Annotated in this window: 48 protein-coding genes, 2 tRNA genes and 1 pseudogene (1 of these 51 cut by a window edge); 25 read left to right on the forward strand and 26 right to left on the reverse strand. The window is 68.4% G+C overall.

Translation table 11 applies throughout. The annotated features are described in order from the left end of the window. Positions 1 to 146: 146 nt before the first annotated feature. From AVR91_RS10600 to AVR91_RS10635, 8 genes are read right to left on the reverse strand one after another with little or no spacing between them, the layout of a single operon-like run. The gene (locus AVR91_RS10600; RefSeq protein WP_063273656.1) at positions 147 to 1,280 is read right to left on the reverse strand and encodes an NAD(P)/FAD-dependent oxidoreductase; all 1,134 of its coding nucleotides are present in this window, start codon (positions 1,278 to 1,280) and stop codon (positions 147 to 149) included. Then, positions 1,277 to 1,474, reverse strand: coding sequence for a ferredoxin (locus AVR91_RS10605; RefSeq protein WP_063273657.1), 198 nt, complete (start codon positions 1,472 to 1,474; stop codon positions 1,277 to 1,279). The genes AVR91_RS10600 and AVR91_RS10605 overlap by 4 nt, the downstream gene beginning before the upstream one ends. A 13-nt stretch (positions 1,475 to 1,487) precedes the next feature. Then, on the reverse strand, positions 1,488 to 2,672 hold the full coding sequence (locus AVR91_RS10610; protein ID WP_063273658.1) for a cytochrome P450: 1,185 nt from the start codon (positions 2,670 to 2,672) through the stop codon (positions 1,488 to 1,490). A gap of 12 nt (positions 2,673 to 2,684) precedes the next feature. Next, positions 2,685 to 4,166: a bifunctional 3-(3-hydroxy-phenyl)propionate/3-hydroxycinnamic acid hydroxylase MhpA gene (mhpA, locus tag AVR91_RS10615; protein WP_323807890.1), complete on the reverse strand. Its 1,482-nt coding sequence runs from the start codon at positions 4,164 to 4,166 to the stop codon at positions 2,685 to 2,687. Then, entirely contained in the window at positions 4,163 to 4,513 is a 351-nt protein-coding gene (locus AVR91_RS10620) for a DoxX family protein (RefSeq protein WP_063273660.1), read from the reverse strand. The genes mhpA and AVR91_RS10620 overlap by 4 nt, the downstream gene beginning before the upstream one ends. After that, entirely contained in the window at positions 4,510 to 6,387 is a 1,878-nt protein-coding gene (locus AVR91_RS10625; RefSeq protein WP_063273661.1) for an acyl-CoA synthetase, read from the reverse strand. Before AVR91_RS10625 ends, AVR91_RS10620 begins: the two co-directional genes overlap by 4 nt. Then, positions 6,384 to 7,319: a fumarylacetoacetate hydrolase family protein gene (locus AVR91_RS10630; protein WP_063273662.1), complete on the reverse strand. Its 936-nt coding sequence runs from the start codon at positions 7,317 to 7,319 to the stop codon at positions 6,384 to 6,386. The genes AVR91_RS10625 and AVR91_RS10630 overlap by 4 nt, the downstream gene beginning before the upstream one ends. Further along, on the reverse strand, positions 7,316 to 8,440 hold the full coding sequence (locus AVR91_RS10635; RefSeq protein ID WP_228709175.1) for a VOC family protein: 1,125 nt from the start codon (positions 8,438 to 8,440) through the stop codon (positions 7,316 to 7,318). The genes AVR91_RS10630 and AVR91_RS10635 overlap by 4 nt, the downstream gene beginning before the upstream one ends. A gap of 136 nt (positions 8,441 to 8,576) precedes the next feature. Here AVR91_RS10635 and AVR91_RS10640 point away from each other — a divergent pair, with 136 nt between their 5' ends. Together AVR91_RS10640 and AVR91_RS44275 are read left to right on the forward strand one after the other, a co-directional pair. Further along, positions 8,577 to 9,233 carry a TetR/AcrR family transcriptional regulator gene (locus AVR91_RS10640; protein WP_063273664.1) on the forward strand — a complete coding sequence of 219 codons (657 nt, stop codon included), beginning with the start codon at positions 8,577 to 8,579 and terminating at the stop codon, positions 9,231 to 9,233. Positions 9,234 to 9,291: 58 nt separating this feature from the next. Next, positions 9,292 to 9,417: a hypothetical protein gene (locus AVR91_RS44275; RefSeq protein ID WP_267284109.1), complete on the forward strand. Its 126-nt coding sequence runs from the start codon at positions 9,292 to 9,294 to the stop codon at positions 9,415 to 9,417. A 111-nt stretch (positions 9,418 to 9,528) separates the two neighbouring features. Here AVR91_RS44275 and AVR91_RS10645 read toward each other — a convergent pair whose 3' ends face one another. Beyond that, positions 9,529 to 10,212: a TetR/AcrR family transcriptional regulator gene (locus AVR91_RS10645; protein WP_211282688.1), complete on the reverse strand. Its 684-nt coding sequence runs from the start codon at positions 10,210 to 10,212 to the stop codon at positions 9,529 to 9,531. Between the two features lie 59 nt (positions 10,213 to 10,271). Between AVR91_RS10645 and AVR91_RS10650 the strand changes: the two genes are divergently transcribed. From AVR91_RS10650 to AVR91_RS10720, 15 genes are all read left to right on the forward strand, one after another. Continuing rightward, entirely contained in the window at positions 10,272 to 11,066 is a 795-nt protein-coding gene (locus AVR91_RS10650) for an alpha/beta fold hydrolase (RefSeq protein WP_063273665.1), read from the forward strand. After that, entirely contained in the window at positions 11,063 to 11,959 is an 897-nt protein-coding gene (locus AVR91_RS10655; protein ID WP_063273666.1) for an alpha/beta fold hydrolase, read from the forward strand. The genes AVR91_RS10650 and AVR91_RS10655 overlap by 4 nt, the downstream gene beginning before the upstream one ends. Then, positions 11,956 to 13,443: an FAD-dependent oxidoreductase gene (locus AVR91_RS10660; RefSeq protein WP_063273667.1), complete on the forward strand. Its 1,488-nt coding sequence runs from the start codon at positions 11,956 to 11,958 to the stop codon at positions 13,441 to 13,443. Before AVR91_RS10655 ends, AVR91_RS10660 begins: the two co-directional genes overlap by 4 nt. Then, positions 13,440 to 14,717, forward strand: a complete 1,278-nt coding sequence (locus AVR91_RS10665; RefSeq protein WP_063273668.1) for an amidohydrolase family protein — start codon at positions 13,440 to 13,442, stop codon at positions 14,715 to 14,717. Before AVR91_RS10660 ends, AVR91_RS10665 begins: the two co-directional genes overlap by 4 nt. Continuing rightward, positions 14,717 to 15,283, forward strand: coding sequence for a TetR/AcrR family transcriptional regulator (locus tag AVR91_RS10670; RefSeq protein ID WP_063273669.1), 567 nt, complete (start codon positions 14,717 to 14,719; stop codon positions 15,281 to 15,283). The genes AVR91_RS10665 and AVR91_RS10670 overlap by 1 nt, the downstream gene beginning before the upstream one ends. A gap of 538 nt (positions 15,284 to 15,821) precedes the next feature. Then, positions 15,822 to 18,107: an ATP-binding protein gene (locus AVR91_RS10675; RefSeq protein WP_228709176.1), complete on the forward strand. Its 2,286-nt coding sequence runs from the start codon at positions 15,822 to 15,824 to the stop codon at positions 18,105 to 18,107. Between the two features lie 306 nt (positions 18,108 to 18,413). Further along, positions 18,414 to 19,544 (forward strand): sensor histidine kinase, encoded by a 1,131-nt coding sequence (locus AVR91_RS10680; RefSeq protein WP_143253949.1) that lies wholly within the window; start codon positions 18,414 to 18,416, stop codon positions 19,542 to 19,544. A 62-nt stretch (positions 19,545 to 19,606) separates the two neighbouring features. Further along, the gene (locus AVR91_RS10685) at positions 19,607 to 20,293 is read left to right on the forward strand and encodes a response regulator (protein WP_063273672.1); all 687 of its coding nucleotides are present in this window, start codon (positions 19,607 to 19,609) and stop codon (positions 20,291 to 20,293) included. 1,335 nt (positions 20,294 to 21,628) lie between these two features. Further along, positions 21,629 to 21,913 carry a DUF1345 domain-containing protein gene (locus tag AVR91_RS43735; RefSeq protein ID WP_267284110.1) on the forward strand — a complete coding sequence of 95 codons (285 nt, stop codon included), beginning with the start codon at positions 21,629 to 21,631 and terminating at the stop codon, positions 21,911 to 21,913. A gap of 34 nt (positions 21,914 to 21,947) precedes the next feature. Further along, positions 21,948 to 23,558: an alpha/beta fold hydrolase gene (locus AVR91_RS10695; protein WP_063273673.1), complete on the forward strand. Its 1,611-nt coding sequence runs from the start codon at positions 21,948 to 21,950 to the stop codon at positions 23,556 to 23,558. A gap of 91 nt (positions 23,559 to 23,649) precedes the next feature. Then, complete coding sequence (locus AVR91_RS10700; protein ID WP_063277558.1) at positions 23,650 to 24,015, forward strand: YbjQ family protein; 366 nt, start codon at positions 23,650 to 23,652, stop codon at positions 24,013 to 24,015. 27 nt (positions 24,016 to 24,042) lie between these two features. Further along, positions 24,043 to 24,420 (forward strand): DUF5684 domain-containing protein, encoded by a 378-nt coding sequence (locus AVR91_RS10705; protein ID WP_063277557.1) that lies wholly within the window; start codon positions 24,043 to 24,045, stop codon positions 24,418 to 24,420. 100 nt (positions 24,421 to 24,520) lie between these two features. Then, the gene (locus AVR91_RS10710; RefSeq protein WP_158077395.1) at positions 24,521 to 26,134 is read left to right on the forward strand and encodes a sensor histidine kinase; all 1,614 of its coding nucleotides are present in this window, start codon (positions 24,521 to 24,523) and stop codon (positions 26,132 to 26,134) included. A gap of 452 nt (positions 26,135 to 26,586) precedes the next feature. After that, positions 26,587 to 28,002, forward strand: coding sequence for an alpha/beta fold hydrolase (locus tag AVR91_RS10715; protein ID WP_158077396.1), 1,416 nt, complete (start codon positions 26,587 to 26,589; stop codon positions 28,000 to 28,002). 65 nt (positions 28,003 to 28,067) lie between these two features. After that, positions 28,068 to 28,703 carry a cupin domain-containing protein gene (locus tag AVR91_RS10720; protein ID WP_228709177.1) on the forward strand — a complete coding sequence of 212 codons (636 nt, stop codon included), beginning with the start codon at positions 28,068 to 28,070 and terminating at the stop codon, positions 28,701 to 28,703. A gap of 504 nt (positions 28,704 to 29,207) precedes the next feature. On the opposite strand, the gene AVR91_RS10725 is transcribed toward AVR91_RS10720, so the two are convergent. Next, on the reverse strand, positions 29,208 to 30,032 hold the full coding sequence (locus tag AVR91_RS10725; RefSeq protein ID WP_063277554.1) for a hypothetical protein: 825 nt from the start codon (positions 30,030 to 30,032) through the stop codon (positions 29,208 to 29,210). A gap of 814 nt (positions 30,033 to 30,846) precedes the next feature. Between AVR91_RS10725 and AVR91_RS44405 the strand changes: the two are divergent. Next, a pseudogene (locus tag AVR91_RS44405) lies at positions 30,847 to 31,269 on the forward strand (recombinase family protein); the annotation flags it as partial. 638 nt (positions 31,270 to 31,907) lie between these two features. Here AVR91_RS44405 and AVR91_RS10740 read toward each other — a convergent pair. From AVR91_RS10740 to AVR91_RS10750, 3 genes are all read right to left on the reverse strand, one after another. Then, positions 31,908 to 31,980: transfer RNA gene (locus AVR91_RS10740), tRNA-Glu, on the reverse strand. A gap of 130 nt (positions 31,981 to 32,110) precedes the next feature. Continuing rightward, positions 32,111 to 32,182 (reverse strand) — tRNA-Gln (locus AVR91_RS10745). A 51-nt stretch (positions 32,183 to 32,233) separates the two neighbouring features. Then, positions 32,234 to 32,968 (reverse strand): HAD family hydrolase, encoded by a 735-nt coding sequence (locus AVR91_RS10750; RefSeq protein WP_016336522.1) that lies wholly within the window; start codon positions 32,966 to 32,968, stop codon positions 32,234 to 32,236. Between the two features lie 541 nt (positions 32,969 to 33,509). Here AVR91_RS10750 and AVR91_RS10755 point away from each other — a divergent pair. Further along, positions 33,510 to 34,745, forward strand: a complete 1,236-nt coding sequence (locus tag AVR91_RS10755; protein WP_063277551.1) for an FAD-dependent oxidoreductase — start codon at positions 33,510 to 33,512, stop codon at positions 34,743 to 34,745. Positions 34,746 to 34,810: 65 nt separating this feature from the next. Here AVR91_RS10755 and AVR91_RS10760 read toward each other — a convergent pair whose 3' ends face one another. The 6 genes from AVR91_RS10760 to AVR91_RS10785 all read right to left on the reverse strand — a co-directional run bounded on the left by AVR91_RS10760 (position 34,811) and on the right by AVR91_RS10785 (position 44,883). After that, positions 34,811 to 35,581: a fumarylacetoacetate hydrolase family protein gene (locus tag AVR91_RS10760; RefSeq protein WP_063277550.1), complete on the reverse strand. Its 771-nt coding sequence runs from the start codon at positions 35,579 to 35,581 to the stop codon at positions 34,811 to 34,813. A 19-nt stretch (positions 35,582 to 35,600) separates the two neighbouring features. Continuing rightward, on the reverse strand, positions 35,601 to 37,226 hold the full coding sequence (gene cimA, locus AVR91_RS10765; RefSeq protein WP_063277549.1) for a citramalate synthase: 1,626 nt from the start codon (positions 37,224 to 37,226) through the stop codon (positions 35,601 to 35,603). A 398-nt stretch (positions 37,227 to 37,624) separates the two neighbouring features. Beyond that, positions 37,625 to 38,668 carry a 3-isopropylmalate dehydrogenase gene (locus AVR91_RS10770; protein ID WP_007031599.1) on the reverse strand — a complete coding sequence of 348 codons (1,044 nt, stop codon included), beginning with the start codon at positions 38,666 to 38,668 and terminating at the stop codon, positions 37,625 to 37,627. Positions 38,669 to 38,904: 236 nt separating this feature from the next. Next, on the reverse strand, positions 38,905 to 42,309 hold the full coding sequence (locus AVR91_RS10775; protein ID WP_063277548.1) for a S8 family peptidase: 3,405 nt from the start codon (positions 42,307 to 42,309) through the stop codon (positions 38,905 to 38,907). 307 nt (positions 42,310 to 42,616) lie between these two features. Continuing rightward, positions 42,617 to 44,215, reverse strand: a complete 1,599-nt coding sequence (gene serA / locus AVR91_RS10780) for a phosphoglycerate dehydrogenase (protein ID WP_063277547.1) — start codon at positions 44,213 to 44,215, stop codon at positions 42,617 to 42,619. Positions 44,216 to 44,316: 101 nt separating this feature from the next. After that, positions 44,317 to 44,883, reverse strand: a complete 567-nt coding sequence (locus AVR91_RS10785) for a TetR/AcrR family transcriptional regulator (RefSeq protein WP_063277546.1) — start codon at positions 44,881 to 44,883, stop codon at positions 44,317 to 44,319. A 96-nt stretch (positions 44,884 to 44,979) separates the two neighbouring features. Here AVR91_RS10785 and AVR91_RS10790 point away from each other — a divergent pair, with 96 nt between their 5' ends. From AVR91_RS10790 to AVR91_RS10805, 4 genes are all read left to right on the forward strand, one after another. After that, the gene (locus AVR91_RS10790; protein WP_063277545.1) at positions 44,980 to 45,888 is read left to right on the forward strand and encodes a TIGR03620 family F420-dependent LLM class oxidoreductase; all 909 of its coding nucleotides are present in this window, start codon (positions 44,980 to 44,982) and stop codon (positions 45,886 to 45,888) included. Continuing rightward, positions 45,885 to 46,721, forward strand: coding sequence for a TIGR03620 family F420-dependent LLM class oxidoreductase (locus AVR91_RS10795; protein ID WP_063277544.1), 837 nt, complete (start codon positions 45,885 to 45,887; stop codon positions 46,719 to 46,721). The genes AVR91_RS10790 and AVR91_RS10795 overlap by 4 nt, the downstream gene beginning before the upstream one ends. Next, complete coding sequence (locus AVR91_RS10800) at positions 46,705 to 47,661, forward strand: ankyrin repeat domain-containing protein (RefSeq protein ID WP_063277543.1); 957 nt, start codon at positions 46,705 to 46,707, stop codon at positions 47,659 to 47,661. The genes AVR91_RS10795 and AVR91_RS10800 overlap by 17 nt, the downstream gene beginning before the upstream one ends. A gap of 261 nt (positions 47,662 to 47,922) precedes the next feature. Next, positions 47,923 to 48,864 carry an NADP-dependent oxidoreductase gene (locus tag AVR91_RS10805; protein WP_063277542.1) on the forward strand — a complete coding sequence of 314 codons (942 nt, stop codon included), beginning with the start codon at positions 47,923 to 47,925 and terminating at the stop codon, positions 48,862 to 48,864. Positions 48,865 to 48,866: 2 nt separating this feature from the next. Here the strand turns inward: AVR91_RS10805 and AVR91_RS10810 are convergent, their stop codons facing one another. From AVR91_RS10810 to AVR91_RS10825, 4 genes are all read right to left on the reverse strand, one after another. Further along, complete coding sequence (locus tag AVR91_RS10810) at positions 48,867 to 49,130, reverse strand: DUF397 domain-containing protein (protein WP_063277566.1); 264 nt, start codon at positions 49,128 to 49,130, stop codon at positions 48,867 to 48,869. Positions 49,131 to 49,216: 86 nt separating this feature from the next. Beyond that, positions 49,217 to 50,230, reverse strand: a complete 1,014-nt coding sequence (gene ilvC / locus AVR91_RS10815; protein WP_016336537.1) for a ketol-acid reductoisomerase — start codon at positions 50,228 to 50,230, stop codon at positions 49,217 to 49,219. Between the two features lie 39 nt (positions 50,231 to 50,269). Continuing rightward, positions 50,270 to 50,776, reverse strand: coding sequence for an acetolactate synthase small subunit (ilvN, locus tag AVR91_RS10820; protein ID WP_005162051.1), 507 nt, complete (start codon positions 50,774 to 50,776; stop codon positions 50,270 to 50,272). After that, positions 50,773 to 52,563, reverse strand: a complete 1,791-nt coding sequence (locus AVR91_RS10825; RefSeq protein WP_016336538.1) for an acetolactate synthase large subunit — start codon at positions 52,561 to 52,563, stop codon at positions 50,773 to 50,775. Before AVR91_RS10825 ends, ilvN begins: the two co-directional genes overlap by 4 nt. A 404-nt stretch (positions 52,564 to 52,967) precedes the next feature. On the opposite strand from AVR91_RS10825, the gene AVR91_RS10830 reads away from it, so the two are divergent. Together AVR91_RS10830 and ilvD are read left to right on the forward strand one after the other, a co-directional pair. Next, the gene (locus tag AVR91_RS10830) at positions 52,968 to 53,426 is read left to right on the forward strand and encodes a PH domain-containing protein (protein ID WP_063277541.1); all 459 of its coding nucleotides are present in this window, start codon (positions 52,968 to 52,970) and stop codon (positions 53,424 to 53,426) included. A gap of 63 nt (positions 53,427 to 53,489) precedes the next feature. After that, complete coding sequence (gene ilvD / locus AVR91_RS10835) at positions 53,490 to 55,334, forward strand: dihydroxy-acid dehydratase (protein WP_063277540.1); 1,845 nt, start codon at positions 53,490 to 53,492, stop codon at positions 55,332 to 55,334. A 110-nt stretch (positions 55,335 to 55,444) separates the two neighbouring features. Here the strand turns inward: ilvD and AVR91_RS10840 are convergent, their stop codons facing one another. The 3 genes from AVR91_RS10840 to AVR91_RS10850 all read right to left on the reverse strand — a co-directional run. Beyond that, positions 55,445 to 55,987 (reverse strand): DoxX family protein, encoded by a 543-nt coding sequence (locus tag AVR91_RS10840; protein ID WP_063277539.1) that lies wholly within the window; start codon positions 55,985 to 55,987, stop codon positions 55,445 to 55,447. Between the two features lie 77 nt (positions 55,988 to 56,064). Next, a complete protein-coding gene (locus tag AVR91_RS10845; protein WP_063277538.1) occupies positions 56,065 to 56,889 on the reverse strand; it encodes a DUF72 domain-containing protein in 825 nt (274 codons plus the stop codon). Between the two features lie 32 nt (positions 56,890 to 56,921). After that, positions 56,922 to 57,671 carry the 3' portion of a 2-hydroxyacid dehydrogenase gene (locus tag AVR91_RS10850; protein WP_063277565.1) on the reverse strand. The gene runs 156 nt beyond the window's last position, so the window shows 750 of its 906 coding nt (coding positions 157-906); its start codon lies beyond the right edge, outside the window — the gene reads right to left on this strand; it ends in the stop codon at positions 56,922 to 56,924.

Below are 57,671 nucleotides of genomic sequence, written 5' to 3' on the forward strand. Positions count from 1 at the left end.
GTGGGTGACACCTACCCGGACACGATTTCAAGGGCGCCGCTCTGCTCATCGTCGTCGGCGCACACCCGCCGAAGCCCTCGAAGCACTACTCTCAGGCCAACAAACAATGCGTGTTGCAACCACCATGTGAATCCGCCCGTACCTAGTCAGCCGGCCAGTGCACGCAGTTTCGGCACCGGAATGCGTTTGCCGTAGGAAACGACAGTGCGCTGTCCGTTTTGGCCGATCCAGGTCAGCAGCGCCGATCCGCCTGGCACGCTTCCTTCGACGAGGTCTGGCTCGCCGGGTAGCGGTAACGGGCCGACGACCTTGATGGACAGGCCGAGGATTTCGGTCCAGAAGTAATCGTCGAGAGGTGGTCCCGCCGGGTCGAGGGTCAGTGCCGACGCGGCGGCTGCTTTGCCCTGCGCGACGGCGGTGGACCAGAACGGGGTGCGTGTCCCAGGCCGACCGCTGTCGGTGCGGAGGCAGGTGATGTCTCCGGCGGCGAATATGCCCGGCACCGCGGTGGCGCAGGCCTGGTCGATGCCGACGCCGTGGAGGTCGGCCAGTCCGGTCCCCGCCAGCCAGGCCGTGTTCGGTATCTCGCCACAGCAGGTGACGACCAGGTCGGCGGTGAGGACGGTGCCGTCGGCCAGCCTTACCCCGTCGACCGGATCGCCGGTCAAGGTCGCCTGTCCTCCGGTGACGACGCGGACGCCGTGTTCTTCGGCCCGTGTGGTGATCGCCTCGGAGACGAACGGACCGAGGATGCGGCGCAGCGGCGGGTCGACATCGACCACGGTGACCGGGATGCCCCGGGCCACGCAGGCGCTGACGATTTCCAGGCCGAGGAAGCCGGCGCCGACGACGAGTGCGGAGCGGGCGGCGTCGAGCCGCGTGCGCAGCAGGCGTGCGTCGTCCAAGGTCCGCAGCACCGTTTCGCCGCGTTGCCCGGGAGCGGCGATCCGCCGGGCGCGAGCGCCGGTGGCGATGACGAGTGCGTCGTAGCCGATCTCCCGGCCGTTCGCGGTGGCCACCACCCGGCGGTCGACATCGGCGGTCACCGCGGGCGAGCGGACGAGGTCGATGTCGAGCCCGTCGAGCCGGTAGCCGAGCGTGTCGTCGGCACGGTCGTCCTTGAGTACGGCCTTGGACAGCGGAGGCCGGGCGTAGGCGCCGCAGTCCTCTGCGCCGATCAGGGTGATCGCCCCCGCGTGGCCCAGTTCCCGGAGCTCCCTCACCGTGGTGATGCCGGCGATGGACTCGCCGGCGACGACGATGGAACGCGGTGGTGTCACGGCAGTTCCCGCAGCGCGGCGACCGGGCACGAGGTGACGGCCGCCTGTGCGGCGGCGAGTTGTTCCGGCGGGATGTCGCTGCCGTCGAAGTGGTGGACGAGTTCGGCGTCGTCGTCGAGCTCGAAGATCGCGGGAGCTTGTTCGGTGCACAGGCCGTGGCCTTCACAGCGGTCGTAGTCGGCGGAGATCTTCACCGGATGTCCCCTTTCAGGCCGGGATGAGTTCGATCGGGAGCCGCCCGAGGCGGTGGATGATGTTGTTGCGTGCCCACTCGGGCTGCCCGGCCGGCTCGATCTTGTCGACGCGGGCCACCAGCGCGCGCAGCATCGCCTGGGTTTCCAGGCGGGCGAGGCCTTGCCCGGCGCAGCCGTGCGTGCCGTGCCCGAAGCCGAGCTGGCGGGCGGCGTCCCGGCGGATGTCGAAGGTGTCCGGGTCGTCCCACTCCAGCGCGTCGCGGTTGGCGGAGGCGTAGAGGATGAGGACCCGGGAGCCCGCGGGCAGTGCGGTGCCGGCCACCTCGGTGTCGCGTGCGACCTTGCGGCTGAAGGCGCGCAACGGGGATTCGTAGCGGACGATCTCGTTGACCGCGTTGGGAATCAGGGCCGGGTCGTCCTTGAGGAGCTGCCATTGTCCGGGGTGGGTGGCGAACAGGTGCAGGGCGCTCGCGATCGCGCTGAGCGTGGTGTCCAGGGACGGCGCCAGGTAGTCGATCATCAGCGCCGGGCACTCGGCGTGGGCGAGTTCGCCCGCGTCGGCCGCGCGCAGCAGGTCATCGCCCATGCTGCCGGGCAGGACCTTCCGCCGTTTCGCGACGGTGTGCGCGAACCGCGCCATTCCCAGGCCCGCCGGTACCGCTTGCACCGCCTGGCCGTTCAAGGGACCCAGGATGTCGAAGGTGGCCGCGCCCCACCGCAGCAGGTTCTCCCGGCCCTCCGCCGGCCACCCGACGAGGTCGGGGACCACCGCCGCGGGCAGTGCGGCCGCGACTTCGACGCCGTCGACGGTGCGCCGGGCGAGCGCGGCGTCGACGATCTCGGCGGCCTGGCGGTCCACAGCCTCCTTCATCGCGCGCAGCGCCCGGGGTGTGAGCCGGTGGGCGACCAGGGCACGGCGGCGGGCGTGGTCGTCACCGTCGCTGTTGAGGGTCGTGCCTCGGGAGAGCCGGTTGGCGACGGGATTGAGGGCGACGCCGTCGCCGGAGACGAAGGTTTTGTCGTCCAGCAGCACGGCCTTGCATTCGGCGTATCGGGGCAGGGCATGGATCTTGTGCTTGGGCAGCCAGACGACCGGACCGAGTTCGCGCAGGTTCGCGTAGTGCGGGTACGGGTCCAGGATCGCTTCCGGCGAGTAGATGTCCGGCCGGTAGACCGGCACTTCGTGGCGTTGGGGCATCGTTGCTCCTTGTCAGGGGTACCCGCCTTCGGCGGTGAACCGCGGCAGGGACTGGGAGAGGCCGGTATCGGCGCTCAGCACCGTGCCGTCCGGCCGGACGACGGCCGCGCCGGTACGCAGCCAGCGGTGCAGCTCGCCCGAACGTCGGGTGGTGACGAGGACCGCACCGGACTCCCGGATGGCGGCTCGCTCGGTCTCCGACGGCGTGATCGTGGTGACGACGGCGAAGCGACCGCCGGCAACGTCATCGAAACGGGATCCGTCGTCGAGACGGGCGTTCGGGCACAACCGTCCCGCAAGGGACCGTCCGAAACGGGGCCGCACGACCAGGTCCGTGCGGCGCAGCGCCGGTGTCGCGCTGTCGAGGACGCGGCCGTTCAGGCGCGGCGCGACCACCCGGCGGATGAGGTCGCCGAACCGGCCGCCTTCGGTCATCGCCTTACCGACGAGCACCGCCCGCCGGATCATCGCGCGGGCGTGCGGCTTGCGTTCCGCCTCGTAGGTGTCGAGTGCGCTCGCGGGCAGGGTCCCCTCGATGACACCGGCGAGTTTCCAGGCGAGGTTGGCCGCGTCGCGCAGGCCGGCGCCCATGCCCTGCCCGATGAACGGCGGCGTGAGGTGCGCGGCGTCGCCGAGCAGGAACACCCTGCGGTCGCGCCACCGGTCCGCGAGCTGCGCGCGGAAGGTGTACTCGGCGACGCGGACGATCTCCAGTTCTGCGGCCGGAATGTCCTTGGTCCACGGCACGATCAGCGCGTGCAGCCGGCCGAGGTGAGAGAAGTCGTCGGCGGATTCCCCCGGCCGCAGCCGGAATTCCCAGCGGTAGCGGGTCTTCCCGATGCGCATGTAGGTCGCGGCGCGGCCCGGGTCGCAGACCTGGTGCACGCCTCCCCACTGGCCGAGGTCGGCGGTGGTGGCGATGTCCACCACGAGCCAGCGCTGGTCGAACTTCAGGTCCGCCATCGTCGCGCCGATCGACGTCCGGGTGAGACTGTTGGCGCCGTCGCACCCCAGCACGTAGTCCGCGTGGATCGTCTCCCGCGCACCGGTGCCGCGGTCGGTCACCTCGACCCGCACGCCGGTCCCGTCCTGCCGGATACCGGTGACCTCGGTGTCGCCGCGCAGGGTTACGGTGCTGACCGTCTCCAGGTGGGAGCGGAGCAGGTGCTCCAGATCGGGTTGGTCGAACATGTTCGCCTCGGGGTAGCCGTGCCGGCCGCCGCCCGGCGAACGGCGGAACTCCGCCAGCACTCGCAGGTCCGGATCGAGCAGCCGCAGCCCTCGGCAGGGCCAGGAGATGGCCGCGAACTCCCCGGCCAGCCCGAGCCTTCCGAAGATGCGGTGCACCTCATCGTCCAGGTGCACCGCACGAGGCTGCGGGTAGACCGACTCCCACCGCTCCAGCACCAAGCACTCGATGCCGTACCGGCCGAGCAGCGCCGCGGCGGTCAGTCCGGTCGGGCCCGCACCGACGATGACGACGGGCACCCTCACGGCGACACCCCGAGGGCCACGAGGTAGCCGGCGACGAGCACCGTGCAGACCAGGCCCGGGACGAGGTCGCGGCCCCGGTCGTGGTTGCGCACGTGCGTGACGAGAGCGCCGGCGAGCAGGAGGAGCAGACCGGCGCCGGCCAGGGCGCCGAGCACCGGCACGGTCAAGCCGAGCAGAAGCCCGGCGGCCCCGGCGATCTCCAGCGCGCCGATGCCGCGGAAGGCCGTGACGGAGAATCCGGCGTGCGCGGCGCGTTCCCGCATGGGCGCGAGCGCGAACAGCTTGGCCGCGCCGAAGAGGAGGAAGATGCCCGCCACGAGGACGGACAGCACACTGAAGACGGTCATGGGCGTCCTTGGGATGTCAGGCGGGTGGGGACGGTGTAGCGGCCGAGGGTGGCCCTCACCTTCGATTCGTCCACATCGGACGGAAGGGTGATCGTGGCGGTCACGGTGCCGTCCTCGATCACCGCGTCGACGGTCACGCCGTCGAACGGGGCGAGGGCCTCGGCGATCGCGCGGCGGGTCGCATCGGCGCGCAACGCGAGCTTGTAGGGCTTGCCGACGTCGGTCACGGGCAGCGCGTCGAGCACGGTGATGGCCTTCGGCGCGGCAGCGCGCTCGGGCACCCGGTCGGCGGCCCAGGCCACCAGGTCGGCCTCGGTCGCCGTGGCCCCGGACGTGAGGGTCACGTAGGCGACGGGCACCTCGCCGGCGTGCTCGTCGGGGCGACCGACCGCGCCGGCCGCGGTCACCTGCGAGTGGGTCAGCAGGGCGTCTTCGATCATCGCCGGGTCGATGTTGTGCCCGCCGCGGATGATGAGGTCTTTGACCCGGCCGGCGAGGTGCACGAATCCGTCGGCCTCCAGACGAGCCAGATCACCGGTGTTCAGCCAGCCGTCGCTGAGTTTGCCGAGGCCGTCCAGAACGTAGGCGTTTTCGTCACGCCCGACGACATAGCCGGGGAACACGGTGGGGCCGCTGATTTCCAGTACCCCGGTCTCACCGCGGGGAAGCTCCTCCCTCGTTTCCGGGTGGACGACCTTCATCCGCTGGTACGGCAGGCGCTGGCCGACGGTGCCGGGGCGCGGGGCGTCGGGGAAGCTGCGTGCGCTCGCGCAGGTGGCTTCGGTGAGCCCGTAGCCCTCGACCAGGGTGACGCCGGTGTGGGTCTGGAAGCCTTCGCGCACGGCGGCCGGCAGTGGTGAAGCGCCGACCATGGCGAAGCGCAGGCTGGCGATGTCCGCATCGACGGGGCACTGCGCGAGTACCGCGTACACGGTCGGCACCGCGCTCATCGCGGCGATCCGGTGGTGTTCGACTATCTTCCAGAATTCCCCGTACAGGGCGGGTTCACGGTAGCCGAGCGGGCCGGCCCACACCGCGTGCTGGCCCTTGAACAGCGGCGCGAGGAGTGTGACCACGAGCGCGTTGACATGGAACAGCGGCAGCGCCGCGAAGACGACCGAGCCGGCGTCGAGCAGCGAGTTGGCCGCGATCATCCACGCGTCGGCGACCTCGTTGGCGTGCGTGTGCGCGGCCAGCTTCGGTGCCCCGGTAGTGCCTCCGGTGTGGAACAACGCGGCCAGATCCGACGCCACCGGACGTTCACCGGCGAAGTCGGCGGCGTCGTGGGCGGCAGCGAGGTCGGCGAGGTAGCCGACACGCACCCCGTCGATGGCGGGCAACGCGGCCGGCGCGCCTGCCGCGCCGGTCGGGCGCAGCACGAGGACGACGTCCAGTTCGCCGGCCAGCGTCCGGGCGGTGACCCAGGTTTCCGGCGCGAGTTCCGGCCCGGCGGTGATCAGCACGCGTGCGCCGGACAGGCGAAGCAGCTCGCCGAGGTGGTCGCGGGACAGCCCGCCGTTCAGCGGGGCCGCGACGCCGGCGAGCTGTGCGGCCAGGGTCGCCGGAACCAGGTCTGCGCAGTTGGGCGACATCAACGCGACCGCATCGCCCCGCCGGACTCCGAGGTCGCGCAGCAGGTTCGCGTAGCGGTGGACATCGGCGAGCAGCTCGCCGAACGTGCGGCGGACGGGCTCGCGCCATCGCGCGGCCTCGGGCAGCACGGTGGTCGCCGGATGATCCGGCCACCACGCGGCGGCCCGCTGCAGCAGGGCGTAGGTCGACTCCGGCAGGCTCCGTTCGGTGAGCGGCACGGCCTCGATCGCGGCCAGGTCGGCGGGTTCGGCGTAGCGCGGCCACAGGGAAGCAGCAGTCATCGCTGGTACCTCACGACCGTGCGCTGGGAGCCCAGATCGAGGGCACCGTCGTCGGTGGCGACCGATGCCTCGACGACGTCGCCGTCCGCCAGGTACTTCGGGTTTTTCGCCTGTCCCTTGAAGAACAGCTTCCACTTCAGCGCCGGCGGCAGCAGCGCGGCGATCTTCTCCACTGCCTTCGGCGGCGCGGACAGCGCCGTGCCGAGCGGGGTGCCGGTCAGCACCAGGTCGCCGGGATCCAGCCGCTGGAACCGGGCCAACGCCCGCAGGGCCTCGAGGGGACGGTAAATCATGTCGCCGCCGACCATCGCGTTCTGGCGGACCGTGCCGTTGACCGACAACCGCAGCCGCAGATCGGCGAACCGCTTCAGCTCGTGGCCCTCCAGGAGCACGAGGGCAGGCCCGACCGGGGTGAACGTCGGGTACGACTTGGCCTCGTAGAACTGGGTTTGCGGCAGCTGGACATCGCGGGCGGACACGTCGTTGGTCACGACCAGGCCCGCGACATACCCCTCCACCTCGGTGATCTCGCCGCCGACCGGCATCTCCCGGCCGATGACCAGCCCGATCTCCACCTCGTAGTCGAGCAGGCGAACGTGCGGCGGCTTGACGACGTCGTCGAATGGGCCGCTGATCGACCCGGACGCCTTGCGGAAGAACGTCAAGGGCACGGTCTCCGGGTCCATCCCGGCGTCCGTGACGTGCGAAACGAAGTTGGTCATCTGGGCGACCACGCGACAGGGCGTGGTAACCGGGGAGACCAGTTCGAGCGAGGCCACCGGCACGGCGTCCGCGGAGCCGGCCGCGGCGGAGATCGCCGCGCGGTCGCCGAGCAGATCGGCGGTGGTCTTCGCCGTCGTGGCGATCCTCGCCGCCCCGGACGGAGTGGCGACGTACCAGGCGTCGGCGGTGTGCAGGACGGTCAAGCTCATGAGCGGGCCACCTTCAGCAGGCCCAGCAAGCGCTGGGCGTCGAATTCGTTGTCTCCGCGCAGCGCGGCGAACAGGGCACGCAGTTCCAGCAGGGATTCCTTGCCGGGTCTGACGCCGAGGAAGTCGGCGGTGGCAGGCGGCCCCCACTGGGCCAGCCCGGAGGCGGTGAACGGGGACCAGCCGGGTTCCAGGGTGTTGTCGAACAGGTCACCGTCACTGAAGTGCTCGACCAGGAACCCGTCCGGGTCACGCCAATAGTCGAAGAGCTGGCTGCCTTCGACGTGCCTGCCGATACCCCACGAATGGTGATAGCCGTGCTCGCGCAGGTACTCGCCACCGGCGGCCAGCGCGTCCAGATCGGTGACCTGGTAGGCGGAATGCACATAGCGGTCGGCCGGGCCGAGCACCATGGCCAGCGTGTGATGGTCGGCCGGGGTGGCACCCCGGTCGCACCGGATGAAGCTCATCACCGGCCCGCGCTCGCGCTGCCCCGGGTAGTACAGGAAGTCACTGACGATCAGCCCGAGATGTTCCAGGTACCAGTCCAGCGCCTCGCGGTAGCGGGTCGTCTGCAGCACCACGTGCCCCAGCCGCTGCACCAGCGCCGGGGCCCGAGGCGGCCGCTGGGTGGCGTTGACCCGCCGGACCTCGTGCCCGAAGTTGAGCACCTGCGGCTCCTGCGACGACAACGCGGGCAGCTCATGGGTGTCCGAGACGACCCGGACACGCAGTCCGCTCGGGTCTGGCAGGTCGACGACGACACCGCCCAGCGTTTCGGGCAACGCGGCGACCGGCCGCCCGGTGGCTTCGGCCAGCCGCAGGACATCGCCCGAAGTGGCGGCCAGGAACGCCGGTCCGAGGAACTTCGACCGAGCGCCCTTATGGATGATCACGCACGGCGCGCCGGCCTCGGTGCCCCGCAGATGCAGCTCGCGGCCAGTGCCGAACACGGTGGTGAACCCGAAGGCGCGCGCGAACATCTCCGCCCGCTTCAGGTCCGGCTTCTCGAACTCGAGCCAGGCCAGGTCGTGCACCTTGATCACCGGGTTCGCGGCCCGGCCGGGGTGCTCGCCCGCGAGCGCGCCGTGCTCGCTGTGCAGACCACTGTGCGGATCTCCCACGGCGACTCCCTCCATCCACACTGATGACGATATCGTCAGTTACGAACATGTCATCAGTCAAGGGCTTCTGACGATTTCCTCAACAATGACGCGATGGGCTAGGATGCGGCGACGACCAGTGAAGACAGGAGCACGGATGCCGGAGCACGCTCCGAGCCGGTTGGAACGCCGCAAGGCGCGCACTCGCGCGGCCCTGATCCGGGCGGCCCAGGCACTCATCGCCGGCGGGAAGACCACGGTGCCGATCCTGGAGATCACCCAGGCCGCGGACGTCGGGATGGGGTCGTTCTACAACCACTTCGAGACGAAGGAGCAGCTCTACCAGGCAGCGGTCGAGGACGCCCTCGACGTCCACGGCGCCCTGCTGGACGGACTGACGATCGGACTGGACGACCCGGCACAGGTCTTCGCGCAGAGCTTCCGGCTGACCGGACGCCTGCACCGGCGGCATCCCGAACTCAGCAAGGTCCTCCTGCACGACGGTCTCGAACTCACCACTTCGGAAAGCGGGCTCGCTCCCCGCGCCCGCCGCGACATCGAGGCAGCCGTGCGAGCCGGCCGCTTCACCGTCACCGACACCGAACTCGCCATGGTCACGGTCGCCGGAACCGCGCTCGGTCTCGGCCACCTGCTGCACCGTCAGCCCGAGCGCGACGACGCCGCCACGACCGACCAGGTGACCGAGGACCTGCTGCGCATGCTCGGCCTCACCGCCGCCGAAGCCCACGAGATCTGCGGCCGCCCGCTACCCGACCTCGACGCCGCCGCGACCGGGCCGGATACCGCCGCCTGAACATCAGCTTTCGGCGGCCGGCACCGACCAGGGACAACAAAGGGCGCTTACCCTCACGGTGATCAACAAGGCCGAAGCCGAGCTCAGCACTCCCCTGTCGATCGCCGGCTTCGGCGCCGGCAAGGCCACAGCGGCTCATTCCAGCTCGGCCGAGCTCTCCTCGATCGTGCGGGCGACGATCTGACGGTGAACCGCGGAGGCGTCACCACGACGCGCCTGGCGAGCTCGATCACCCTCCTGGTCCCGCGACAGCATCAGCCCTGAACGCGTGGTCGTGCCGGTCCGCGTACGGACGTCAAGAGGCGTGCAGCTGGCGTAGCCCGCCGATGATCAGCTCGAGGCCGAAGGCGAATTCGTCCTCCAGCGGCACGGGCAGGGAGTCCGCGACCGCGCGCGTGGCCGGGAAGTCCTCGGCCGACAGAGCGTGGAACCGTGCCGACGCCCGCTCGCGTTCGGTGTCATTCCCGTCTCCGGTGAGCTGGATGGCGAACCCGAGCACGTGGCGCGCGAGCGTCGCGTAGGCGCGCGCCGCGAGGCCCGGCGGTAGCCCGCCGTCGAGGAGGACGGCCAGGCAGCGTTCCCGCAGCGCCATGGCGTTCGGTCCGGTCGGGGTCTGCTCGATCAGCAGGGGCGCGATCGTCCGGTGCCGGCCCAGCGTGTCGAACATCGTCCGGGCGATGACCTCGCAGGCCTGGTCCCAGCTCAGCTCCGCCAGTGCCCGCGAGTCGAGTTCGATCTCTCCGAAGACGCGGTCGATGACCTGGGTGATCAAGGTCGCCCGGTTGCCGAAGTGGCGGTAGAGCGTGGCCGTGCCGGATTCGAGCCGTTGAGCGAGGCTCCGCATCGACAGCGCCTCAGCGCCTTCTTCGTCGACGAGCTGCAACGCCGCGGCGAGGATCCGGTCCAGCGGGACGGCGGGACGGCCCCGCGATCGTCGTGCAGCGGCGGTGGTTTCGATTGACAGGGAGGGTTCCGGCACACCCAGAAGTATGACCACAGGTTGACACCCACCGCAATAACGGCAACACTGTTGCCATTATGACGAGCACCCATACCCAGTCAGTTTCCGTCGACGGCCTGCGCGTTCACTACGAACGCGCAGGTCAAGGGCCTGCTGTGGTGCTGTTGCACGGCAGCGGGTCGTCATTGGAGGGCTTCGAGCGGGTCGCGGAGCTGTTGTCGGCGTCCCACGACGTCATCCGCCCGGACCTGCCCGGGTTCGGGCGGACGGGGCCGCGGCCCGACCGTGACTACCGCGTCCGTACGTACGCGGGCACGATCGCCCGGTTCATGACCGCGCTCGGCGTGCCACACTTCGCCGTGGCGGGCAATTCGCTGGGCGGTAACATCGCGTGGAACCTCGCGCTGGACGCCCCGGCCCGGGTCGACGCACTGGTGCTGATCAACGCCACGGGCTACCCGGAGAAGACGCTACCCGCCGGGTTGCGGCTGGCCCGGAACCCGTTGCTGCGCCCGCTGCTGCGGCGCTGGCTCCCGCGGGGCGCGACCGAACGCGGGCTGCGGGAAGCCGTCGGCGCGAACTCCGCGATCGTGGACGACTCCATGGTCGACCGGGTGCACGCGCTGACGAGCCGTCCGGGGAACCGGTCGGCGTTCGTCGACTTCGCCAACACCGACCAGCCCGATCGCAGTGCCGAGATCCCGAAGATCGCGGTCCCGACGCTGGTCCTGCGCAGCGCCGCCGTCGACGGGCAGCACTTCGCCCGCGACATCCCGGGCGCCGCCGACGAGGTCCACGCCGACGGTGGCCATCTGCTGCCGGAAGAGGCCCCGGACTGGGTGGCCACGGCGATCAAGGATTTCCTGCGATGAGGTACTTCGCCGCCTCCGATGAGAACCGCCGGCTCGACGCGGCCACCCGCCCGACACTGCGCGGCAGCTTCGTCGCCCTGTCCGACGGGGTGACGCACTACGAGCTGACCGGTCCTGACGGTGGGGAACTCGTCGTCCTCGTCGGCGGCCTCACGATTCCGCTGGCCTATTGGGACGGTCTCGCGGCCCGGTTGCACGCCCGCGGCCTGCGCACGCTCGCCTACAGCGCCTACGGACGTGGTTACTCCGACCGCATCCGCGGCCTCTACGACGAAGCGTTGTTCGTCCGGCAGCTCACCGAGCTGACCTCGACCCTGGCTCCCACTTCGCCGTGGCACGTCGTCGGCACCTCGATGGGCGCTCTGGTCGCGATGGCTTATACGAACCTGCACCCCGAATCGGTCACCACGCTCACCGTGGTCGGACCGGCCGGGCTGGGCGAACGTCCCCGCGCGCAACGGTTGCTGCGCAACGATCTTCTCGCCGGATTCGTCGCCCGGCGCTTCGGCCGCAAGCTCCTGGAAGGGCACCTCGGGCACAACGTCCGCGACCCCGCCCTTTCCGCCAGGCTGGTCGCGATGGTGCGCGACGCCTACCGGTACGAAGGCTCACTCTACGCGTTCTTCCAGACCCTGCAACGCTTTCCGCTGTACGAACGGCAGGACCTGTTCCGCAGCACCGGCGAGCTGGGGCTCCCCGTCCTGCTGGTGTGGGGCGACGACGACCAGGTCACCCCGATCACCCACCTCGCCACCATCCGCGAGCTGCTGCACCCGCGGCAGACGCACGTCATCACCGAATGCGGCCACATGGCCCCCTACGAACGGCCGGACGACGTCGGCGACCTGCTCGCGTCGTTCACCGTTCCCCACCCGGATCGGCTCGAATCGTGAACGAACCCCTCGACGTCCTGATCGCCGGCGCCGGTCCGACCGGCACCATCCTGGCCATCGACCTCCTCCGCCGCGGCCTGGCCGTCCGGATCGTCGACAAGGCCCCGCGCTCCTTCGAAGGCTCCCGCGCCAAAGGCCTCCAGCCGCGCACCCTTGAGGTCTTCGACGACGTCGGTGTGCTCGGCGACGTCCTCGACGGCAGCAGCGACTACCCCCGCCTCGGCATCCACCTGGGACCGGTCACCGTCCCGTGGCGGATGTTCCGCAACCGCGAACGCAGCAGCGACGTCCCCTACCCCAACACCCGACTGATGCCGCAGTACCGCACGGACAGCGTGCTGCACGACCGGCTCGAGCAACTCGGCGGCAAGGTCGAATACGGCCGCGAACTCGACGGGTTCACCCAGGACGCCAGCACGGTCACCGCGACCGTGCTCGGCGACAACGGCCCGGAACGGGTCACCGCGCGCTACCTCGTCGGTGCCGACGGCGGGGCCAGCGTCGTCCGCAAGCACCTCGGCCTCGGCTTCCTCGGCGAGACCCGCGACGGAGACCGGATGCTCATCGTCGACGCCGTCACCACCGGCCTGTCCGGCAACCGGTGGCACGTCTGGCCAGGAGCGAAAGGCCGGTTCGCGGGAGCTTGCCCGCTGCCGCACACGGACCTGTTTCAGTGGATGATCCGCCTGTCCCCGGACGAAGAACCACCCGACGGCGAGGAAGCGATCACCCGGCGGATCCAGGCCCACACCCGCAACCGGTCCATCGCCGTGCGCGACATCCGGTGGCGGTCGGTGTTCCGGCCCAACATCCGCCTGGCCGAGGCCTACCGCCGCGGCCGGGTCTTCCTCGCCGGCGACGCCGCCCACGTGCACACCCCGGCCGGCGCGCAAGGCCTCAACACCGGCATCCAGGACGCCTACAACCTCGGCTGGAAACTCGCCCAAGTCCTCGCCGGAGCCGACCCACATCTGCTCGACAGCTACGAAGCCGAACGCCTCCCCATCGCCGCCGGCGTCCTCGGGCTGTCCACGAAGAAGTACGAAGGCCTCGCCAAGCTCGACCCGTCGAGCCTGCGCCGCGGCAAGGACGAACAGCAGCTCTCGCTGACCTACCACGGCGGCCCTCTCGCCCCCAGCGGAACCGACCGCACGAAGACGCTGCAGGTCGGCGACCGGGCACCGGACGCCGACCTGCCCGGCTCGCGCCTGTTCGACACCTACCGGGGACCGCACTTCACACTGGTCGCGTATGGCAAGGAGGCTGCGGCGGCGAGCGACGAGCTCGACTGGCCTGCCACGGGAGCGCCGCTCCGCCGAATCACGGTCGACGACCGGCACGGCTTCCGCGGCAGCTACGGAGTCGAAGGTGACACGCTGCTGCTCGTCCGGCCCGACGGCTACCTCGGCCACATCGCCACCCGGGACTTCCTCGCCTCGACCCGCGCCACCACCCGGGCCCTGACCCCGGAGGTGACCCGATGAGCCGCACCCTGCTGCGCGGCGCGAAGGTCATCACCATGGCCCCGAACCGGCCCGACGCCGAACGCGCCGACATCCTGATCGACGGCGACACCATCGCCGCCGTAAGCGAAGGACTCGACGAATCCGGCGCGGAGATCGTCGACGTCACCGGCCGGATCATCATGCCCGGCCTGGTCAACGCCCACCTGCACACCTGGCAGACCGCCCTGCGGGGCGTCGGCACCGACTGGACGCTCGCGGACTACCTCGGCCGCATGCACGGCGCCGTGGCCCGGCACTACCGCCCCGAGGACATGCGGATCGGCACCCTCGCCGGCGCACTGGACCAGCTCAGCCGCGGCACCACCACCCTCGGCGACTGGTGCCACAACACCCCCACCCCGGACCACACCGACGCCGCACTCGACGGGCTCGTGGCGTCCGGCATCCGCGGGGTGTTCCTGCACGGCACCCCCTACTCCGCACCCGATGCGACCCACCCCGTCAGCGAGGTGGACCGGCTGGCCGCCGGCCCGCTGCTCACCCTCGGCATGGCCGTCCGCGGACCCCAGCTGTCCACTCCGGACACCGCGGTCGCCGATTTCCGCGCTGCCGCCGAACGCGGCCTCGTGGTGTCGATGCACCAGAGCGGCGGCGAACCCGGGCCCGGGTGGACCGCGGTGCGGGACGCCGGGCTGCTGAGCCCCCGCACGAACGTCGTGCACGGCGCCGGGCTCACCGACGACTGGCTCAAGACCCTGGTCGACGCGGGCGCAAGCCTCACCAGCACACCCGAGAACGAACTCGGCCAAGGCCACGGCTTCCCCGTCACCGGGCACCTGCTCCAGCTGGGCGCCGCACCGTCACTGGGTACAGACACCGACGCCGTCACGCCCGCCGACGTGCTCTCCGCCGCCCGTATCGCCCTGGCACACCAGCGCGGCCACGACCACGAGCACCACCAGCGGGCCACCGGCTCCTTCTCCCTCACCGCGACGATCACCGCCAAGCAAGCACTCGCCTGGGCTACCGTCGAAGGCGCCCGGGCACTCGGCCTCGCCGACCGCATCGGCCGGCTCGACACCGGCTTGCAGGCCGACCTCGTCGTCATCGACGCCCCGGCGCCGAACCCGATCGCCGCCGCACTGCACGCCACCGCCGGCGACATCGAAGCGGTCATGATCGCCGGGCGCTGGCGCAAACGCGACCACACCCTCCTCGACGTCGACCTCGGCACCGTGCGAGCCCAGCTCTACGAATCCGCCGACCGCCTCATCCCGCACCTCACGGGCTGATGGGCACGCGGGACGAACGCGCGAGCCGCACCCGGGCCGACCTGATGGCCGCGGCGAAACGGTTGTTCGGCGAACACGGTTACCTCGATACCAAGATCGCCGACATCGCCGCCGGGGCCGGCCGCGCCGTGGGCTCCTTCTACACCCACTTCGACGACAAGAAACAGCTTCTGACCGCGCTGCGCAACGAACTCACCGAGACAGCAGCACCCGGCCCGGCGAGCGAGGACCCGATCCGCGAGCACGTCACGGCCTGCTGGACGGCACTGCGCACCCACCGCCCCACCGCCATCGCCCTGCTGCAATCGGCGACCGCCTCCGCCCCGACCTCCGGACAATTGTGGGACGAGCTGACCACCTGGACGGTCCCACTGCGCAAGCACCTGGAAAACCGACGCGACCGCGGTGAGCCGCTGACCGGCGACCCCGAACTGCTGGCGACCGCCGTAGGCGTCATGCTCGCCGGCCTCAACCACGCCCTGCCCGCCGACGACCCACGCGACGGCCGCGTCGCCGACACCGTCACGAACCTCGTCCTCCACGGCCTGACCGGCCCTGAACAGTGAGATGCTGCCGTGCGTCCGCCTCGAGTCGACGGTAACTTCGCGCAGGGTGAGCGCGGACAGGTCCACTGCGGGCTTTTCCTTGAGCAGTCCGACGTTCCCGCTCGAAGCGTCGGGCGTCGCCAGGTCCGGGGCGGGGCTGGTCACCGGCGGGTCCCGGCACGAATTCCCCGACCACGGCGTCTGCGTCAAGTTTCCGCGGCTCACGCCGCCCACCCAGCACCGGATGCACCTCGCCCGCAAGTTCTCGAACCGGATCACCTGGCCTTCGCCCCGTGAACAGAACCGCACTCGCGGTTCCGCCTACAGAAGGCGGGCCGGATATTCGAGGAGTTCGCCAACCCGCGCGCGGCGAACGGGCGAGGCCCTCCGCATTCGATCCGTCGGTCGGCGCGGCTGCGGCGAGCCCGCCCGATAGGGGCATTCTCGCTGGCAGCAGGGTGTCAGGCCGTCCGGCCGTGATCGGCGCCGGATAGCATTTCTTCGGGAGATCAGCGGGTCTGCCACCACCGAGGTTCCGACGACCAGCGAGGGCGATGTGGTGACGGCGAGTTCACTGCCCGTCGAGCAGACCAGTTACGTCGGGCGCGGTGGTGAGATCCGCGAGATCATCGAGCTGATCGAGACCGGCCGCCGCCTGGTGACGCTGACGGGACCGGGTGGGGTCGGCAAGACTCGCTTGGCTCAGCGGGTGGCTGCCGGAGCCGCGAGCGCCTTCGACGGTGATGTGGCCTTCATCGAACTCGCCGAGTTGCGCGAGCCGGACCTGCTGATCAGCACCGTCGCGCACCGGCTGGAGCTGGGTGACAACACCACCGCACCGGCGCTAGACGTGCTGACCCGCCAGCTCCGAGACCGCCGGATGTTGCTGGTACTGGACAACTGTGAGCACCTGTTGTCGGCCTGTGCCCGGCTGGCGGAGGCGCTGCTGCGTTCGTGCCCCGGCATGGCCATGCTGGCGACCAGCAGACAGTCCCTCGACGTGCCGGGCGAGCACCTGGTGCCCGTGCGGCCGTTCGCCGTCCCCAGGCCCGGCTTGTCTCCCGACCAGGTGAGCGGCTACGACGCAGTGCGGCTGTTGATCGACCGAGCCACTGCGGCGGCGGCGCCGCTCTCAGTCACCGAAGCCAACGCCGCTGACGTCGTCAGGCTGTGCCGCGCGCTGGACGGACTGCCGTTGGCGATCGAACTCGCCGCGGTGCGGCTAAGGGCGCTGTCGGCCGGTCAGCTCGCCGACCGGCTCGACACGCGGCTGGCCATGTTGCGCGGCGGCAGGCGTGTGTCCGCGCGCCAGCAGACCTTCCAGGCGCTGCTGGACTGGAGTTACGACCTGTGCACCGGACAGGAAAAACTGTTGTGGGCCCGCACATCGGTGTTCGCGGGCAGCTTCGACCTCGACGCCGCCGAGGATGTCTGCTCGGGCGACGGCATCGAGCGCGAAGCGGTTCTGGACGGACTCGACGGGCTGATCGACAAGTCCATCCTGTTGCGCGAGGGCGCCGACACCGCCCGGTACCGGCTGCTGGAGACTGTGCGGCACTACGGCGAGGACCGCTTGGTCGAGCAGGACGGGCAGCACCTGCGCCGACGGCTGCACCGCGACCACTACCGGCGGCTGACCGACCGGTTCGCCGCCGAGTGGTTCGGGCCGGAGCAGATCGCCTGGGCCGCGTGGATCGACCGTGAGAACGCGAACTTGCGGCTGGCACTGGACTTCTGCACCGCGGACCCGGCGGAGGCAGGCACCGGCCTGCGGATGGCCGCCGACGTGTGGAACTTCTGGGTGCGGGTGAGCACCAAGGAGGGACGGATGTGGTTCGGCAGGCTGCTCGACGCCGCACCTGCCGATGCCCCCGGCAAGGCCACCGGCTTGTTGCTGCACAGCTTCTTCGCCAACCTGCAAGGCGACACCGACACCCGTGCGGAACTCGACGCGGCGACCCGGATCGCCGAACGCACCGGCGATCGGCACGCCGCGAGCTGCGTGCTGATCGTGGCCGGGCACGGCGCGATGATGCGCGACCGAGCCAGTGAAGTCACCACATCGCTGGAGGACGCCGTAGCGACCCTGCGGGAGCTCGGGCGGCCGTACTCCATCGCTTGGGGCATGTTCACGCTGGGGCTGTGCACCGGACTGGCCGGCAACGTCTCACGCAGCCGGGAAGTTCTCGACGCGGCCATCGAGATGTGCGTCGAACACGGCGACCTGTTCCTGCGGTCGTGGACCCTGTGGTCGCGTAGCGCCATTGAATACGCCCACGGCGACGTACAGGTAGCCAAGAAGGCGGCGACAGAGGTGCTGCGGCTGCAGCGGTCTCTCCACGACCGGTCGGTCATCGGCTACACCCTGACAGTCCTGGCGGGCTGCGCCGCGAGAACCGGAGACGCCCGCCGGGCGGCCCGCCTCAGCGGCGCGGCCAGCGTCATGTGGCGCTCCGTCGGCGCCACCATCACCAACCTGACCTCGTTCTCCAGCCATATGCACACCGCCACGGCCGCGGTCGTCAAGGCGCTCGGGCAGGACAAAGCGGCCGCGGAGTTCACGGCGGGCACGGCCATGTCCACTGCCCAAGCCATCTCCTATGCCCTCGACGACGCCCCGGACCAGGAACGAGCCCCCGCTCCGAACCTGAGCGGTCTGACCAAACGGGAGTCGGACATCGCCCGTCAGGTCGCCGAGGGAATGACCAACCGGGAGATCGCCGCTCACTTCGTCATCGCGCCACGCACCGTCGATACCCACATCACCAACATCATGAACAAACTCGGCGTCCATACCCGCACCAAGATCGCGACGTGGGTCCTTGACTCCACGCCCGGCAGCTGAACTCGATCCGAGCATTCTTCGGTCCCAGGCAAGACGAACAGTACCTGTCCTGCCGTCACCACAGTCTTCCGGCGAGGCGGCATAGCGCCCCTTGTCCGCGCGTATAGATGACGGCGAGTGTCATCCTCAGTGGACAATAGGCGGTCACTTTCGGGGAACGACGTAGCTCGGATCGGCTCCTAACGTCATTTCGTGCGCAGGGTGCCGCGGTTCGTCCATAGCCTGCCAAGGCACGCGCAACGCGGGACTGTGGAGTTCCTTCGTTCGGCAGCGGATGAGTTGCGAGCGCTCGCTCCACGCGAGGTGGTGCGCCGCGCGATCACGGTCGTCGTGGTGGTCGCGGGAGACGCCACTTTCGGTCTCGTGCGGACCGGTGGTCAGTTGCCTTCGTCCGGGTTCGTCTCGGTCTCTGTGGTCGCGCTCGTGCTCCTGGTCAGGTCGTGTGTGCCGCGAGCCGCGATGTGTGCTGCCGTGTTCGTCGCGCTGCAGCCGCCACATCTGGGAGTACTGGCCGTTGTGGTGTGCGCGTGGTCGGCGGGGCGCCGTCCACGCGGCCGCTGGAGCATTGTCGCGGCGGTAGTCGCCTGCGCGTTGCTGTGGGTGGTGTTCCTGATGCCCGCGTTGTGGCCGGCCGCTCCGGAACGGGCTGCCTTGGCGTTGGCCGGTTTCGCCGTGGTGGTGATCCTGCCGCTGCTGGCAGGCCGTTACATCGCGCAACGGCGGCAGCTGGCGACGGCCTCGGCGCAGGTGGAGGAGCAACTGCGCAGGGAACGTTCGCTGATGGTGCGGCAGGCACGGTTGCGCGAACGCAGCCGGATCGCCCGCGACATGCACGACGGGCTCGGGCACCGGCTGAGCCTGATCTCGGTACTCACCGGAGCGTTGCAGGTGGAAGTCGGGCTGACCGCTCGCGCCAAGGCGACAGTGCAGAGCTTGCACAAGACGTCACTTGCCGCGGTGGTCGACCTCGCGGCGATGATCGGTGCCCTCACTCCCGAGGCCGCCGCGCACGAAGAACAGGGCACTCATGCGGTCGAGGCGTTGCCACAGCTGGTCGAAGGATCGCGGGTGACCGGGTCACAGGTGGACTTCCGCCGGACAGGCCCGCCGCGGGAACTTCCCGCCGCGGTAAGCCGAGCGGCCTACCGGGTCGTCCAAGAAGGACTGACCAACGCGCACAAGCACGCCACGGGCGCGGCGATCACGGTCGTGGTCAGCTACGAACCCGACGCGCTGCTGGTGGAAGTGCGCAACGCCGTTCCGGGCTGCGAAGTACGTGCGCCGTCTCCGGGCACGAGGCTTGGCCTGATCGGGCTGAACGAACGGGTCCGGCTGGCCGGTGGAATCCTGCGGGCGGAGCCCACCAGCGAGGGCGGGTTCCGCGTCGCGGCCATCCTGCCGTACGACCCCGAGGACACACATGACCACGAGTACTGACGGCATCCCGCTACACTTGCCCTCCTGACCAGCGCGAACACCGATAACCACACCGAGGGACCGTGATCCGGACACTCATCGCCGACGACGAGCCGCTACTGCGGACCGGGATCCGGACCATCCTGTCGACGGCCGACGACATCACCGTCGTCGGCGAAGCCGGGACCGGTTCGGAGACGATCGACCTTGCCTCCGAGGAACACCCGGACATCGTGCTGCTGGACCTGCGGATGCCCGGGATAGGCGGACTGGCCGCCATCCCCCGTCTACGGCAGGTCACCCCCGACAGCCGGGTCATCGTGCTGACCACGTTCGACGAGGACCACAACATCACCACCGCCCTGGACGCCGGCGCGACCGGATTCCTGCTCAAACGCTCGGCGGCCGAAGAAGTCCTGCACGCCATCCGCGCTGTCCATCAGGGAGACACCTATCTGTCCCCGTCGGTCACCCGCAGAGTCGTCGGGATGATCACCACCACCGACCGGCCGCGTCAGCACCGGGCACGCCGGCTTATCGCCACCCTCACCCCACGCGAACAGGACGTGTTGTGGCTGCTGGGTGAAGGTCTGTCCAATGCGGACATAGGTAGCAGGCTGCGAATGCGTGAGGCGAGCATCAAGACTTACGTCAGCCGCCTGCTCGCCAAACTGGGGTGCACGAACCGGGTCCAGGCCGCCCTGCTCGTCCGCGACGCCGGAGACGTTCCCCGGCGAGGTGGCGAGACCACCTCGCAACTTCGGGACTGAGCTGAACAGCGGTACCGAGGGCCTGCGAAGTACGGAACATTATCAGCGCGGATGCTCCCCATTTCGCCTCTCCCTGCGACGTGCGGGAACAATGCTTTCCAAAGTCAACACGAAGCGTTCACCAAAGTGCACATTTCCGGGATTCTTTCCCCGCTTCACGTGATCATCCGCCACGAGATAACGTCCCAGCATGCCGACACGGCTCGAGGGGACAAAGAAGAACGACGGCGGACGACGCCTGCCCGCGCCGTCCATCGAATTGACGGACGCGCACCCGGCTCGCCGCCAAGCCCGCTTGCCCGCAAGCACGATCACCTCAAAGTGTGACCCGATCGCAGATGATTTAGTTTTTGTCACCACAGGACGAGTGCCCACAGTTGTCGATCACCCCTGGAAGACAATTTTCCGACGAACGACGGTTCGCCCCCCTCCACACCGGAGCACAGAGGGGCATATTCAGTTGACTCAACCGTGGACGTCAGTGGTAGCCAATTGGCCCGTCTGCTACGTTCCGAACGAAACATGAACGACAACATCGGTTCCCGATTGAGAGATCCGTTAATTCACGCGCTTTCAACTTGTCAGCGCAAGGAACGAAACCATTGTATGAATAATCTTCATCCGCGGCGGTGTCCCGGTTAATCCAGCAGCGCGGCGGTGCCGGCCAGGTCAGGAGTCTACGATGCCAACCAGGACGCTTGCCGCCGCAGCACTGCTGACCGCCGTGATCGCTATCGGCGTCCTGGCTCCGGCACTCCGTACCGCGGTACCACCGTCCATGACTCCGGCACCGTCGTGCCTCGCCACAGATCCAGGCATCGCCGCAGGTTCCGGCGGAGCACAGCCGTTCTTGGGGCGAGTGGGGCGATGGATGCTCTCCACGAAGGTCCTCACCCTGCGGCCGGGCATCCGATCCCGGGTGGAGCGTGCCGCCGGATCGGCATGCCGCCCCTAGACCGGCGCCTTCTGGCCCCCGAAGTTTTCGAGGAAGTGGATACATGCTCCGTACTGGCTTACTGATCGTCTCACGCATCATCGAGGTGGCGCTGGTGCTGCTGGGCGCGGCGGTCGTCGTTCTCGACAGCAGCGTCTACCTGGCGTTGTGGGACCTGGTCGCACTCGCCTATCTCGTGATGCGGGTGCGACGGCTGGTCAGGGCGAAAAGGTCGGGTGATCCGGCGGACACCACGTGGCTGCGGTCCACCCTGGGGCGCCGCAGCGGGCTGCTGTTCACGCTGTTCACCAGTCTCGTCGGGATCACGGCAGGACTGATGATCGTGCTGGACGGGGCAGGCGAGACAGAAGCCATCGTGGCCAAGCATCGGTGTCCCCGCAGTGATCTTCGCCTGGCTGATCCTGCATTTCGGGTACGCCGAACGCTACGCACGGGACTACTACGCCGCGTTGCCGGATCAGGTTCTGGTCTTCCCCGGTACCGATCGGCCGACGCTCGTGGAGTTCGCGTACTTCTCGTTCACGCTGGGGACATCCTTCGCGGTGTCCGATGTGGAGACACGGGGTAAAGCGGTCCGGCTGCGTGTCCTCACGCACAGCGTGCTGGCGTTCCTCTACAACACCGCGATCGTCGGCATCGCGGTCGGAGTGATCAGCGGCAAATAGCCGCTGTCCGATCAAGACACCGGAAAGGGAAGAAATGGTTCGGAAGAAACTCATCGCGGGCTTGAGCGTGGCCGCGATGACCGGGGCGCTCACGGTGGCGGTCGCCGGCGTTGCGGGCGGCGCTCCCGCGGTGACGTGGTCACCTTGCACCGAGGAGATCCTGGTGGGATTCGACTGCGCCACGGTCGCGGTGCCGATGGACTACGCCCATCCCGACGGCAAGCAGATCTCCATCGCGATCAGCAGGCACAAGGCCACCGAACCCCAGCGGCGCAGGGGGGTGCTGTTCACCAACCCCGGCGGCCCGGGGGGAACCGGCCGGGACCTGTTGTACAACTACCTCGAGACGCCCTTGGCCAAGGTGTACGACATCATCGGCATCGACGTACGCGGGCTGGGCGGGTCCACGCCGCTGAACTGCGAAGTGCCGTCCACCCCGGAGCCCGTGCCGACGACACGGCCGAGCGACACGGTCTTCCCACGCATCACCGAGTACGAGAAGCAATGGGAAGAGGGCTGTGTCCGCGGCGGTGGCGAATTCCGCAAGCATGTGACCACCCCGAACACCGCGCGCGATCTCGACCGCGTCCGCGCGGCACTCGGCGAAGACAAGATCAGCTATCTCGGCGTGTCCTACGGGACGTGGCTGGGCGCGGTCTACGGACAGCTCTTCCCGGAACACCTCGATCGCAGCGTGCTCGACTCCTCGCTTGACCCCGGCACCACGTGGCACGACCAGGCCTACGACGTCGTCGACGCGACCAAGGCCAACTTCGACCACTGGGCGTCGTGGACCGCGCGGCGTGACGCGACCTTCCACCTCGGCACCACTCCGAAGAAGGTCCGCGCGAGCATCGACAAGATCGCCGACCGGCTGGCCGTCGAACCGGTCGGCGGGATCGAGAACCAGACCCAGCTCGACCTGGTGGTCGGCCAGTACACCCGCTACCGGCAGGTGTGGGCGTCCCTTGCTAAAGACCTGCAGAAAGTACAGGCCGAACTACCCTTGCCTGCCGGTGATCCGGCGTTGGCCGACAGCAACCGGCGCGCGGCCGCGGTGGCGGCCCGGCTCACGGAGCAGGCCAAGACCGAGAACGGGGTCTACCGGACGATCCTGTGCGATTGGGCCTGGCCGACCGATCTGAACGTCTACTACCGCGACATGCGCCGGGTGCGGGAGACCGTCCCATTCGGCGGCACCGTGCCGCAACTGGCGCCGAACAACTGTTTCTTCCACCAGGGCGACAGGGAACCGTTGCCGGCGATCGGCAAGGCGAAGTATCCGAAGGGGCTCGTCTTGGCGGCCGAAGGAGACACTCAGACGCCGATGGTCAACGGGGAAGCCATGGCCAGGACCCTGGGCAGTTCCCTGATCGCGGTGCGCGGTGAGGGCCAGCATGGCCAGTACACCGCGGGCGGCATGGACCCGGCCATCCCGGTCAAGCCCAACCCGTGTGTCGACGACAAGGTCAACGCTTACCTCGTCGACGGGAAGCTCCCGCCACGGCGCACCGACTGCGACAGCACCAACCCGCCCGCCGCCATCCCCACCGATCCGGCACCGGGCGTCGAGGACCTGATCGCCGACCTCGGCAGCATCGCCGAACAGCTCCTGCACGCCGTACTGCCTCACCAGGCCCGCTGACCCACCCTGTACCGCCGGGCCGTGCCCTCCTCCCTCGGGCACGGCCCGGCCCTCACCTCACCACGCAGCCATCGAAAGGAAGAAGTCGACCGTGAGCACGAACGAGTTCGGCGGAGGACAAGACCCGGAGTCGGACATCCTCGTGGTGACCACCAACGACGTCGCGGGATACCGCGTCCAGCGGGTCATCGGCGAGGTGTACGGCGTCACCGTGCGGTCCCGGCACGTCGGCAGCCAGATCGGCGCCGGGCTGAAATCCATGTTCGGCGGCGAATTGAAGGGGCTCACGAAAACCCTCGTCGACTCCCGCAACGAGGCACTGCAGCGCCTCACCGAGCAGGCCCGCGTCCGCGGCGCCAACGCGGTGCTCATGACCCGTTTCGATGTCAACGATGCCCAGGACCTCGGCACCGAAGTCTGCGCCTACGGCACCGCCGCCGTCATCGAAAAAGCCTGACCCACCTCTCACGAAGAAAGAACTCTCATGGACGACGACATCAATTCGGTTCCCATCCTGATCATCACCCTGATCCTCGCCCTGCTCTACATCGCCGCGCTGTGGCGTGTTTTCACCAAGGCAGGCCGACCTGGCTGGGCCGCGATCATCCCGATCTACAACCTCTACATCCTGACGAAGGTCGCGGGGCGGTCCGGCTGGTGGGTCGTGGGGTTGCTCATCCCCGTCGTCGACATCGTTGCGGGCATCGTGGTCTCCCTCGGAGTGGCCAAGTCGTTCGGCAAGAGCGGCGCATTCGGCTTTTTCGGACTGTTCGTCTTCGGATTCATCGGATACCCCATCCTCGCTCTCGGCAGCGCCCAGTACGCCGGGCCGGAGTCTTCCACGTCATTCCAACACGCCTGAAACTCGCGGCACCCCAGTGCCGGATCGGATCCTCGGGGTCTGGTCCGGCACTGGAGTCGAATGCGCATGAAACGCGGGTCCTCCCCTTAGGGTGATGCACGTGTCCCAGTTTCTCACCGCGATCTCGCGGCGCCCTGGCGAATTCGCCCGCGAAATCGTTACGAGAGCCCAGGAAACGTCTCGCCGCGAGTTCGTCGTCGAAGCAGCGTTAATCGCCGTCTGCCTCGCGGCGGACGTATCCTCCGACGCGTTCCTCGACGACCGCGGCCTCGGACAACTCGCCGGGCTCGCGGCCGTTTACGCGGGGCTGCTCCTGGTCCGGCATCTGTTTCCGGTGCTCGCGCTACTCGCCGCCGTGCTCCTGCTGTATCCGTACGGTGTGGGCGGGATCAGCATGCTGGTCGTCATCTACTGGGCTGGCTACCGCATCGCGGGCTGGCAACGAGCGTTCGCCGCGTTCACCGCCGCGATGGCGGTGTCCCTGGTGGTGTCGGGAGACTTGACGACGTTGGCCGTCGGGCCCCTGTCGGTGGCACCCCGGCTGGCCCTGGTGCTCCTTGGGGTACTGATGCCCTTCCTGCTCGGACGGTTCGCCGCACAGCGAAGTCGGCTCGCGCTGGCACTCGCCTGGCAGGACCGGCACATTCGACGCGAACGTGCGCTCCTCGCAACGCAAGCCCGGATGCGTGAACGCAACCGGATAGCCCAGGACATGCACGACGGCCTCGGCCACCGGCTCAGCCTGATCTCGGTACTCAGCGGTGTAGTGAACCAGAACCCGAACCTGCCTCCCGAAGTACTGCCGACGCTCGACGCGCTGCGCACCACCGCGAACGCCGCCGCGGCCGAACTGCAGGACGTCGTCGGAGCGCTGGCACCCGACAGCGACCCAGGCGACGAACCCGGCGCCCACACGGCCGACGCGATCCCCGGGCTGATCGACACCGCCCGCGCCACCGGAACCGAAATCGGTTACCACCATCTCCCGCCGCCGGACTCGCTGTCCGCGTCGACCAGCCACGCCGCCTACCGAATCGTCCAAGAAGGACTGACCAATGCCTGCAAACACGCACCAGGAGCCGCCATCACCGCGACGGTGACCTACGAACCCGACGCGGTACTGGTCGAACTCCACAACGACAAACCCCCTGCCCCCATCGAGCAACCGGCACCCAGCACCAGACTGGGTCTCATCGGACTCACCGAGCGCGTCCGGATCGCCGGCGGAGCACTGCACGCCGGACCGACGCCCGACGGCGGATTCCGCGTCGCAGCAATACTCCCCTACGACAGCCCTGCCGAAGCACCATCCACCGTGGATGATTCCGAAGTGGATCTCGACTACACGCGGTCACGCCGCTTCAATGTCCACGCCGGCACCAGCGCCCTCGTTGCCGTCGCCGCCTGCCTCCTCGGCGCGCTGATCCTGCTGGTATGGATCGGCATCAGCGACGGCGGCTCGAGCGTCCCGGCGAAACTCTACGACTCGATCCCGGTCGGTACCGAGGAATCCGCCGTCAGAGACCTTCTTCCCGCGCCCACCGATTCCGCTCTTCTCACCATCCGTGCCGGTGCGCCCCCTGAGCCCGAAAGCGCGTCCTGCCTGTACTACCTCGCCGCCGAACAGCCGTCCACGACCCCGGAGTTCATCGCGTTCCGCTTCTGCTTCGCCGACGGCCGCCTCGTCGACAAGCAGACCTACACCACCACATAATGCTCACTCAGATTCCCCTGCCGACCTCGATTTTTCACCCATTCGCGCCTTCAGCACGATAGCGACAACCAGAACAGCCTCTTTTCGCATCGACATGACAAAGACACGGACGGAAGTCGAAAACAAGCTTTGCTATCACAAGGGTTCACTTTCGACCACATCTCATCGAGTGTCGCAGATCCGCGTCTTCCCTGAGGAGTTCTGCTTATCATGGGCCGGTGACCCACACTTCGCGGCGCAATTTTCCGAAGCTGTTTCGCTTTACCGTTCTGGGTATCGCCACTCTGATGACAATGAGCGCGTGTACCTCGTCTCCGACAGCCGCCTCCGGTTCGCCCCAAGCACCACCGGATGGTCTCGACGACCTAGCGCGCCAACGGCCACAATGGACAGAGTGCGAGAACGCCGATCTGAAAGACGGCGGTGCGCAGTGCGCGACCGTGCAGGTGCCGATGGATTACCGCGCTCCCCAAGGCAAGCAACTCACCATCGCCATCGCCAGGAAGAAGGCGACCGACCCGGGCAGGCGGCGCGGAATCATGCTGACCAATCCCGGCGGTCCCGGCGCCGAGGGACTCAGCCTCACCCTGGCATTGGAACGCCAGCCCGCCGAAGCCGTGTACGACACCATCGGTATGGACCCGCGGGGCGTCGGGAAGTCGACCCCCTTGTTCTGCGACAAGACGGACGAGGCCGCCCTGCCCAGCAGGCCGACCGAGGAGGGCCTGCCGAAGTACGTCGCCAAGGCCAAGGCCGCCGAGACCGCCTGTGCGAACGGCGGCGGCGACCTTCGCAAACACATCACCAGCATGAACACCGCGCGGGACATGGACCTCGTCCGCCGCGTCCTCGGCGAGGAGAAGATCAGCTACCTCGGCTTCTCCTACGGCACGTTCCTCGGTCCGCTCTACGGTGAGATGTTCCCCGAACACCTCGACCGCATGGTCCTCGACTCCGCGCAGGACCCCAGGCAGACCTGGCGCCAGGTCGAGCAGGCCGACGTCGAGGCACACCGCGCGAACGTGGCCGCCTGGAAACAGTGGACCGCCGACCGTGACAAAACCTTCGGCCTCGGCACCACCCCTTACGAAATCCAGGCCACTTTGGACCGTTTCGCCACGACACTGCGGTCCAAGCAGTTCGGCGACCTCGATCTGTCGACGTTCGACAACGCCGTCGGGACCGGTGCCCGCTACCGTTCCCTCTGGTCCGCCTTCGCGTGGACTCTGCGCGACCTCCTGCCTGCCATCAACGGCGCCGACCCCGACGACGAAGCGATCAAAGCCATGGCCCTCCTGGCGCGGCCGGACGGCGACGACGGCAACGCGGTGGCCACACCGCCGACCGAAGCCGATCAGAAGCCCAACGGCACCTACCAGGCGATCCTGTGCGACTGGCAATGGCCTGCCAACCCCGAGGATTACTACGCGGACATGCGCAAAGTCGCCGAAGAGATCCCTTACGGTGACGCCGTCAGCAGCGTGAGCCCCAACAACTGCATGTTCGCCGCCGGCCGCGACCCGATGACCGCGGTCGGGAGCCGCAAGTATCCGGCGGGTGTCGTGGTCCAAGGCGAAGGCGACACCCAAACCGCCTACACCAGCGGCTCCGCCGCCGCCGACCACCTGGACATGCCCCTGATCACCGTGCAGAACAGCGGCATCCACGGCTACTACGGCAGCCGCGGCAACACCTGCGTGGACACCGCGGTCAACGCCTACCTGATCGACGGCAAGCTCCCCGACCGCCGGACCACCTGCGCCGCCGGCGTGGACACGCTCCCCGACATCGCACCCGGCACAACCGGTGGCCCGCCCGCCCAACGCCCCGACACCTCCATCGAAGAATTGCTCAACAAGGTGAAGTAGCGCGGCCACCGAGATTCGGAACAGTCACGAGCATGAACTCTCCTATAACTGAAGGGATCCTTCCATTGCCTGAGATCAATCGACGAACTGCCATGGGTGCCGGGCTGGGCATCTCGGCCTTTACCACGGCGGGAACCTCGACCGCCACGACGAGCTACCCAAGGAGCGATCAGACCATGAACCACCCCCACCTGTTCAACCTGGCCGACAGTCCCGCCACCGTCGTCGAGGGAGGAAGTCTGCGTGGTGCGCACGAACAGAACTTCCCCGTTCTCAAGGGGCAAAACGGGTCCGTATACCTCATCCGCCTGGACGTCGGTGGAGTCAGGGAACCCCACTGGCACCCCACGGCGTGGGAACTCAACTACGTAATCTCCGGCAAGGTGAAATGGACGATCCTCGGCACTCACCCGGACGGCTCCTACCACCGAGACACCTTCGACGCCGGACAAGGCGATCTGGTCTTCGCTCCACAAGGGTTCTTTCACTACTTCGAGAACCTCAGCGAGACCGAACCCCTCGACGTGCTGGTCATCTTCAACAGCAGCACCCAAGAACCCAACGACGATATCGGCATAGTCGGTACGTTCAACTCCATGCCCCGCGAAGTACTCGCCGCGTGCTTCGGCGTTCCGGCCGCCGCGTTCGACCAGATCCCACGGGAAATCAAACCAGTCGTCATCACCAGGCGGCACAAGTAGCCGGTACAGGTTCGGCAGCGTCCTCTTCGCGCCGCTGGTGGTCATCAATTGGACACCCCGGCGCCGTGAACTCTGCAGCGGTCACGGCGGCGGGCTTCGCCGAGCAACTCCGCACGGCCATGGACAACCGCGCGGGCCATCAAGACGGTGCGAACCGTGAGTAGCAGTTGATGACCTCCCCATCGTGAACGGTCGGCTAGAGCTACGACGAGGCGCGGATGATCGCTGGCTGCGCCCGACGGGCGCCCATCCAAGCGTGACCGAGATCGTGCGGGAGGTGATCTACGCCGTGCACGCTGAGTCGATGCACAGGTCGAGGATGTCGCTGCGCACCAAGGAACGCCTGATCCACCAGTACGTGCGGGAACAGCACGGCGCCGGGGCGATCGAACAGGTTCCTTCCCGACGAAACCACCTACTTACACCCCTACGACGGCACCCTCCGCCGGGCTGCGCCCACCGGTCGATAGATGCGGGCGCGAGAATCCCGCGCCGAATGAAGAGTCATGGCTTCGAAGACGAGGCGTCCTCCGGCGAGATCCGGGCTCCGAGTGCCATCACCGGTACCGGGTACCAGCCCTGCCTCAACGGACCGTGTTCGAAAAGGACGACCATCGAGGAGTCCGTGCCACCAACCCAGGCCGAGAGCAGGCGCTGTCCCTCTTTGTGTCCGGCACGATAGGTCGACTCGACAGTGCGGACTTCGATCACGCTGCCGTCCTCGAACTCGACGGTGATCACGGAGGGTTCGAACGGCCTGCCGTAAGGCCTCCGCACGGTGATCGACTTCGTAGCGCGCCAGCCCGTCTGCCGCACCACCCGATGCCTCCGTGCCCAGCCTTTCATCGCCGCCAAACTCATCGGTATCGCGAATATCGAGACCAGCACGGCGAGAAGATGAACCGCTGCCACGGCACCGTTGAAACCGGCCGCGCCGGTGACGATGCTCGTGGCCGCCATAAGGAAGGTAAGAACCCAGAACGCGGCGAAGAAACCCGCGTTACGGCTCACGGCACGCAGCCGCAGGGTCGCCACCTCGAACGCCACACCCCCGGTTCCAGCCAGCCAGGTCGTCACCGGCGCCTGCCGGATCTGCCGCTGTTGCTTCATCGCGGCGAGCCCGGTGACCACGGCCAGCAGGGCCGACGCCGACATCAGCAACGCGTCGACGACGAACTCGGTCCCGCCCACCCAGAATCGGCCGTACCGGTTCAGGCCGGACCACAGCATCCCGCCGAAGACCACGGCACCCAGGAGCCCGCCCACGGTGGCGTAGAACAGGTGGAAGCGCCGCAGCATCACCCCGTCCACCGCACTGGAACCCACCACGGCGCCGTTCCGGGGTGGAAAACGCGAATCCCTTGAGACGTCCCCGCCTACCCGAACCCCGACAATCCGGGAGCCGTCACGGCCGCCTAGTCCAGGCGCGGACGTCCGCTGCCCCGCGGCCCGTCTCTGCCGCCGGTTCATCGGCCTGCCCACCTGCTTCTCGGTCATACCCGAAACACGTCCCACCTCGACCGCCAGTTGCCTCACAGAGACAAACGGCACGTCACTGCCGCGACGAAACCAACCCGGTCAGGCCGACCTCATCGGCCGGCACGTACAGCACGACCATCCACGGGCTCACCTACCTCGACGAGCACGTCATGGAACGACCCAGCACCCCTCGACCATACGGTCGAATAGCACGTCCAAGCCCGGCTATATCGCACACTCGAATATGCGCACTGCACGGTGGACGAACCCGACCTGAACGGCGCGGCTGTGTACGAAGCCGCCGACAAGCCCACTCTCGGCGGCGGCCGCTGGTACGTCCTGCCTTCGAGGGGCTGTCTGTCGAGCGGGAACTGGAGTGGGCGGACGTCCCGCTGTTCGCGTCGAACGAACCGATCACCCTCGCCGGCAGCCGCGCTCAGCGCGTCCTCCAGCGCCGCATCAATCAGTCCATCGCCGAGTACGAGGTCCTCAACACCGTCGAACAGTCCTGGGGTGGGCTGTGCACCCACGTGCGAGACGGCTGGAATATCGGCAAGCCGCCGGCTACAAGGCCAAGGGCGTCCCCCACCCCCCACCCGAGCCCGGCGAAAGCGGAGAGGGGCAAGACCAAGTATCGGCTACAACACCATCGCGGACCGTCTCAATGCCGACCTCGAGCGCTACCCGCCGCCGACCGCGCCGCGGCGCCTGGAGCAAGAGCTCCGTAGCCGGGATCCTGCAGAACCCCAAGTACACGGGCTATCAAGTGTTCAACCGACGCGCCACCACGTCGAAGCGAGGCAAGGTAGACGAGCCGTTCAAGTCGGTGTGGTCACCGAAGCCGGTCCACGAGCCCTTGATCGCGAAGTGGATGTTCGACGAACTCACCAGCCGCCTCGAAGCGCGACGAGGGTCGCGCGCGGACACCCAGCCGAACGCCAACCCCAGCGCCGAACGCACCTACCTCTTCCGCGGCATGGTCTTCCATAGCTGCGGACGGCGCATGGTTGGTGACACAAAACACAACCGGCTCTTCTACTACCTGTGCTGGCCGGGCAAGAACAACCGCGGCGGCTCCGGACCTCGCGCCGGTCTCCCGGCAGCTATCCGGCTCCGCGAGGACGAACTACTCGAAGCCGTTTCAGCTTTCTACGCCGACCGACTCTTCAGCCCCACTAGGAGAGTCATCATTGAAGCCGATCTAGCCACTGTGGACGACAGCGCAGCTCAGGAGCGCCGGCGCGAACGTGAGCGCCTTCAACGTCACCTGGCCGATGTGGCCCGCCGACAGGACTCGGTTCTGCGCCAGGCCCAGGACGGCGCACCGGACGACCCGTTCGCCAAGGCGCTCCGGCAGAACTACAACAAGCTGGAGGAAGACAAGTCCGCAGCGCTGGCCGCGCTCGCTCATCTCGACGCCGAGGACAAGACACAGCCGGCGAAGCCCACCTCATCAGACCTGAACCGCCTCGAAGGGCTCCCGCACCTCCAGGTCAATCTGGCCAATGCGCCTCAGGCCCTGCTACGCCAACTCTTCGAAATCACCCAGCTCACCGTGAACGTCCATGGCGCGGGTGACCAGGTGACGATTACCATCAAACTGCCGGTCGAACAGGTACCGGACACAGCTGTAACCGCAGAAAGGATCAACGACGTGATGAGCTCCACCGAAATGCAAAAAGTCCCGACCGCTACGGTCGAGACTTTTTGGGTGGAAGCTGCGCGTACCCCCGATGGGATTCGAACCCACGCTACCGGCGTGAGAGGCCGGCGTCCTAGGCCGCTAGACGACGGGGGCTAGGAACTTCTCCTTCAAGAGGAGATTTTCAGTTGTTCACCTGCTGTGTTGCTGTGGAGAAACTTACCAGACCGGGTTTCCCACCTTCGCAGGGGGGTCACTCTGTGTTTCACTCCGGAGAGTTCTCCAGCTGGGGTACCAGGACTCGAACCTAGACTAACTGGACCAGAACCAGTCGTGCTGCCAATTACACCATACCCCAGTGAGGTACCGTTCCGATCTTGACCGGCTCGGTGCCGCACGAGAAAGAATACTAGAGCACGCTGTTCCGCACCGTGAACGCGGGGGTCTCAGTAGCGCGCTGAGCGGGCACGCCGAGCTTCGCGAACTCGGAAACCAGCAGCTCAGGCAGCTCGTCGAGGCCCGAGATGGTGTGCACGCCCGCCGGGGCCCGCTCGGCGATGCCGTCCCGGTCGAGCCAGACGGCGCCCAGGCCGGCGTCGCGGGCGCCGATGGCGTCGGTGTCGAGCTTGTCGCCGACGTGGACCGCCTGCGCCGGGTCGCAGCCGAGGCCGAGGCAGACCGAGTGGAACATCGCCGGGTCGGGTTTGGCTACTCCGAGTTCACCGGCGATGGCCACGTGGTCGAAGAACCGGGCGAGACCGAGATCGGCGATCTTCTTGCGCTGATGCGCGCCCGAGGCGTTCGTGACCGCCGCGACGAGAACACCGGCGGCCCGCAACCATTCCAGACACGGGAGGACATCTTCGAACAATTGCCACGAACGAGTGAGAATTTCACGACGGCGTCTTTCGAACCCGCTGACCTGGTCTTCGTCGGCCAAAATGCCGATCTCGGCGAGGAAGCATTCGGTACGCCGGTAATGCATGGTCGCGTAATCGATTTCGCCCGCGACCACCAGCGCGACATGCTCTTCGGTGATGAGATCCCACAGCGGCCAAAGGTCGTTCCGGCCGGTGAGGGCGCCCAGGCTGAGGCGGATCGCCGCGGTGCAGTCGATCAACGTGTCATCGATGTCGAGGCACACCAACCGTAACTCCGGGGGCTCCCACGGGGCGCCGTCCGGAGCGTCCGGCGTGGTTCGTGACGAGGTCCGGGGCACGAGAGCGAAATCCACCAAGTGAGGCTAGGGCACTCAACGCGATCGCGACTCTGCCGATGAGGTGATTAAGGCTGGTCTGTTCCGGCGCGGGCACTCTACTCCCAGTTGGTGAGATGACGTGTTTTAGTTACCGGTCAACGGCTAACGCGGGCGGCCGGGTGAAATACGACTCCGTCGCGCCCTGGCCGGTTCGCGGCGCGCACACCCTGTGACGGCAACGAAATCCTTACCCCGCTTCGAGTCGGGGACCGTCCACAAGGGCGTTTCCGGGATCGGCGTCCTTCCGGGACTCTTCCCGCTTCATTTTCGTCCTTTTTGGACAGTCGGTGTGGTACACGGACCGGTGAGATCCCGACCATAGCCCGAACGGCGTATCCGCCCGGATGGCGCTTGACGCACTCGTCGGCGAGGTGCATCCTGAGCTTATTCAACAAGTGATGAATAAGGGTTCGAAGGGGTGGGACGGATGAACGAACGTACGAACTGCGTGATCGTCGGCGGTGGCCCCGCGGGGATGGTCGCCGGATTGCTGCTGGCCAGGGCCGGGGTCGAGGTCACCGTGCTGGAGAAGCACAAGGACTTCCTGAGGGACTTCCGCGGCGACACCGTGCACCCGTCGACGTTGACGTTGCTCGACGAGCTGGGCCTCAGCGAGAAATTCCTCAGCCTGCCGCACAGCCAGATCGCCTACGCCGGCTTTCCCGCCGAGGACGGCACGATGATGCGCCTCGCCGACCTGACCAGGCTGAAGGTGGCGCATCCGTACATCGCCATGGTCCCGCAGTGGGACTTCCTGGACCTGCTCGCCGACGCCGGCGCGAAGGAGCCCACGTTCACGCTGCGGCAGAGCACCGAGATGACCGGGCTGATCTTCGAACACGGCCGGGTGAGCGGGGTCCGCTACCGCGACGCCGACGGCAAGACCGGCGAACTGCGCGCCGACCTGGTGATCGCCGCCGACGGCCGCTGGTCGCTGGCCCGTCGCGAGGCCGGGCTGATGACGAAGGACTACCCCATCCCGTTCGACGCGTGGTGGTTCCGGATCTCGCGGCGGGACGGCGAACGCGAGGGCATGCTGACCCCGAAGATGCGGGATCGCCGTTTCGCCGTGCCGTTGCCCCGCAAGGGCTACTTCCAGATCGCGTACCTCAGCCCCAAGGGCCAGGACCTGCGCGAGAAGGGCATCGAGGCGTTCCGGGAGAACGTGGCCGCGATCCTGCCCGAGCTGGCCGACCGCGTGGACGAGCTGAAGACGACGGACGACGTCAAATTCCTCGACGTCAAGATGAACCTGCTGCGGAAGTGGCACCTCGACGGGCTGCTGTGCATCGGTGACGCGGCGCACGCGATGTCGCCGGTCGGCGGGGTCGGGATCAACCTCGCGGTGCAGGACGCGGTCGCGGCCGCCGCCCTGCTCGCCGAACCGCTGCGCCGGGGCAGGCCGTCGGCGGCGGAGCTGGCGAAGGTCCGCAAGCGCCGTCTCGCGCCCACGATGCTGGTGCAGGGGTTGCAGCGGATGTTGCACAAGAACGTCATGGGGCCGGTCATGGCGGGCAAGCGCAACGGCCCGCCCGCGCCGATGGTGAAGCTGTTCGGCCGGTTCCCCGTGCTGTCCTACGTCCCCGCGCGGCTGCTGGGCCTGGGGCTGCGGCCCGAGCACGCCCCGGCCTTCGCGCGGCGGGCGATGGAACCGGCCGGTTAGCGTCCGGATGCTATGAACGGTCCGTTCCTTGCAAATTTTGCAAGGAACGGACCGTTCATAGCGCGCTAGACGTCCTGAACCGGGTTCGTCAGCGTGCCGATGCCTTCGATGGTGATCGAGACCGACTGGCCGTCCTCGATCGGGCCGACGCCCTCGGGCGTGCCGGTCAGGATGACGTCACCGGGCAGCAGGGTCATCACCCCGGACACGAACTCGACCAGCTCGGGGATCTTGTGCACCAGGTCCGACGTCCGGCCGTCCTGTTTCAGGACACCGTCCACCTCGGACTTGAGCGCGAGATCGGCCGCGTCGAGCGAGGTCTCGATCCACGGGCCGAGCGGGCAGAAGGTGTCGAAACCCTTCGCCCGGCCCCACTGGCCGTCGGACTTCTGCAGGTCACGCGCGCTGACGTCGTTCGCCACGGTGTAGCCGAGGATCGCGCTCGCCGCGCGGGCGGCGGGCACGTTCTTGACCGGCTGGCCGATGACGATGGCCAGCTCGCCCTCGAAGTCGACCCGGCCGACGCCGCGCGGGCGGCGGATCGGCACGTTGGGCCCGATCACCGTGGTCGACGGCTTGATGAACAGCATCGGGTCCTGCGGGATCTCGTTGCCGAACTCGGCCGCGTGCTTGGCGTAGTTCCGGCCGACCGCGATCACCTTCGACGGAAGGATCGGCGCGAGCAGCCGGACGTCGGCGAGCGGCCAGCGCTTGCCGGTGAAGTTGGGGTTGCCGAAGGGGTGCTCGGCGATTTCCAGTACCTGGGCGTCGTCGCCGTCCCCTTCGATCGAAGCGAACGCGACACCACCGGGATGAGCAATTCGGGCTAGACGCACTCCCCCACTGTACGACTCCTCACGCCGACGCCTCCCTGAGGGACTTGTGCACGAGCGCGTCGCACAGCGCCAGCCAGCTCGCCTCGACGATGTTCCCGTGCACGCCGACGGTGGTCCACTCGCGCTCGCCGTCGCTGGTCTCGACGAGCACGCGGGTGACGGCGTCGGTGCCCGGATGGCCGGGCAGGATCCGCACCTTGTAGTCGGCCAGCTCCACACTGTCCAACCAGGACAGATGCGGGCTGAGCGCCTCGCGCAGGGCGGCGTCGAGCGCGTGCACGGGGCCGTTGCCCTCGGCGGTCGCGATCACGCGCTGCCCGGCGACGTGCACCTTGACCGTCGCTTCGGAGACGACCTCGCCGTCGGACCGGTGGTCCAGGACGACGCGGTACGACTCCAGTTCGAACGGCGGTTCGTCGAGGACGTCGCTCTGCGGGCCGTCGACCTCCCGCCGCAGCAGCAGTTCCAGTGAAGCGTCCGCGGCTTCGAAGGACCAGCCTTCGGATTCGAGGCGTTTCACCTTCTTGACGGCGCTCGTCAGCGCATCGGGCTGGCCGGCAAGGTCGACCCCGAGCTCACGTCCCTTGAGCTCCAGGCTGGCCCTGCCGGCCATCTCGGTAACCAGTACCCGCATGTCGTTGCCGACCGAAGCTGGATCGATGTGGTTGTACAGCAACGGATCCACCTTGATCGCGCTCGCGTGCAGTCCCGCCTTGTGGGCGAAGGCCGACGCCCCTACGTAAGCCTGGTGGGTGTAGGGGGCGATGTTCGCGATTTCGGCAAGGGCATGGGAGACCCGGGTGAGCTCGGCGGCGCCTCCGGTCGGGAGGACCTCCATGCCGAGCTTGGTCACCAAGTTCCCTGTCACGGCGAAAAGATCGGCGTTACCCGCCCGTTCGCCGTAACCATTGGCGGTGCACTGGACGTGCGTCACGCCGGCCTGCACGGCGGCGACGGAATTCGCCACCGCGCAGGAAGTGTCGTCCTGACAATGGATTCCGAGCCGGAATCCGGTCCTTTCCTTGACCTCGCGGACGGTTTCCGCGAGGCCGAGTGGCAGCCGGCCGCCATTGGTGTCGCACAGCACTGCGACGTCGGCGCCCGCGTTCACTCCCGCGTCGAGCACCTTCAGGGCGGTGTCCGGAGAGAACGCGTAGCCGTCGAAAAAGTGTTCCGCGTCGAGGAAGACGCGACGTCCTTCGCCGACGAGGAACGCGACGGTGTCGCGCACCATCTCACACGCCTCGTCGACGTCGACCCGCAGCGCGCGTTCGATGTGCCGCAGATCCGACTTGGCCACGAGCGTGACCACCGGCGCCTGGGAATCGAGCAGCGCACGCACCTGCTGATCCTGCTCGGCCCTGGTGCCCACCTTCCGCGTCGCGCCGAAAGCGACGAGCGCGGCGTGACGCAGTTTCAGCTCGCCCGAAGCGGCGCGGGCGAAGAATTCCGTGTCCTTGGGCAGCGCGCCCGGCCACCCGCCTTCGATGAACCCGACCCCGAGATCGTCGAGCAGCCTCGCCACCGCCAGTTTGTCCGTGACGGAGTAGGAGATCCCCTCGCGCTGCGCGCCGTCGCGCAACGTCGTGTCGTACAGATGGAAGGCGTCGCCGAGTGGCGTATCGGCGGGCTCCTTGCGGGTCACGGGAATCTCCTCGTGGTGGCGGCAAAACGTGTTCAGGCAACAAAAAAACCTCCCGCATGGGTGCGAGAGGTTGCGCGCCGGGGGCTCTTGTGGAGCTGTTATCCGGCGTGCTCGGCGATAATGATGGTGCAGGAGGTCACGGACGCATCATGGCACACGCTCTTCCCCTCGTCCACAACCCGGGCGACAGTTCCCACACTCCGGGACCACGCGTCCCTGCCGCCGACGTTGCGAAAGCCACTTTCGCAACGTTGAAGGTTGCGAAAGTGGCTTTCGCAACACACCCCAGGCAAGGGTTTCTTCACGGGCCTGCCACCGCGCCCCCATCGCACCCTCACGCAGCAAAGGGGCCCTTCACCGCATGAGATGCGGCGAAGGGCCCCTTCAGCCCGAAGAAACTACTGAGTGACCGGGCGCACGTTCGACGACACCAGTGCCGCCAGCCGGTCACCGATCGCGTGCGTCGCACCGGGCGAAGCCTGGTCGCGGGTCGCGAGGTCGAAGGCCACCGAGGCCTCGATCCGCCGCGCCGCTTCCTTCTGTCCCAAGTGGTCCAGCAGCAGCGAGACCGAGAGCACCGCGGCGGTCGGGTCGGCGAGACCCTGGCCCGCGATGTCCGGCGCGCTGCCGTGCACCGGCTCGAACATGCTCGGGTTCCGCCGGGTGATGTCGAGATTCCCGCTCGCCGCCAGCCCGATGCCGCCGGTCACGGCGGCCGCCAGGTCGGTGATGATGTCGCCGAACAGGTTGTCCGTCACCACGACGTCGAAGCGGGACGGGTCGGTCACCAGGTGGATGGTCGCGGCGTCCACATGGGAGTAGGCGACGGTCACCTCCGGGTGCTCCAGCGAGACCTCTTCGACGATCCGCGACCACAGCGAGCCCGCGTACTCCAGCACGTTCGTCTTGTGCAGGAGCGTCAGGTGCTTGCGAGGCCGCGCCTCGGCCCGGTTGAACGCGTCGGTCACCACACGCCGGACGCCGAACGCCGTGTTGACGCTGACCTCCGTCGCGATCTCGTTCTCGGTGTCCTTGCGCAGCAGGCCACCGTTGCCCGCGTACGGGCCTTCGGTGCCTTCACGCACGACGACCATGTCGATCTCGCCCGCCTCGGCGAGCGGTCCGCGCACCCCCGGGTACAACCGGGCGGGGCGCAGGTTCACGTGGTGGTCGAGCTCGAACCGGAGCCGCAGCAACAGGCCACGCTCCAGGATGCCGCTCGGCACCGTCGGGTCGCCCACCGCGCCCAGCAGGATCGCGTCGTGCTGACGGAGTTCACCGAGTACCGACTCCGGGAGCAGCTCACCGGTGGAGTGCCACCGGGCGGCGCCGAGGTCGTAGTTCGTGATCTCCGCCGTCGGTACGACCTCACCGAGCACCTTGAGCGCCTCGGAGACCACTTCGGGCCCGATCCCGTCTCCTGGGATCACCGCGAGCCGCATCCACACACCTCCGTAGACCAGGCCACCGGCAGTCCGGATGGCCCATCCGCAAGAAAACGCCAGCAGCGGAAGGTTACCGGCCGTAGCCCGGTAGCCGTAGCCGCACCACCCTTATGCCGGAACCTCCCACAGAGCGAGACAGCCGAAAGAGTGAAAACAAGAAGGGACGCCCTGGCGCAAAGCATGCCGCCAGGGCGTCCCTCACCTCATCGAACGCGGGTTATCGCACTATCGCGTCAGCCCACACCGATCGGCTGACGTCCGGTGTGCCGCCCGCCGTTGCCCGGCCGGTCGACACCCGTGTCGCCACCACCGTTGTTCGTCTGGATCTTCACCACGTTCGCCCGGTTGCCCGAGGCGTTGTGGTGCTCGATCGCCAGCAGGCCCAGCACGGTGTCCTGCGCGGCCGCGTTGCGGTTGACCACCAGCGCCGTGCCCGGCTTCGCGACGTAGCCCAGCGCGGAGTCGCCGCCGCCCTGGACGGTGTACGCGGGAGCCAAGGCGTCGAACGAAAGCGGCGTGCCGACGTAGTCGATCGTCGACGAGTCCGCACCCGGCGCCGCGTAGAACCCGGAGGTCCCGACGGTGTAGCTGATCTTGTGCGACGCGGCGTTCGGGTCGATGCCCAGCGCGGCGATGCTCACCGGCAGGACGACGACGTTGGTGTCGTACACGTTCGTGTCGACGTCGCCGAGCTGGCCGTTGATCGGCTGGATGTCCACCTGCGGGAAGCCCGGCTTCAGCGCCACGGTGACCGCCACGAGGACGTCGGTCGACGTCACCTTGGTCACATAGGTCTCGAAGTCCGGCTGCCCGTCGCCCGTGGTGTCGATGTCCACGAACGGCGAGGTGTTGCTGCCCAGGTTGGCCAGGTCGCTCCAGGTGGTGAGACCGAAGGCCAGCAACGCGTTCTCCGGCTCACCCTGCGCCTTGGCCAGCGGAGCGGTCGACGCCGCGCCGATGTAGCGCAGGTCGGCGCCCTTGGCGGTCTGGTTCAGCGTGCAGTCGGTCGTGACGTCGCCGTCGCATTCCGGCAGCTGCGGGGATTCCGCCTGCAGTTCGAGCACGCTGATCAGCGAGCGGTACCGCTGCGCACCGGAACCCTGATCCACACCCTTGCCGGTCAGGTTCAGCACGGCCTGGTTCTGGCCGGCGCCGAAGTTGACGTTGCCCGGGGTGTTGATGGACGAGACGGGCTTCGGCGCGGAGTACACCGAAAGCCGCAGCGGAACGGTCGTGCCGCTCTTCGGGGTGAACGCGATCCGGCCGGAGGCGTCCGCCACGAACTGGCGGGCGAGGCCGACCTGCGTGGCCGCCATGGTCGGATCCATGACCTTGCGGAGCGCCTTGGGGTCGGCGATCTTCAGGGTCACCTTCACCAGCGCGATACCGCGCGGGCTCAGCTTCACCGTCGGCTTGTCCACTGTGTACTCGACACCGGGGAGCGAGTTCACGGCTTCGTAGCCCACCGAGTACTCGACCGGCTTGATGCCCTTGTTGACCACCTTGACCGTCTTGGTCAGGGTGACCGGACCGCCCGCTTCGACGACGCCGAAGTTGACCGAGACGAAGCCGGGGTTGTCGACGACGTAGGCCAGGACCTGGTTGTCCAGCGCGGCCTTCGCGTCGATCCGGCCACTGCCGACGCGCTGCGGACCGTAGACCCGGCCCGACGCGTCACGGATGTCGTGGCCGGCGGTGTTGATGACCGAGGCCTTGACCTCCTCGACCGACCAGTCCGGGTGCGCCTGACGGATCAGGGCGGTGATACCCGAGGTGTGCGGAGCCGCCATCGACGTACCCGAGATGACCAGGCGACCGGACCCGCTGCCGCTCAGCGCGGACGCGATCGAGTCACCGGGCGCCGCGACGTCCGGCTTCACGGCCGGGCCGCGCCCGCCACGCGAGGTGAACGAGCTCGGGGTGTCCACAATGGACTGATCGGTGGTCGGCACGGACACGCGGCCCTTGCCGGTCATGCGGACCTGCAGCGTGCCCGCGGCCACCGCGGGGCGGACCGAGGCGGTCGCGCTGCCGGTCAGCTGGAACGTCGGCAGGGCCGCGTTGCCCGCGATACCCGCCGTGAAGTGCTCCAGCGTCGAGGAGAACAGCGCACCCTTGGCGCCGGCCGCCTGCGCGTTGTTCGAACGGGCGCCCGAACCGCAGGCGCGGGTCGCGTCGTTGTCGTCCCATTCGAGGAACACGATCTTGCCCGCGGCCTTGGCCTTGTCGGCCTCGGAGTACGGCTTGCAGCCGGCGGCGTTGTCGGCCGACAGCGTGACCACCGGCGCGGTGACGTCGAGCGTGTCGTAGGTCGCGTAGTTCTGGCTGAACTGGCCGGTCTTCGCGCCCTTCACGCCGTCGGGAGCGACGGCTTCGACGGCGTCGCGAAGGACGGACGCGTCACGGCTGCTGGCGACGGTCAGCGCCTCGGGCGTGTTGCCCGGTGCGCCGCCGACGTCGTTGAGGTCGCCGCCGTTGCCCGCGGAGAACACCGGGACGACGTTGTTCGCGGCGATCTTGCGCACGAACAGCGAGTCCGGGTCGTCCGGGGTGGCGAAGTCGCCGCCCAGCGACAGGTTGACCACGTCGAGGTGGTCGGTGAAGTCGCCGTCGCCGTCCGGGTCGAGCGACCAGTCGAGTGCCTGCGAGGTGACGTTGGTCGAGCCGTCGCAGCCGAAGACCTTGATGGCGTACAGCAGGGCCTTGGGCGCGGTGCCCGGGCCGATCTGCATCGCTTCGATCTTCTTCTTGTTCAGCTTCTTGTAGTCACCGGTGAAGGTCTTGCCCGCCTCGTCCACACCGAATCCGGCGACCGTGCCCGCGACGTGCGTGCCGTGGTGGCCGCACGAGATCGGGTTGGGGTCCGGCTTCGGGGTGTTGAGGGCCGGGTCGTCGCTGCCCGAGTCGTAGACGTCGCCGACCAGGTCGATACCGCCGACGACCTTGTCGGTCGGGAAGGCGGGGGTGGCCTGGTCGCGGTTGATCGCCTTGTACGCCTCGGCCGTCCCCGGACCGCCGAAGGTGGCGTGGGTGTAGTCGATGCCGTCGTCGATCACGCCGACGCGGATGCCGTCGCCGTAGCGGCCGGTCTGCTGCCACGACGCGAGCGTGTTGGTCAGCTGGACCGCGCTGGAGTTGGTGCGGGTCTTGGGGACCACCTTCTTGACCGAGACGACGTCCGGCCGCTTCGCCAGCTCGCGGATCTTCGCCGCGTCGGCCGTGACGACCGCTCCGGCGACCGCGTTGGCGGTCTGGGTGACCAGCTGGGTGCCGGCGTCGGCGGCCTTGAGCTGACCGACGACGGAGTCCACCGTCGCGGCCGCGGCGGCCTTGGCGTCCTTCGCGGCCTTCTTCGCCTTCTCCTTGCCGGCGCCCTTGTTCTGCTCGGCGTTGAAGGCGTCGACGGCGGGCTGCTTGGCCAGCTCGACGAACGCGGTGATCTGCCCCTGGGCGGCCTTGAGCTTCGGCTCGACCTTCCCCTGGAATCCGTTACGGTCGATCTTCGCCGGCGTGACACCGTCCGCGAGGGGGACATCCTGCGCGGCTGCGGTCGCCCCGGTCACGGACGTCGCGAGCAACGCGGCGAAGACCGCGGCCGATGAGCGGATGGCCCACCGGGGTACGCGGGATCTGTTCATGAGTACGTGCCCTCACTCGAGGCCTTGACTCGGAACCTGCCTGCCGCTCGAACACACCCCCGACGGTGAGCCCCGGCGCCGCGCCGTGCCCTTGACGGCGCGATGGTTCGGCCTCGCCGGAAGAACCTATCGGGGGACCAGCCCGACTTCAGTAGGCATTTTTCACCGTTATTGAATCTTGCTCTGCGATCTCGCGAACCCCGCACACACAACAACCGCAGTTAGTCGGCTAATTGCGGAATGCGCGTGAAGGCCCCCTTCCCTCGACTCAGCCGAGGGAAGGGGGCCTTCACGCGCTAATCGGAGGTCAGCCGAAGTTGACCGCGCGGATCGTGTGCGCGCCCACGGTGGCGCCGATCGGCTCCAGCAGGTGCGAGTCGACGGAACGGTCCACGCGCAGCAGCATGACCGCGTCCGCGCCGTCGGTGGTCTGGCTGATCTGCGCGGCCTCGATGTTGAGGCCCGCCTCGCCGAGCAGCGTGCCGACGCGGCCCATGATGCCCGGGCGGTCCGGGTATTCGAGCAGCAGCACGTTGCCTTCGGCGCGCAGATCGAAGTGACGGCCGTTGACCTCGACCAGCTTCTCGACCTCGTCCTTGCCGGTGACCGAACCGGACACCGAAAGGGTCGAGCCGTCGGCGTGGACCGCGCGGACGGTGACCAGGCTGCGGAACTTGGGGCTTTCGGTCTCGGTGACCAGATCGACCTGGACACCCAACTCTTCGGCCACACGCGGCGCGTTCACGAAGGTGACCTGGTCCTCGACGACGCCGGAGAACACACCGCGCTCGGCCGCGAGCGGCAGCACGCTGACGTCCTCGGCCGCCAGCTCGCCCTTGACCACGACGGTGACCGAGGCCGGGGCCTTCGGGTTCAGCGCGGTCAGCACGGTGCCGAGCTTCTGGGTGAGCGAGAGGTACGGCCGGACGTGCTCGCCGACCGTGCCGCCGCCCGCGACGTTCACCGCGTCCGGCACGAAGTCGCCGCGCAGCGCGAGCAGCACGGACTTCGCGACGTCGGTGCCCGCGCGGTCCTGCGCCTCGGCGGTCGACGCGCCCAGGTGCGGGGTGACGACGACGTTCGGCAGGCCGAACAGCGGGCTCTCGGTGGTGGGCTCGGTGACGAACACGTCGATACCGGCACCGCCGACGTGGCCGGAGCTGACCGCGTCCGCCAGCGCCTGCTCGTCGATGAGGCCACCGCGCGCGGCGTTGACGATGATGACGCCCTGCTTGGTCTTCTTCAGCGCCTCGGCGCCGATGAGGCCCTTGGTCTCCGGGGTCTTCGGCAGGTGGATGGAGATCGCGTCGGCGCGCTCCAGCAGCTCGTCCAGCGTGACCAGCTCGATGCCGAGCTGCGCGGCGCGGGCGGCCGAGACGTAGGGGTCGTAGGCGATGATCTTGGTGTCGAACGCGGCGAGCCGCTGCGCGAACAGCTGGCCGATCTTGCCGAGGCCGACCACACCGATGGTCTTGCCCTGGATCTCGACGCCGGAGTAGGCGCTGCGCTTCCACGCGCCGCCCTGGAGGCTCTGGTCCGCGGCCGGGACCCGGCGGGCGACGGCGAGCAGCAGCGCGACGGCGTGCTCGGCGGCGGAGACGATGTTCGACGTCGGCGCGTTGACGACCAGCACACCGCGTTCGGTGGCGGCGGGGACCTCGACGTTGTCCAGCCCGACGCCGGCGCGGGCGACGACCTTGAGCGAAGTGGTGGCGCCGAGGACCTCGGCGTCGACCTTGGTCGCGGACCGCACGAGCAGCGCGTCCGCCGTCTTCACGGCTTCGAGCAGCGCGGGGCGGTCCGTGCCGTCCACATGCTGGACCTCGACCTCGTCGGAGAAGACACTCAGCACGGAAGGCGCGAGCTTCTCGGCGATGAGGACGACGGGCTTGTTCGGCTTGGTCACGATACGGCTCCCACTATCTGGTCTGTGCCTGCGACTCACTGTTGACGGTCACGCCGTTGTGCCCGGTTGCGCCGCAGTTTAGACCTGGTGACAGGGGATTGTTAACTCGCCCGTAATCCCGCGAAAACGAGCTCGAGGAGCCGTTCGAGGCCCTTGTCACCCGAAAGGTGTTCGCTGGCCCAGGAAAGCGCGTGCAGCAGCACCAGTAATTCGTGCACTGTGACGTCGGCCCGGAGCTCACCCGAGGCCTTCGCCCTTTCCACCAGTTGGGACACCTGGTCCCGCATCGCGTGACATGACGCGTACAGCGGCGAGGTCTCGTCGTTGAGGACGTCGACCATCAGCTCGGGCAGTCCCCGGTAGCGCGCCGACTGTTCACCCATCCCGGCGAACCAGGCCTTCAACGCCTCCACCGGCTCCGGGGAGCCCAGCAGCTCGCGAGCCGCCCCGGCCTGCGCGTCGAAGCCCTCACGGAGCACCGTCTCGACCAGCGCCTCCCTCGTCGGGAAGTGCCGGTAGAGCGTTCCGATGCCGACTCCGGCCCGGCGCGCGATCTCTTCCAGGGACGCCTCGACCCCGTTCGAGGCGAAGGCGCGTCTCGCCTCTTCGAGGAGGCGCTCGTAGTTGCGCCGGGCGTCCGCCCGCAGCGGCTTCTTCTGGATGTCCATCGCGCTCCCGAGCCTAGTCTCGACAAATCGGAGGCAGCCTCCGTATAGTCGGGCGACGTAAGCGGAGGCAGCCTCATGTTAGCTGGGGAGACGGAAATGGCCTTGATCGAAGAAACCCGGGACCGGCTGGGAGCGGTGGGTGTCTGGCTGCCGGTCGGCATGTTCACGCCGACACCGGACGAGGAACGGCGGGCGATGCGACGTCTGGAGGAGCTGGGTTACCGCACCGTTTGGGGAGGCGAGGGGCCTGGCAACCGGGAGCTGTTCGCCTACAGCGCCATCACGCTCGCGGCCACCGAACGGGTGGTGGTCGGCACCGGGATCGCGAACATCTGGTCGCGGCCCGCGTACACCGCCCACAGCGGCGGGCGGACGCTCGCGCAGGCGTTCCCCGGCCGGTTCGTGCTCGGCGTCGGGATCGGACACTCGTATCAGGCGGCGAAGGCGGGCTCGGACTACCGGCCGCTCGACCAGACTCGCGACTACCTCACGGCCATGGCCGCGGCGGCGGATGAATTCCCTTCGCCGGTCCCGTTCCCGCGTGTCCTGGCCGCCGTCGGGCCGAAGATGCTCGAACTCGCGAGGGATCTCACGGACGGGGCGCATCCGTTCGCCCAGCCCTTCGAGCACACGCCGTACTCGCGCGCAATCCTCGGCCGGGACAAGCTGCTCATCCCCACCCATTCCGTTCTGCTCGGCGACCGCGAACAGGCGCGGAAGAGCGTGGCGAGGGACATCGGACTGATGAAGCAGTACGGCATCCCGCACTATTTCAAGGGCTGGAAGCGGCTCGGCTACACCGACGCGGACATCGACGACGTCAGCGACCGGCTCGTGGACGGGCTGACCGCGTGGGGCGACGAAGAGCGGATCGCCGGGCGGCTCAAGGAACTCGTGGACGCCGGCGCGGACACCGTGCTCGTCAATCCGGTCGGGGATGACCTCGCGTCCATCGTGGACCAGCTGGAACGGCTCGCCCCGGCACTGACGGCGGTGACCCGATGAGCGTCGGCATCTGGACGTTCGCGTTCGACGGCAAGGAAATCGGCGAAGTCCGCGAGGCGGCCGCGGAAGTCGAGGAGCTCGGTTTCGACACCTTGTGGTTCGGGGAGTACCTGGGCCGGGAGGCGTTCACGCAGGCAGGCCTGCTGCTCGCGGCGACGTCCCGGCTGACCGTCGCCACCGGGATCGCGCGGTTCTCGCATCGGGCACCCGTCGCGGCGGCCGCCGCCGAGCGAACCCTCGCCGAGGCCTATCCCGGCCGATTCGTCCTCGGACTCGGCGGGCACCTTCCGGGTGCGAAGCCGCTGGAGGGGATGCGCGGCTATCTCGACGAGATGGACCGGACCGAACTGTCCACACCGGACTCCCCACGCCGGCGCGTGCTGGCGGCACTGGGACCGAAGATGCTCTCCCTGGCCGCGGAACGCACCGATGGGGCGCATACGTACTTCGTCCCCGTCGAGCACACCGCGCTGGCGCGGGAGACCATCGGGCCTTCGGCCTTCCTCGCCGTCGAGCAGGCCGTCGTACTGGGATCGGACCGGGAGATCGCGCGGCGGCACGTGTCGATGTACCTGGATCTGGCGGCCCACCATCAGGCGAATCTGCGGCGGTTCGGATTCACCGAAGAGGATTACGGCTCCGACAAGCTGGTGGACGCGCTGGTCGCGGTCGGGGAGGACGAGATAGACGCGCGGGTGCGCGCGCACCTGGACGCCGGGGCGGATCACGTCTGCCTGCAGGTCCTGACCGGCGACGAGCGGATCCCGCTGGCCGAATGGCGGGTTCTGTCGGGGGTCGGGGGTAGCGTGCGGGAGCGTGACGTCACCGGCTGAACTCGCCTTCGAGAACGCACGGGAACTGATCGACGCGCGAGACCTGGCCGGGCTCGCGCGCCTGATCGGCGACCTGCCCACCCTCGTCCACGCGCACGGGAAGAACGGGAACGACCTGCTCGGCATGGCCGCCGCGACCTGCGACGAGCGGCTGTGCCGGATCCTGCTCGACCACGGCGCCGATCCGGCCTCCGCCAACGTGCACGGCTGGACGGCGCTGCACCAGGCCGGGTACGCCGGGCTGCCGCTGCTGGTCACGATGCTGCTCGAAGCGGGCGCCCCGGTCGACGTCCCGGCCCGGGGCGACGGTGGCACGCCGCTGGTGGTCGCGTTGTTCTGGGGCCATCGCGAGGCCGCGGAGCTGCTGGCTTCGCACAGCCTCTCCCCCGGCAACCTCCGGGTGGCGGCGGGGCTCGGCGTTGCCGACCTGCTCGACGAGCTGCTCGCACCGGACGGCACACTCGCCCCCGCGGCGGGCGCGCATCGCGAATTCCACCGGCCGCACAGCGGTTTCCCGGAATGGCGGCCGAGCGACGATCCGGCCGAGATCGTCGACGAGGCGCTTTCGTGGGCGGCGCGGAACGACCGGTCCTCCGCCGTGCGCACACTGGTGGAGCGAGGTGCCCACGTGAACGCCGACGTCTACCGGGGTACCGCGCTGACGTGGGCCGCGGCTCAGGGAAAGGCTTCGGCGATCCGTACCTTGGCCGAGCTGGGTGCTTCGGTGAACCACCAGGGCACCTTCGGCGGGCTTTCGCATGGCGAAGGTGTCACGGCGCTGCATCTGGCCGTGCAGGGCGGACATGTGGACGCCGTGCGGGCGTTACTGGAAGCCGGAGCGGATCCTTCGCTGGAGGATTCGCTGTACCGGTCGTCGGCCTTGGGGTGGGCCGAGCATTTCGAGCAGGCGGAGATCCTTGCGGTGCTGCGAGGCGCCTGAGCTTTTGTGCCTGTCGCGCCATCGCGGAGGCGCCCGACCGGCTCGCACGCCATGAACGGTCCGTTCCTTGCAAATTTTGCAAGGAACGGACCGTTCATGGCACGGCCACCGGTTCCCCAAGTGTCATGAAAGGGTCGTTCAGGACGAAAAACGTCAGGAACGACCCTTTCATGACATCCGCGAGAGACGTGTCCCGATCCTGACGCCCGCTGGCCCGCCGCCCCCTCGCCGAAAGTACGACGCTCGCCGAACAATGGACCCATGCGAGCGATCAGCCAAAAGCACCTGGGCGGCCCCGAAGTACTCGAACTCGTCGACGTCGGAAGACCCACCCCGGGCCCGACCCAGATCCTGGTCCGGGTGCACGCCGCCGGCGTCAACCCGGTCGACTGGAAGACCCGCGAGACCGGCGGCATCGGCCCGATGGGCGATCCGCCGTTCATCCTCGGCTGGGACGTGTCCGGCGTGGTCGAGGAGGTCGGCGCGGGCGCGTCGCTGTTCTCCCCCGGCGACGAAGTCTTCGGCATGCCGTCGTTCCCGTTCCAGGCGGGCGCGTATTCCGAGTACGTCGCCGCGCCGAGCCGTCACTTCGCGCGCAAGCCGTCCACTTTGGACCACGTGCACGCGGCCGCGGTCCCGCTCGCGGGACTGACCGTCTGGCAGAGCCTCGTCGACACGGCGGACATCCAGCCCGGGCAACGGATCCTGATCCACGCGGCGGCGGGCGGCGTCGGGCATCTCGCGGTCCAGATCGCCAAGGCGCGCGGCGCGTACGTGATCGGGACGGCCAGCGCGGCCAAACACGAGTTCCTCCGCGGACTCGGCGCGGACGAGCTCATCGACTACCGCACGACGGACTTCGCCGACGAAGTCCGCGACGTGGACGTCGTGCTCGACACGATCGGCCTGGAGTACGGGCCCCGGTCGCTCAAGACGCTGCGCCGCGGCGGCAGGCTCGTCCAGCTCACCCGCACGAACGACGAGCGACTGCCGGAACTGGCCGAGGCCGCCGGAGTCATCGCCGGGTTCACCCTCGCCGAGCCGGACCGCACCGGACTGCTCGCGCTGGCCGAACTCGTCGACAGCGGACGACTCAAGCCGACCATCGACACGGTGTTCCCGCTGGAAGAGGCCGCGAAGGCCCAGGAACTCGTGGCGGCGGGTAAGACAACGGGAAAGGTCGTGCTGTCCGTCGTGGAGTGACCTCAGGCGGGCAGGTCGAATTCGCCGTCCTGGACGCCCTTCACGAAGGCGTCCCATTCCGTCGGCGTGAACACGAGGATGTGGCCGTCCGGATCCGAGGCTTGCCGCATCGCGGTGTAGGTGACGCCATCGGTGTGCGACACCAGCGCGTACTCGGCCCGGTCTTCGAGGTTCGCGCCCTCCGGTTCCGCCCGGATCCACACCGCATCGCTCAAGTCCAGGTCCGGCCGGATATGAGCCTTGTCGTCCACCGGCTGCTCACTCATGGTGCCCACGCTATCGCTTTCCGGTACGCAAAACGAAGGGGCCCTTCACCGCATCGCATGCGGCGAAGGGCCCCTTCAGCCCACGACTAGGCGGTTTCGGTGATCGGCCGGTCCACCCACGACATCAGGTCGCGCAGCTTCTTGCCGGTCTCCTCGATCGGGTGCTGGTTGCCCTGCTCCTCGAGCTTGGTGAAGTTCGGCCGTCCGGCCTCGTCCTCGGCGACCCATTCGCGGGCGAACGTGCCGTCCTGGATCTCACCGAGGATCTTCTTCATCTCTTCCTTGACCGCCGGCGAGATGACGCGCGGGCCGCGGGTCAGGTCGCCGTACTCGGCGGTGTCGGAGATCGAGTAGCGCTGACGCGCGATGCCGCCCTCGTACATGAGGTCGACGATCAGCTTCAGCTCGTGCAGCACCTCGAAGTAGGCGATCTCCGGGGCGTAGCCGGCCTCGGTGAGCACCTCGAAGCCGGTCTGCACCAGCGCGGAGGCGCCACCGCAGAGCACGGCCTGCTCGCCGAAGAGGTCGGTCTCGGTCTCCTCGGTGAAGGTCGTCTTGATGACACCGGCGCGGGCGCCACCGATGGCGGCCGCGTAGGAGAGCGCGAGCGCCTGCGCGTTGCCGGAGGCGTCCTGCTCGACCGCGATGAGCGCCGGGACGCCCTTGCCGTCGACGAACTGGCGGCGGACCAGGTGGCCCGGGCCCTTCGGGGCGACCATGGCGACATCGACGTTCGACGGCGGCTTGATCAGGTCGTAGCGGATGTTGAAGCCGTGACCGAAGAAGAGCGCGTCGCCGTCCTTGAGGTTCGGCGCGATGTCCTGCTCGTAGATGAAGCGCTGCTTCGTGTCCGGCGCGAGGATCATGATCAGGTCGGCTTCGGCGCTGGCCTCGGCCGGGGTGAGCACGCGGAGACCCTGCTCCTCGGCCTTGGCCCGCGACTTCGAGCCCTCGGGCAGGCCGATGCGGACGTCGACGCCGGAGTCGCGCAGGCTCAGCGAGTGCGCGTGGCCCTGGCTGCCGTAGCCGATCACGGCGACCTTGCGACCCTGGATGATCGAAAGGTCCGCGTCGTCGTCGTAAAAGATTTCCACTGCCATGAGGGGTACTACTTCCTTTCCTGACTTACCAAAGTATTTCTAGCGAGCGGAGGTGGCGGTGATCGAGCGGGAGCCCCGGCCGACCGCGACCATTCCGGACTGGACCAGTTCACGGATGCCATAGGGCTCCAGCATCCGGAGCAGGGCACCGATCTTGTCCGAGGTCCCGGTGGCTTCGACGGTGAGCGCCTCGGGCGACACGTCCACCACCTTCGCGCGGAACAACTGCACTGTTTCGAGGACCTGGCTGCGCACGGTGTTGTCGGCCCGGACCTTCACGAGCAGCAGTTCACGCTGCACGGCTGTGGACTTTTCCAATTCCACGATCTTGATGACGTTGACCAGCTTGTTGAGCTGTTTGGTCACCTGTTCGAGCGGTAGCTCCTCAACGGCGACCACGATCGTCATCCGGGACACCTCGGGATTCTCCGTGGGCCCGACGGCGAGGGATTCGATGTTGAAACCACGCCGGGAGAACAGTCCGGAAACCCGCGCGAGGACACCGGGCTTGTTCTCGACCAGAACGCTCAGGGTGTGCACGCTCATCGGGCGTCTCCTTCTGTGGCGGCGTTCAGCTCCGCCTCGGCGGCGACCTCGTCGTCGTCGAAGAGCGGACGGATCCCGCGCACGGCCATGATTTCGTCGTTACCGGTGCCCGCGGCCACCATGGGCCACACCTGGGCATCCTTCCCCACCACGAAATCGATCACGACGGGGCGGTCGTTGATCTCCATGGCACGCCGGATGGTGGCGTCGACGTCCTCCTTGGTCTCGCAGCGGAGCCCGGCGCAGCCGAGCGCCTCCGCGAGGAGGGTGAAGTCGGGGATGCGGTGCTTGTGGGTACCGAGATCGGTGTTGGAGTACCGCTCGGAGTAGAAGAGGTTCTGCCACTGACGGACCATGCCCAGGTTGCCGTTGTTGATGACGGCGACCTTGATCGGCGCGCCTTCGATGGCGCAGGTGGCCAGTTCCTGGTTGGTCATCTGGAAACAGCCGTCGCCGTCGATGGCCCAGACCTGCTTGTCCGGCACGCCGAACTTGGCGCCCATCGCGGCGGGGACGGCGAAGCCCATCGTGCCGAGACCGCCGGAGTTGATCCAGGTGCGCGGGTTCTCGTACTTCACGAACTGCGCGGCCCACATCTGGTGCTGGCCGACGCCCGCGGTGTAGACCGCGTCCGGGCCGACGAGCGAACCGATGCGCTCGATGACGTACTGCGGCGAAAGCGTCCCGTCCTCGGGCCACTCGTAACCGGCCGGGTAGTCGTCGCGCCAAGCGCTCGCCTGCGTCCACCAGTCCTTCAGGTCCGGCTTCGCGGACTTGTCGGTCTCGGCGCGGACGGCCTCGATCAGCTCGGTGATGATCTCCGCGCAGTCGCCGACGATCGGCACGTCCGCCTTGCGGTTCTTGGAGATCTCGGCGGGGTCGATGTCGGCGTGGACGACGGCGGCGTCCGGCGCGAACGAGGACAGCTGCCCGGTGACGCGGTCGTCGAAGCGGGCGCCGAGGGCGATCAGCAGATCCGCCCGCTGCATCGCGGCGACCGCGGCGACCGAACCGTGCATGCCCGGCATGCCGAGGTGCTGCGGGTGGGAATCGGGGAACGCGCCACGCGCCATCAGCGTGGTGACGACGGGGATGCCGGTCAGCTCGGCCAGTTCCATCAGCTGGCGCGAGGCGTCGGCCTTGACCACGCCACCGCCGACGTAGAGCACCGGGCGCCGCGACTTGCTGATCAGCCGCGCGGCCTCGCGGACCTGCTTGCCGTGCGGGCGCAGCGTGGGCCGGTACCCCGGCAGCCGCAGCTCCGTCGGCCAGGAGAAGGAGGTCATCTCCTGCAGGACGTCCTTGGGGATGTCCACGAGGACCGGGCCGGGGCGGCCGGTCGAGGCGAGGTGGAAGGCCTCCGCGATGGTGCGCGGGATGTCCGCCGGGTCGGTGACCAGGAAGTTGTGCTTGGTGATCGGCATCGTGATGCCGCAGATGTCGGCTTCCTGGAAGGCGTCCGTGCCGATCAGCGCACGGGACTGCTGACCGGTGATGGCGACGACCGGCACCGAGTCCATGTTCGCGTCGGCCAGCGGGGTGACCAGGTTGGTCGCGCCGGGGCCGGAGGTGGCCATGCACACACCGACCTTGCCGGTCGCCTGCGCGTACCCGGTGGCGGCGTGGCCGGCGCCCTGTTCGTGACGGACCAGGACGTGGCGGACCTTCGTCGAGTCGAGCAGCGGGTCGTACGCCGGGAGAATGGTGCCGCCGGGAATACCGAACACGACCTCCGCGCCCACCGCCTCGAGCGAGCGGACGAGCGACTGCGCGCCCGTGACCCGCACCGGGGTCCCGGCGGGCGGCGCCGGCTTGGGTCGGGCACCGGAGGTACCGGAGTTCGCATCAGCTCGCGAGGTGGCACTAGTCATCGCTGTTTGCCTCGTCTTGTCTAGTCACTCGTTCGGGTATTCATTGGCTGGTTCGGCAGTGAAATTGTTCCAGGCAACAAAAAACCCCCGCCGACCGGAGTGGTCGCACGAGGGTCGCGCGTCGACGCAGCGGAGACTTCCCTAAGCGTCGACGCGCTTGGGAAGTACGAGGCCGGTCTGCGTTGTCACGAGAGTGAAGCTAGCCGGTCGCCGTCAAGAGTGTCAACTCTGCGGGACGGCGATTCCGCATGCTGGACATCTCCGGCGTGTGGTGCGACCCGCGTTCGGGGCCTCGAAGGCGGCGGTGCACCATCTTTGACGTGGCAGAAGAAAAGCAGCGGGAACAGGTGAACGAGGACCGCAAGGCCGTCTTCAAGATCCCGAACACGGCATTGCTGGCGATCGCTTTCCTCGTCGTTTGTGTGACGCCTGTCGCGTTCGGCGACGTGCCGTATCTCCAGTGGCTCTACCTCTTCCCGATCGCGCTGGCGGTGTTCGTCATCCGGACCCGCACGACGGCGACGGCCAAGGGACTGGAGGTACGGACGATGTTCGGGCGGAAAGACCTGCCGTGGACCTCGCTCAAAGGCCTCGCCATCACTGACAAGGCGAAGGTGCAGGCGGTGCTGAAGGACGACACCAAGGTCGCCCTCCCCGCCGTGCGCACCCGCCATCTTCCGGTGATCTCGCTGGTCAGCGCGGGCCGGATGGCCGATCCGTCCGGGCTGACCGACGACGTGACCGAGGCTCCGGAAAAGCGCGACGATTCCGGGGAGTAGGATTGGTAGGACCAGTTTGGCGCTCGTTCGCCCTGGTCCCCATCCCGAACCTTGGAGTCAGCCGTGCCTCAACTCCGTTCCCGGACCACCACCCACGGCCGCAACGCGGCGGGCGCGCGCTCGCTCTGGCGCGCCACCGGAATGACCGACAGCGACTTCGGCAAGCCGATCGTCGCCATCGCGAACTCCTACACCCAGTTCGTGCCGGGGCACGTGCACCTCAAGGATCTCGGCGAGATCGTGGCGAACGCGGTGAAGGAGGCGGGCGGGGTCGCCCGTGAGTTCCACACGATCGCCGTCGACGACGGGATCGCCATGGGGCACAGTGGAATGCTCTACTCGCTGCCTTCGCGCGAGATCATCGCGGACTCCGTCGAATACATGGTGAACGCGCACCAGGCCGACGCGCTGGTCTGCATCTCCAACTGCGACAAGATCACCCCGGGCATGCTGAACGCCGCCATGCGGCTGAACATCCCGGTGGTGTTCGTCTCGGGTGGGCCGATGGAGGCCGGGAAGGCCGTGGTCGTCGGCGGGGTCGCGCAGGCGCCGACCGACCTCATCACCGCGATCGCGGCTTCGGCCAGCAGCGAGGTCGACGAGGACGGGCTGTCCATTGTGGAGCGCTCGGCCTGCCCGACCTGTGGTTCGTGCTCGGGCATGTTCACCGCGAACTCGATGAACTGCCTCACCGAGGCGCTCGGGCTCTCCCTGCCGGGCAACGGCTCCACCCTCGCCACGCACGCCGCCCGCAGGGCGCTCTTCGAGGACGCCGGGCGCACGGTCGTCGAGCTGTGCAAGCGCTGGTACTCTCACGACGACGAGTCGGTGCTCCCGCGCTCGATCGCGTCGAAGAAGGCGTTCGAGAACGCGATGGCCCTCGACATGGCGATGGGCGGTTCGACCAACACGGTGCTGCACATCCTCGCCGCCGCGCAAGAGGGCGAGGTCGACTTCACCATCGACGACATCGACGCCATCGGCCGCCGCGTGCCGTGCCTGTCGAAGGTCGCGCCGAACTCGGACTACCACATGGAGGACGTCCACCGCGCCGGCGGAATCCCGGCGATCCTCGGCGAGCTGCACCGCGGTGGGCTGCTGAACACCGACGTCCACTCCGTGCACTCACCGGATCTGGAGACGTGGCTGTCCACTTGGGACATCCGGGCGAAGGAGCCTTCGGAGCGGGCGATCGAGCTGTTCCACGCGGCGCCGGGCGGGGTCCGCACCACCGAGGCGTTCTCCACCGAGAACCGTTGGTCCTCTTTGGACACCGACGCCGTCGGCGGCTGCATCCACGACGTCGAACACGCCTACACCAAGGACGGCGGGCTCGCGATCCTGCGCGGCAACCTCGCCGAGAACGGCGCCGTCATCAAGTCGGCGGGCATCGACGAAGAGCTGTGGCATTTCGAGGGCCCGGCCCGGGTGCTCGAAAGCCAGGAGGAGGCGGTTTCGGCCATCCTCAAGAAGGAGATCCAGCCCGGTGAGGTGCTGGTGATCCGCTACGAAGGCCCGGCGGGCGGCCCGGGGATGCAGGAGATGCTGCACCCGACGGCGTTCCTCAAGGGCTCGGGGCTGGGCAAGAAATGCGCGCTGATCACCGACGGCCGGTTCTCCGGCGGCTCGTCGGGCATCTCGGTCGGGCACATCTCGCCCGAGGCCGCCGCGGGCGGGGCGATCGGCCTGGTCCAGAACGGCGACCGGATCCTGCTCGACGTCCACGAGCGGCGGCTCGAACTGCTCGTCGACGAGGACGTGCTCGCCGAACGGCGCGCGAAGATGGAGGCGAGCGAGCGGCCGTGGCAGCCGGTCTCGCGGGACCGGAAGATCACCGCCGCGCTGCGCGCCTACGCGCGGATGGCGACTTCGGCCGACACCGGCGCCGTCCGCGACCCGAACAAGTAGCGGTCACCTTCCCCAAATGTCATGAAAGGGTCGTTCAGGACATCTTTTGTCCTGAACGACCCTTTCATGACACTCGCGAAAGCCGCACTTAGAGGACTGAATGCGGGTGGTCAGCGGCAGAGGACGATCACCACGACCGAAGCCGCCGCAGCGAGAAGAAGCCCGATCAGCCCGAACGAGAGCGGCCGCTTCCGCCACGGCGTGTTGACGTCCAGCGCGATCCGCCCGGAGCCCGCGAGCAGGACGGTCAGCGAAGCCGCGGCCAGCAGGAGTTCGAACTCGAAGCCCTGCCCCTGCTTCTGGAAGAATCCGCCGCCGAACTTCACGTAGACGATGTTCGCGCAGACGCCGAGCAGCGCGGCGGCGCCGATCGGGGTGAACAGGCCCACCAGCACGAGCGCACCGCCGACCACCTCGCTGATCCCGGTGATCCACGAGAGCAGCGTGGTCTGGCTGGTGTAGCCGAATTCGCCGAGTGCCCTGGCGAAGCCGCCGACCCCCGGGCCGCCGAAGGCGCCGAAGAGGTGCTGGAGCCCGTGCGCGCCCATCGTCACGCCGAGCACCACTCGCAGGACGAGCAGACCGAGATCGATCCCGCCCCTGGTCTCCGCCGGGCCGGGGCCGCTGTCGGCGTCGGCCACGTCCGAGATCATGCTGGTCTGATAGTCATCGCTCACGCGCGAAGGGTAGGGGAAACCGGCCCGTCAGGCGACCGAACCGCCGGAACGGCTCAGAACAAGGTCGCCGGCTCGACCGGTTCGGGTTCCGGCAGCGGGTCGAGATCGGGCACCAGGGCGCGTACGTCGTCGTGGAAGCGGCGGGCGAGCGCCGGGGCGTCGTCGTTGTCGGGGGTGTGCACGAAGACCGTCGGCGACCGGCCCTCCCGCAGCCATCCGGCGACCACCTCGGCCCACGGCCGCCATCCCTCGACGGTCACCTCAGTCGCGTCACGGCCCAGATAGCGGACGATCGGCCGGTCGGTCAGCGCCCGCGTCCGCCGCGGCAGCCGCGGTTTCTTCGCCCAGGCGTCCTGTTCCGCTTCGCTGATCGGCGGGCTCGCGAAGAAGACCTCGGTGTCGAACGGCACCCACTCGGCACCCGCGTCGGTCAGTGCCGTCTCCAGCAGCGCCGTCGCGCGGGTGTCGCTGTGAAACCCGGGGTGACGCACCTCCACGGCGCGCCGGAGACCGGCGGGGAGACGGCGCAGGAAGCGGCCGAGGGCGTCGACGTCCGGCGGGCCGAACGAGGCGGGCAGCTGGGTCCACAGGACCGCCCGCTCGCCGAGGGGTTCGACCGCGTCCAGGAACGCCCGCATCTCGGTCTCTACCCCGGCGAGCCGTTTCTCGTGCGTGACGACCTTGGGCAGCTTGACCACGAACCGGAAACCGGGACCGGTCTGCCGCGCCCACGTCTCGACGGTCTCCCTGGCGGGGGTCGCGTAGAAGGTCGTGTTGCCCTCGACCGCGTTGCACCAGCCTGCGTACGCCCGCAAACGCTCCCCCGCGGGCAGCGACCGCGGCAGGAACCGGCCCGCCCACGCCTTGTGCGTCCACATCGCGCAGCCGACATGAAGATTCGCCACGATGCTCAGTATTCGCCGTGGACCAGGTTCTTCGGCAGCTCCCCGCCCAGATAGTGGCTCAACTCCCGCACCACCACCGCGTAGGCGCGCTGCCGCCGCCCGCTCACCGCGCCCGCGACATGCGGTGTCAGCAGCAGTCCCGGCACGTCCCACAGCGGATGCCCCTCGGGCAGCGGCTCCGGATCGGTGACGTCGAGGGCGGCGCGCAGCCGTCCCGACGCGAGTTCCGCGACGAGCGCGCTGGTGTCCACGACCGGACCCCGCGACACGTTGACGAGGATCGCGTCATCCGGCATCGCGGCCAGGAACTCCGCGTCGACCATGCCCCGCGTATGCGGCGTGAGCGGCACCATCAGGACGGTGATGTCGTGTTCGGGCAGCAGGCCGGGGAGTTCGTCGTTGCCGTGGACGCCCTCGCGGGCCGTCGCGCCCACCATCGTGCAGCGCACGTCGAACGTCTCCAGCCGCCGTCGCAGATGCCTGCCGAGGTCGCCCGCGCCGATGATCAGGGCCCGCTTGCCCTGCAGGGTGTCCGTGGTCCGCCGTTCCCAGTGCTTCCGCCGGTGGCCGTCGGCGAAACCGTCGAGGTCCCGGTAGATCGTCAAGAGGACCGCGACGACCCACTCGGCCGAGCTTCCGCCGTGCGCGCCGCGGCAGGTCGAAAGCAGCACGCCGTCCGGCACCTTGCCCACCCACTCCTCGGCGCCCGCCGCCAGCAGCTGCACGAGTTTGACGTTCGGCAGTTCGCGCCAGAG

The sequence above is a fragment of the Amycolatopsis keratiniphila subsp. keratiniphila genome (assembly GCF_001620365.2).
GTDB lineage: Bacteria > Actinomycetota > Actinomycetes > Mycobacteriales > Pseudonocardiaceae > Amycolatopsis > Amycolatopsis keratiniphila.

Bases quoted from the DNA above. Each gene is read 5' to 3' on its own strand.
- AVR91_RS10610 (WP_063273658.1), bottom strand. From the start codon at position 2,672: ATGCCCCAACGCCACGAAGTGCCGGTCTACCGGCCGGACATCTACTCG.
- AVR91_RS10620 (WP_063273660.1), bottom strand. From the start codon at position 4,513: ATGACCGTCTTCAGTGTGCTGTCCGTCCTCGTGGCGGGCATCTTCCTC.
- AVR91_RS10625 (WP_063273661.1), bottom strand. From the start codon at position 6,387: ATGACTGCTGCTTCCCTGTGGCCGCGCTACGCCGAACCCGCCGACCTG.
- AVR91_RS10630 (WP_063273662.1), bottom strand. From the start codon at position 7,319: ATGAGCTTGACCGTCCTGCACACCGCCGACGCCTGGTACGTCGCCACT.
- AVR91_RS10640 (WP_063273664.1), top strand. From the start codon at position 8,577: ATGCCGGAGCACGCTCCGAGCCGGTTGGAACGCCGCAAGGCGCGCACT.
- AVR91_RS10650 (WP_063273665.1), top strand. From the start codon at position 10,272: ATGACGAGCACCCATACCCAGTCAGTTTCCGTCGACGGCCTGCGCGTT.
- AVR91_RS10655 (WP_063273666.1), top strand. From the start codon at position 11,063: ATGAGGTACTTCGCCGCCTCCGATGAGAACCGCCGGCTCGACGCGGCC.
- AVR91_RS10665 (WP_063273668.1), top strand. From the start codon at position 13,440: ATGAGCCGCACCCTGCTGCGCGGCGCGAAGGTCATCACCATGGCCCCG.
- AVR91_RS10670 (WP_063273669.1), top strand. From the start codon at position 14,717: ATGGGCACGCGGGACGAACGCGCGAGCCGCACCCGGGCCGACCTGATG.
- AVR91_RS10695 (WP_063273673.1), top strand. From the start codon at position 21,948: ATGGTTCGGAAGAAACTCATCGCGGGCTTGAGCGTGGCCGCGATGACC.
- AVR91_RS10705 (WP_063277557.1), top strand. From the start codon at position 24,043: ATGGACGACGACATCAATTCGGTTCCCATCCTGATCATCACCCTGATC.
- AVR91_RS10715 (WP_158077396.1), top strand. From the start codon at position 26,587: ATGGATTACCGCGCTCCCCAAGGCAAGCAACTCACCATCGCCATCGCC.
- AVR91_RS10755 (WP_063277551.1), top strand. From the start codon at position 33,510: ATGAACGAACGTACGAACTGCGTGATCGTCGGCGGTGGCCCCGCGGGG.
- AVR91_RS10770 (WP_007031599.1), bottom strand. From the start codon at position 38,668: ATGCGGCTCGCGGTGATCCCAGGAGACGGGATCGGGCCCGAAGTGGTC.
- AVR91_RS10775 (WP_063277548.1), bottom strand. From the start codon at position 42,309: ATGAACAGATCCCGCGTACCCCGGTGGGCCATCCGCTCATCGGCCGCG.
- AVR91_RS10785 (WP_063277546.1), bottom strand. From the start codon at position 44,883: ATGGACATCCAGAAGAAGCCGCTGCGGGCGGACGCCCGGCGCAACTAC.
- AVR91_RS10790 (WP_063277545.1), top strand. From the start codon at position 44,980: ATGGCCTTGATCGAAGAAACCCGGGACCGGCTGGGAGCGGTGGGTGTC.
- AVR91_RS10795 (WP_063277544.1), top strand. From the start codon at position 45,885: ATGAGCGTCGGCATCTGGACGTTCGCGTTCGACGGCAAGGAAATCGGC.
- AVR91_RS10805 (WP_063277542.1), top strand. From the start codon at position 47,923: ATGCGAGCGATCAGCCAAAAGCACCTGGGCGGCCCCGAAGTACTCGAA.
- AVR91_RS10810 (WP_063277566.1), bottom strand. From the start codon at position 49,130: ATGAGTGAGCAGCCGGTGGACGACAAGGCTCATATCCGGCCGGACCTG.
- ilvC (WP_016336537.1), bottom strand. From the start codon at position 50,230: ATGGCAGTGGAAATCTTTTACGACGACGACGCGGACCTTTCGATCATC.
- ilvN (WP_005162051.1), bottom strand. From the start codon at position 50,776: ATGAGCGTGCACACCCTGAGCGTTCTGGTCGAGAACAAGCCCGGTGTC.
- AVR91_RS10840 (WP_063277539.1), bottom strand. From the start codon at position 55,987: ATGATCTCGGACGTGGCCGACGCCGACAGCGGCCCCGGCCCGGCGGAG.
- AVR91_RS10845 (WP_063277538.1), bottom strand. From the start codon at position 56,889: ATGTGGACGCACAAGGCGTGGGCGGGCCGGTTCCTGCCGCGGTCGCTG.